Origin of the sequence: Streptomyces sp. NBC_00457 (assembly GCF_036014015.1) — a bacterium.
Classification (GTDB): domain Bacteria; phylum Actinomycetota; class Actinomycetes; order Streptomycetales; family Streptomycetaceae; genus Streptomyces.
In genome coordinates this window covers 8407583-8462990 of record NZ_CP107905.1, presented here as the reverse complement: position 1 = coordinate 8462990, position 55408 = coordinate 8407583, and the positions used below count along the sequence as shown (strand labels likewise).

General features: G+C 71.0%; 56 protein-coding genes (2 of these 56 cut by a window edge). 20 read left to right on the top strand and 36 right to left on the bottom strand.

Going from position 1 to position 55408, the window contains the following annotated elements; translation table 11 throughout:
* The 12 genes from OG828_RS38720 to OG828_RS38665 all read right to left on the bottom strand — a co-directional run.
* A protein-coding gene (locus tag OG828_RS38720) for an MFS transporter (protein ID WP_328503803.1) crosses the window boundary here: on the bottom strand, window positions 1–399 show its 5' portion. It extends 924 nt beyond the left edge of the window; only the first 399 of its 1323 coding nucleotides appear in the window; the start codon lies at window positions 397–399; its stop codon lies beyond the left edge, outside the window.
* 125 nt (window positions 400–524) lie between these two features.
* Entirely contained in the window at window positions 525–1607 is a 1083-nt protein-coding gene (locus tag OG828_RS38715) for a Zn-dependent alcohol dehydrogenase (RefSeq protein ID WP_328503802.1), read from the bottom strand.
* Window positions 1608–1618: 11 nt separating this feature from the next.
* Window positions 1619–3007, bottom strand: coding sequence for an aldehyde dehydrogenase family protein (locus OG828_RS38710; protein WP_328503801.1), 1389 nt, complete (start codon window positions 3005–3007; stop codon window positions 1619–1621).
* A gap of 92 nt (window positions 3008–3099) precedes the next feature.
* Window positions 3100–3552 (bottom strand): DUF3574 domain-containing protein, encoded by a 453-nt coding sequence (locus OG828_RS38705; protein WP_328441413.1) that lies wholly within the window; start codon window positions 3550–3552, stop codon window positions 3100–3102.
* Between the two features lie 19 nt (window positions 3553–3571).
* Entirely contained in the window at window positions 3572–4909 is a 1338-nt protein-coding gene (locus OG828_RS38700; RefSeq protein WP_328367492.1) for an ABC transporter ATP-binding protein, read from the bottom strand.
* Window positions 4910–5030: 121 nt separating this feature from the next.
* Window positions 5031–5750, bottom strand: a complete 720-nt coding sequence (locus tag OG828_RS38695; RefSeq protein ID WP_328503800.1) for a class F sortase — start codon at window positions 5748–5750, stop codon at window positions 5031–5033.
* Window positions 5737–6363 carry a hypothetical protein gene (locus OG828_RS38690; protein ID WP_328367487.1) on the bottom strand — a complete coding sequence of 209 codons (627 nt, stop codon included), beginning with the start codon at window positions 6361–6363 and terminating at the stop codon, window positions 5737–5739. The genes OG828_RS38695 and OG828_RS38690 overlap by 14 nt, the downstream gene beginning before the upstream one ends.
* A gap of 99 nt (window positions 6364–6462) precedes the next feature.
* Window positions 6463–7698: an MFS transporter gene (locus OG828_RS38685; RefSeq protein WP_328503799.1), complete on the bottom strand. Its 1236-nt coding sequence runs from the start codon at window positions 7696–7698 to the stop codon at window positions 6463–6465.
* Between the two features lie 23 nt (window positions 7699–7721).
* Window positions 7722–9125 (bottom strand): CitMHS family transporter, encoded by a 1404-nt coding sequence (locus OG828_RS38680; protein ID WP_328367481.1) that lies wholly within the window; start codon window positions 9123–9125, stop codon window positions 7722–7724.
* 133 nt (window positions 9126–9258) lie between these two features.
* Window positions 9259–11535 (bottom strand): molybdopterin oxidoreductase family protein, encoded by a 2277-nt coding sequence (locus OG828_RS38675; RefSeq protein WP_328503798.1) that lies wholly within the window; start codon window positions 11533–11535, stop codon window positions 9259–9261.
* A gap of 130 nt (window positions 11536–11665) precedes the next feature.
* A complete protein-coding gene (locus OG828_RS38670; RefSeq protein WP_328367476.1) occupies window positions 11666–12289 on the bottom strand; it encodes a TetR/AcrR family transcriptional regulator in 624 nt (207 codons plus the stop codon).
* Window positions 12290–12341: 52 nt separating this feature from the next.
* Entirely contained in the window at window positions 12342–12887 is a 546-nt protein-coding gene (locus tag OG828_RS38665) for a hypothetical protein (protein ID WP_328503797.1), read from the bottom strand.
* A gap of 155 nt (window positions 12888–13042) precedes the next feature.
* Between OG828_RS38665 and hmgA the strand changes: the two genes are divergently transcribed.
* The 3 genes from hmgA (at window position 13043) to OG828_RS38650 (ending at window position 16372) form a co-directional block, all read left to right on the top strand.
* Window positions 13043–14359 carry a homogentisate 1,2-dioxygenase gene (gene hmgA, locus OG828_RS38660; protein ID WP_328503796.1) on the top strand — a complete coding sequence of 439 codons (1317 nt, stop codon included), beginning with the start codon at window positions 13043–13045 and terminating at the stop codon, window positions 14357–14359.
* Between the two features lie 27 nt (window positions 14360–14386).
* Window positions 14387–15133: a GntR family transcriptional regulator gene (locus tag OG828_RS38655; RefSeq protein ID WP_328503795.1), complete on the top strand. Its 747-nt coding sequence runs from the start codon at window positions 14387–14389 to the stop codon at window positions 15131–15133.
* Between the two features lie 81 nt (window positions 15134–15214).
* Window positions 15215–16372, top strand: coding sequence for a type ISP restriction/modification enzyme (locus OG828_RS38650; protein ID WP_328503794.1), 1158 nt, complete (start codon window positions 15215–15217; stop codon window positions 16370–16372).
* An 85-nt stretch (window positions 16373–16457) separates the two neighbouring features.
* Here the strand turns inward: OG828_RS38650 and OG828_RS38645 are convergent, their stop codons facing one another.
* Window positions 16458–17171: a TetR/AcrR family transcriptional regulator gene (locus OG828_RS38645; RefSeq protein WP_328503793.1), complete on the bottom strand. Its 714-nt coding sequence runs from the start codon at window positions 17169–17171 to the stop codon at window positions 16458–16460.
* Between the two features lie 63 nt (window positions 17172–17234).
* On the opposite strand from OG828_RS38645, the gene OG828_RS38640 reads away from it, so the two are divergent.
* The 3 genes from OG828_RS38640 to OG828_RS38630 are packed head-to-tail and all read left to right on the top strand — an operon-like array spanning window position 17235 to window position 20204.
* Window positions 17235–18179: an ATP-binding cassette domain-containing protein gene (locus tag OG828_RS38640; RefSeq protein WP_328503792.1), complete on the top strand. Its 945-nt coding sequence runs from the start codon at window positions 17235–17237 to the stop codon at window positions 18177–18179.
* Window positions 18176–18958, top strand: a complete 783-nt coding sequence (locus OG828_RS38635) for an ABC transporter permease (RefSeq protein ID WP_328441404.1) — start codon at window positions 18176–18178, stop codon at window positions 18956–18958. Before OG828_RS38640 ends, OG828_RS38635 begins: the two co-directional genes overlap by 4 nt.
* 37 nt (window positions 18959–18995) lie before the next feature.
* A complete protein-coding gene (locus tag OG828_RS38630; RefSeq protein WP_328441403.1) occupies window positions 18996–20204 on the top strand; it encodes a CaiB/BaiF CoA transferase family protein in 1209 nt (402 codons plus the stop codon).
* Between the two features lie 41 nt (window positions 20205–20245).
* Here OG828_RS38630 and OG828_RS38625 read toward each other — a convergent pair whose 3' ends face one another.
* The 3 genes from OG828_RS38625 to OG828_RS38615 form a co-directional block, all read right to left on the bottom strand.
* The gene (locus OG828_RS38625) at window positions 20246–20515 is read right to left on the bottom strand and encodes a hypothetical protein (protein WP_328367452.1); all 270 of its coding nucleotides are present in this window, start codon (window positions 20513–20515) and stop codon (window positions 20246–20248) included.
* A 126-nt stretch (window positions 20516–20641) separates the two neighbouring features.
* On the bottom strand, window positions 20642–21466 hold the full coding sequence (locus tag OG828_RS38620) for an anti-sigma factor (protein WP_328503791.1): 825 nt from the start codon (window positions 21464–21466) through the stop codon (window positions 20642–20644).
* Window positions 21463–22005: a sigma-70 family RNA polymerase sigma factor gene (locus tag OG828_RS38615; protein WP_443060229.1), complete on the bottom strand. Its 543-nt coding sequence runs from the start codon at window positions 22003–22005 to the stop codon at window positions 21463–21465. The genes OG828_RS38620 and OG828_RS38615 overlap by 4 nt, the downstream gene beginning before the upstream one ends.
* A 205-nt stretch (window positions 22006–22210) precedes the next feature.
* On the opposite strand from OG828_RS38615, the gene OG828_RS38610 reads away from it, so the two are divergent.
* The 4 genes from OG828_RS38610 to OG828_RS38595 all read left to right on the top strand — a co-directional run bounded on the left by OG828_RS38610 (window position 22211) and on the right by OG828_RS38595 (window position 28603).
* Window positions 22211–23743, top strand: coding sequence for a DUF4331 domain-containing protein (locus tag OG828_RS38610; protein WP_328441402.1), 1533 nt, complete (start codon window positions 22211–22213; stop codon window positions 23741–23743).
* 187 nt (window positions 23744–23930) lie between these two features.
* Window positions 23931–25316 carry a tetratricopeptide repeat protein gene (locus OG828_RS38605; protein WP_328503790.1) on the top strand — a complete coding sequence of 462 codons (1386 nt, stop codon included), beginning with the start codon at window positions 23931–23933 and terminating at the stop codon, window positions 25314–25316.
* Window positions 25316–26956, top strand: coding sequence for a HoxN/HupN/NixA family nickel/cobalt transporter (locus tag OG828_RS38600; RefSeq protein WP_328503789.1), 1641 nt, complete (start codon window positions 25316–25318; stop codon window positions 26954–26956). The genes OG828_RS38605 and OG828_RS38600 overlap by 1 nt, the downstream gene beginning before the upstream one ends.
* A 54-nt stretch (window positions 26957–27010) precedes the next feature.
* A complete protein-coding gene (locus tag OG828_RS38595; protein WP_328503788.1) occupies window positions 27011–28603 on the top strand; it encodes a serine/threonine-protein kinase in 1593 nt (530 codons plus the stop codon).
* Between the two features lie 16 nt (window positions 28604–28619).
* On the opposite strand, the gene OG828_RS38590 is transcribed toward OG828_RS38595, so the two are convergent.
* The gene (locus OG828_RS38590; protein ID WP_328503787.1) at window positions 28620–29426 is read right to left on the bottom strand and encodes an SGNH/GDSL hydrolase family protein; all 807 of its coding nucleotides are present in this window, start codon (window positions 29424–29426) and stop codon (window positions 28620–28622) included.
* A 314-nt stretch (window positions 29427–29740) separates the two neighbouring features.
* Here OG828_RS38590 and OG828_RS38585 point away from each other — a divergent pair, with 314 nt between their 5' ends.
* The 3 genes from OG828_RS38585 (at window position 29741) to OG828_RS38575 (ending at window position 33005) form a co-directional block, all read left to right on the top strand.
* Entirely contained in the window at window positions 29741–30949 is a 1209-nt protein-coding gene (locus OG828_RS38585) for a S8 family peptidase (protein ID WP_328503786.1), read from the top strand.
* Between the two features lie 157 nt (window positions 30950–31106).
* Window positions 31107–32201 carry a DUF5925 domain-containing protein gene (locus tag OG828_RS38580; RefSeq protein ID WP_328367426.1) on the top strand — a complete coding sequence of 365 codons (1095 nt, stop codon included), beginning with the start codon at window positions 31107–31109 and terminating at the stop codon, window positions 32199–32201.
* Window positions 32202–32234: 33 nt separating this feature from the next.
* Window positions 32235–33005 carry a DUF72 domain-containing protein gene (locus OG828_RS38575; RefSeq protein WP_328503785.1) on the top strand — a complete coding sequence of 257 codons (771 nt, stop codon included), beginning with the start codon at window positions 32235–32237 and terminating at the stop codon, window positions 33003–33005.
* 12 nt (window positions 33006–33017) lie between these two features.
* Here OG828_RS38575 and OG828_RS38570 read toward each other — a convergent pair whose 3' ends face one another.
* Window positions 33018–33389, bottom strand: a complete 372-nt coding sequence (locus tag OG828_RS38570; protein WP_328367421.1) for a GntR family transcriptional regulator — start codon at window positions 33387–33389, stop codon at window positions 33018–33020.
* 72 nt (window positions 33390–33461) lie between these two features.
* Here OG828_RS38570 and OG828_RS38565 point away from each other — a divergent pair, with 72 nt between their 5' ends.
* Both OG828_RS38565 and OG828_RS38560 read left to right on the top strand, forming a co-directional pair.
* The gene (locus OG828_RS38565; RefSeq protein ID WP_328367418.1) at window positions 33462–34391 is read left to right on the top strand and encodes a GNAT family N-acetyltransferase; all 930 of its coding nucleotides are present in this window, start codon (window positions 33462–33464) and stop codon (window positions 34389–34391) included.
* A complete protein-coding gene (locus OG828_RS38560) occupies window positions 34372–34872 on the top strand; it encodes a DUF402 domain-containing protein (protein WP_328503784.1) in 501 nt (166 codons plus the stop codon). Before OG828_RS38565 ends, OG828_RS38560 begins: the two co-directional genes overlap by 20 nt.
* 3 nt (window positions 34873–34875) lie before the next feature.
* Here the strand turns inward: OG828_RS38560 and OG828_RS38555 are convergent, their stop codons facing one another.
* Window positions 34876–35490, bottom strand: coding sequence for a class I SAM-dependent methyltransferase (locus OG828_RS38555; RefSeq protein WP_328367412.1), 615 nt, complete (start codon window positions 35488–35490; stop codon window positions 34876–34878).
* 171 nt (window positions 35491–35661) lie between these two features.
* Between OG828_RS38555 and OG828_RS38550 the strand changes: the two genes are divergently transcribed.
* Window positions 35662–35796, top strand: coding sequence for a hypothetical protein (locus OG828_RS38550; RefSeq protein WP_282615144.1), 135 nt, complete (start codon window positions 35662–35664; stop codon window positions 35794–35796).
* A gap of 26 nt (window positions 35797–35822) precedes the next feature.
* On the opposite strand, the gene OG828_RS38545 is transcribed toward OG828_RS38550, so the two are convergent.
* Window positions 35823–36272, bottom strand: coding sequence for a GNAT family N-acetyltransferase (locus OG828_RS38545; RefSeq protein WP_328503783.1), 450 nt, complete (start codon window positions 36270–36272; stop codon window positions 35823–35825).
* Between the two features lie 172 nt (window positions 36273–36444).
* Between OG828_RS38545 and OG828_RS38540 the strand changes: the two genes are divergently transcribed.
* Complete coding sequence (locus OG828_RS38540) at window positions 36445–37443, top strand: lytic polysaccharide monooxygenase auxiliary activity family 9 protein (RefSeq protein WP_328503782.1); 999 nt, start codon at window positions 36445–36447, stop codon at window positions 37441–37443.
* Between the two features lie 58 nt (window positions 37444–37501).
* On the opposite strand, the gene OG828_RS38535 is transcribed toward OG828_RS38540, so the two are convergent.
* Both OG828_RS38535 and OG828_RS38530 read right to left on the bottom strand, forming a co-directional pair.
* A complete protein-coding gene (locus OG828_RS38535) occupies window positions 37502–38362 on the bottom strand; it encodes an esterase/lipase family protein (protein WP_328367402.1) in 861 nt (286 codons plus the stop codon).
* 174 nt (window positions 38363–38536) lie between these two features.
* Window positions 38537–38980, bottom strand: coding sequence for a MarR family winged helix-turn-helix transcriptional regulator (locus OG828_RS38530; RefSeq protein ID WP_328503781.1), 444 nt, complete (start codon window positions 38978–38980; stop codon window positions 38537–38539).
* A 95-nt stretch (window positions 38981–39075) separates the two neighbouring features.
* Here OG828_RS38530 and OG828_RS38525 point away from each other — a divergent pair, with 95 nt between their 5' ends.
* Window positions 39076–39450 (top strand): cupin domain-containing protein, encoded by a 375-nt coding sequence (locus OG828_RS38525; protein WP_328441393.1) that lies wholly within the window; start codon window positions 39076–39078, stop codon window positions 39448–39450.
* A 17-nt stretch (window positions 39451–39467) separates the two neighbouring features.
* Here OG828_RS38525 and OG828_RS38520 read toward each other — a convergent pair whose 3' ends face one another.
* From OG828_RS38520 to OG828_RS38455, 13 genes are all read right to left on the bottom strand, one after another.
* A complete protein-coding gene (locus OG828_RS38520; protein WP_328367395.1) occupies window positions 39468–40430 on the bottom strand; it encodes a DNA polymerase Y family protein in 963 nt (320 codons plus the stop codon).
* On the bottom strand, window positions 40427–43849 hold the full coding sequence (locus tag OG828_RS38515) for a DNA polymerase III subunit alpha (protein ID WP_328503780.1): 3423 nt from the start codon (window positions 43847–43849) through the stop codon (window positions 40427–40429). The genes OG828_RS38520 and OG828_RS38515 overlap by 4 nt, the downstream gene beginning before the upstream one ends.
* A 111-nt stretch (window positions 43850–43960) precedes the next feature.
* Window positions 43961–44128, bottom strand: coding sequence for a hypothetical protein (locus OG828_RS38510; RefSeq protein WP_328441390.1), 168 nt, complete (start codon window positions 44126–44128; stop codon window positions 43961–43963).
* Entirely contained in the window at window positions 44125–45264 is a 1140-nt protein-coding gene (locus OG828_RS38505; RefSeq protein WP_328441389.1) for a hypothetical protein, read from the bottom strand. The genes OG828_RS38510 and OG828_RS38505 overlap by 4 nt, the downstream gene beginning before the upstream one ends.
* The gene (locus OG828_RS38500) at window positions 45261–46265 is read right to left on the bottom strand and encodes a hypothetical protein (RefSeq protein ID WP_328503779.1); all 1005 of its coding nucleotides are present in this window, start codon (window positions 46263–46265) and stop codon (window positions 45261–45263) included. The genes OG828_RS38505 and OG828_RS38500 overlap by 4 nt, the downstream gene beginning before the upstream one ends.
* A gap of 25 nt (window positions 46266–46290) precedes the next feature.
* Window positions 46291–47376: a hypothetical protein gene (locus tag OG828_RS38495; protein WP_328503778.1), complete on the bottom strand. Its 1086-nt coding sequence runs from the start codon at window positions 47374–47376 to the stop codon at window positions 46291–46293.
* A 39-nt stretch (window positions 47377–47415) separates the two neighbouring features.
* The gene (locus tag OG828_RS38490) at window positions 47416–48273 is read right to left on the bottom strand and encodes a phage distal tail protein (RefSeq protein ID WP_328367379.1); all 858 of its coding nucleotides are present in this window, start codon (window positions 48271–48273) and stop codon (window positions 47416–47418) included.
* Entirely contained in the window at window positions 48270–49469 is a 1200-nt protein-coding gene (locus tag OG828_RS38485) for a hypothetical protein (RefSeq protein WP_328503777.1), read from the bottom strand. Before OG828_RS38485 ends, OG828_RS38490 begins: the two co-directional genes overlap by 4 nt.
* Entirely contained in the window at window positions 49466–50308 is an 843-nt protein-coding gene (locus OG828_RS38480; RefSeq protein ID WP_328503776.1) for a hypothetical protein, read from the bottom strand. The genes OG828_RS38485 and OG828_RS38480 overlap by 4 nt, the downstream gene beginning before the upstream one ends.
* 426 nt (window positions 50309–50734) lie before the next feature.
* Window positions 50735–51025, bottom strand: coding sequence for a hypothetical protein (locus OG828_RS38470; protein ID WP_210574672.1), 291 nt, complete (start codon window positions 51023–51025; stop codon window positions 50735–50737).
* 58 nt (window positions 51026–51083) lie between these two features.
* Entirely contained in the window at window positions 51084–51659 is a 576-nt protein-coding gene (locus tag OG828_RS38465; protein WP_328367370.1) for a phage tail tube protein, read from the bottom strand.
* Between the two features lie 84 nt (window positions 51660–51743).
* Window positions 51744–52151 (bottom strand): hypothetical protein, encoded by a 408-nt coding sequence (locus OG828_RS38460; RefSeq protein ID WP_328367367.1) that lies wholly within the window; start codon window positions 52149–52151, stop codon window positions 51744–51746.
* Window positions 52148–52318, bottom strand: a complete 171-nt coding sequence (locus OG828_RS38455; RefSeq protein WP_328503775.1) for a hypothetical protein — start codon at window positions 52316–52318, stop codon at window positions 52148–52150. Before OG828_RS38455 ends, OG828_RS38460 begins: the two co-directional genes overlap by 4 nt.
* 235 nt (window positions 52319–52553) lie before the next feature.
* Here OG828_RS38455 and OG828_RS38450 point away from each other — a divergent pair, with 235 nt between their 5' ends.
* Both OG828_RS38450 and OG828_RS38445 read left to right on the top strand, forming a co-directional pair.
* Window positions 52554–53567, top strand: a complete 1014-nt coding sequence (locus OG828_RS38450; RefSeq protein WP_328503774.1) for a DUF3533 domain-containing protein — start codon at window positions 52554–52556, stop codon at window positions 53565–53567.
* A gap of 40 nt (window positions 53568–53607) precedes the next feature.
* A complete protein-coding gene (locus OG828_RS38445; RefSeq protein WP_328367360.1) occupies window positions 53608–54795 on the top strand; it encodes an AAA family ATPase in 1188 nt (395 codons plus the stop codon).
* A gap of 141 nt (window positions 54796–54936) precedes the next feature.
* Here the strand turns inward: OG828_RS38445 and OG828_RS38440 are convergent, their stop codons facing one another.
* Window positions 54937–55408 carry the 3' portion of a S1 family peptidase gene (locus OG828_RS38440; RefSeq protein ID WP_328367357.1) on the bottom strand. The gene runs 611 nt beyond the window's last position, so 472 of the gene's 1083 nt are visible here — the last part of the coding sequence; its start codon lies beyond the right edge, outside the window; it ends in the stop codon at window positions 54937–54939.

Sequence of the window (55408 nt, the reverse complement as noted above, 5' to 3'; positions counted from 1 at the left end):
GACGCGGAGCAGGACCAGGAGGATCGGGGCGGCGACGCCGATCGTCTCGTACGTCGGGAGCAGGCCGATGCCGGTGGTGGCGACGCCCATCAGCGTGAGCGCGAGGACCAGCATGGGTTTGCGGCCTCGCTTGTCGCCGAGCTGGCCCGCGACGATGCCGCCGAGGGGACGGGCGAGGAAGCCGACGGCGAAGGTGGCGAAGGAGGCGAGTACTCCGGCGGTGGAGTTGCCGGCGGGGAAGTACAGGTCGCCGAGGACGAGGGCGGCGGCGATGCCGAAGACGAAGTAGTCGTACCACTCGACGGCCGAGGCGAGCGCTGCCGCGGTGGCTACGCGGCGGCGGTTGACCGTGGGGACGGTGGTCGTGGGGAGCGGGTGGGCGGAGGGGGCCATGTCCATGCGTGCACACTCCGGTGGGTGCTGGGGACGTTGGCGGCGAACGTACTGACCGGACGGTATGCCGTCAACGGTTGTGCGCGAAGGTTGCCCGGAGCACCCAGGGGGGCTCCGGGCTCACCGCTGCCTCAGAACACCACCAGCGCCCGTCCGCCCTTCCCCGCCAGCATGTTCTCGAACGCCGCCGGAATCCCGTCCAGCGCGATCCGCTCCGTCACCAGCGCCCCCAGGTCCAGGCGGCCCGCGCGGACGTGCTCGGCGAGGACCGGGAGGTCCTTCACGGGGTCCGAGTTGCCGTAGACGCAGCCCGACAGGGTGCGGCCCCAGTGGAAGATCTCCAGGGCGTTGAAGGTGACCTGCTGGTCCTTGCCGCCGATGCCCACGACCGTGGTGCGTCCGCCGCGGCGGGTGGAGTCCCAGGCCGTGCGGATGGTGGTCGCGCGGCCCACGCACTCGACGGCGACGTCGACGCCCTGCTTGCCGGTGAGGGCGCGGATCTCGCGGGCCGTGGTGTCGGAGGCGACGACGTAGTCCGTGGCACCCGCGGCCCGCGCCAACTCCTCCTTCTCCAGGGAGACATCGACCGCGACGATCTTCGAAGCGCCCGCGATACGGGCCGCCTGAAGTGCCGCGAGCCCCACTCCCCCGACGCCGTACACCGCCACCGTCTCCCCCGGCTGGACACGTGCCGAGTGGTGGACGGCACCGTAGCCGGTGAGGACCGCGCAGCCGAGGAGGGCCGCGTCGGTGAGCGGGATGCCCTCGGGGAGCGGGAGGGCGCAGGACGCGGAGACGACCGTCTCCTCGGCGAACGCGGCCACGTTCAGGCCGGGGTGGAGGTCGGTGCCGTCGGATGTGCGCCGGGCGTGGACGTCGGCGGCGCCGTTCAGCGCGTTGGCGCACAGCCAGACCTCACCGAGCGAGCAGGCGTGGCAACTTCCGCAGGACGGGGCCCAGTTGAGGACGACGTGGTCGCCGGGGGCGAGGTGGGTGACCCCCTCGCCCACGGCGACGACCGTCCCGGCGCCTTCGTGGCCGAGGACGGCCGGGACCGGTACCCGCATGGTGCCGTTGGACAGGGACAGGTCGGAGTGGCAGACGCCGGCGGCGGCCAGGCGGACGCGGATGCGGTCCGGGCCGGGGTCGGGCAGGTCGATGTCGGTGATCTCCAGCGGGGAGCCGATGGCGGGAAGGACGGCGGCGCGAACCATGTGCGGGCTCCTCAGAACTGCAGGGACTTGGTCTGGAGGTACTCGGCCAGGCCGTGCGCACCGAGTTCGCGGCCCACACCTGACTGCTTGTAACCGCCGAAGGGGGCACGGGGGTTGAAGCGTCCGCCGTTGATGTCGACCTGCCCGGTGTCCATGCGGCGCGCGAAGGCCGCCGCCTCCGACGCGTCGCCCGCCCACACGGCGCCGGCGAGCCCGTAGACCGTGCCGTTGGCGATCCGCAGCGCGTCGTCCTCGTCCTCGTACCGGATGATCGACAGGACCGGCCCGAAGATCTCCTCCTGGGCGATCGTCATGTCGGGGGTGACATCGGCGAAGACCGTGGGCGCGATGAAGTAGCCCTGCTCGTACGGGGGTTCCGCGCCGCCCGCGACGATCCGCGCGCCTTCCGCGACGCCCTTCTCGATGTAACCGCGCACCCGCGCCTGCTGCTTGGCGCTCACGACGGGGCCGATGCGCTCGCCGTACTTGGCGGCGGCGGTGGCGGCCAGCTCCACCGCCTCGTCGTACTGCTCCCGGTGCACCAGCATCCGCGTCCACGCGCTGCATGTCTGGCCGGAGTTGGACATGACGTTGGCGACGCCGACGTTGACGGCCTTGGCGAGGTCGGCGCTCGGGAGGATGACGTTGGCGGACTTGCCGCCCAGCTCCAGGGCGACCTTCTTGACGGCCGCGCCCGCGGTCGCGCCGATCTGCCGTCCGACGGCCGTGGAGCCGGTGAACGAGACCAGGTCGACGCCCGGGTGCTCGGCGAGCGCCTGGCCCGCGACCGGGCCGAGGCCGGTGACGAGGTTGAAGACGCCGGCGGGGACCCCGGCCTCGTGGACCGCCTCGGCGAAGAGCTGGGCGACGAGCGGGGTGTCCTCGGCGGGCTTCAGCACGACCGTGCAGCCCGCCGCCAGCGCCGGGGCTACCTTGGCGACGATCTGGTGGAGCGGGTAGTTCCAGGGCGTGATCGCGCCGACCACGCCGATCGGCTCATGGAAGACGGTCGAGTTGCCGACCTTCTCCTCGAAGGCGTACGTCGCCGCCAGCTCGGCGTACGAGCCCGCGACCGCGATCGGGACGGCCGCGTGGACGTTCTCGGAGAACTTCAGCGGCGAGCCGAGCTCGGCCGTGACCGTCTCGGCGATCTCGTCCTTGCGGGCCACGAGGACGTCCCGGAGGGCGGTCAGGCGTGCGGCCCGTTCGGCGGGCGGGGTCGCGGCCCAGCCCGGGAGGGCGGCGCGGGCGGCCCGTACGGCGGTGTCGACGTCCTCGGCGCCGCCGGCCGGAACCCGGCCGATGACCTCCTCGTCGGCCGGGTTCACGACCTCGATCGCGTCGTGACCGGCGGCGGGGCGCCAGGCGCCGTCGATGTACATGCCGTCGTGTGCCTTCATCGTGCTTCCTCCCGGGCGGGACCATGTGCTCCGAGCACCAAACTAGCGATGTTAGTTTTTGCTCGCCAGGGGGGCCTGAGCTTACGGACCGGTCAGAAGTCGACCTGGGCCCGGTCGTCGACCCGGCCCACCGACTCCTGGCCGAAGGCCTTCTCGTAGTCCCGGCGGATCTCCTCGATCTTCCGGTCGCTCGGGCCCGCCTCCGCCACCGGATACAGCAGGATCAGCTCGTACGACCGCTCCTTCTCGATCGCGCCGCTCATGTCCTTCCACTGCCCGCGCCCGCTCTGCACGGTCAGCCCGTTCGGGAAGCCGGGGGTGACCTCCTTGTCGATGAAGGCCATGAACTGCTTGTCGGTGACGGCCGGGCCGCCGTCCGGGCGCGCGGTGCCGAAGAAGAGCTGGGTCTCGATGTACGGCTCTCCGCGCGGCGGTGCGGCGGAGGTCCCGTCGTCGAAGGTGGCGTAGGCGGTCGGAGCGCCGACGGCGAGCAGCAGTCCGGCCACGGCGAACGCGGCCTGGGTACGGGTGAGTTGGAGATTCATGCACCCATCGTCGCGAGGCTCACTCGTCCAAGTCCGGCAAACGCGCCGGAGCCGGGCAGATCCGCTCGCCGTGCTGGTCGAAGACGAACAGGTGGGCGATGTCGACGAGGAGAGGGACCTGCATTCCGTGCCGGAGTTCGATGTCCGGGGTGGTGCGGACGATGAGGTCGCCGGGGAGCCGGCCCTCGGGCGGCGCCGGTTCGGGGGCCGCGTCCGCCGGGTGGTCCAGGACCACCACCGGTCCCGCGCGCCGCGCGCCCGCGCGCTCGCGGATGCGGTCCAGGACCGTACCGCCCTCGCGGCGCCGGCGCCGGACCGGGCGGGCCGGGCGCGGGGCCTCCAGATCGGGTACGACGGCCGGGTGGGAGCCGGTGTTGAAGTGGACGAGGACCTCGTGGCCCTGGAACTCGACATGCTCGACCAGGCCGGTGAGCACGGCCTCACCGGGCCGTGCGGACGCCGGTTTGGCGATGCGTATCGCCTCCGAGCGCAGGCCGACGATGACCTCCCGGCCCTGCTGGACACGGAGCAACTGGTGGTCCAGGGACAGGGGTTCGGGCAGCCGCAGATACTGCTTGCCGAGGCTGATGGTCATCGCGCCGTCGAGCGGGGCGCGCACCAGGCCGCGCAGCAGGTTGATGCGCGGGATGCCGATGAAGGCGGCGACGAAGACGTTGCGGGGCAGCGCGTAGACCGAGCGCGGGGTGCCGACCTGCTGGAGGCGGCCGCCGCGCAGGACGGCGACCCGGTCGCCGAGCGACATGGCCTCGGCCTGGTCGTGGGTGACGTACACCGTGGTGACGCCCAACTCGCGGGTGAGGGCGGATATTTCGGCCCGTAGGTGGTTGCGGAGCTTGGCGTCCAGGTTGGACAGCGGTTCGTCCATCAGGAACGCGGAGGGGTGCCGGGCGATGGCGCGGCCCATGGCGACGCGCTGGCGTTCGCCGCCGGAGAGCTGGCCGGGGAAGCGGTCGAGCAGGTCCTCGATGCCCAGCATGCGGGCGGTGGCGTCCACGCGCGGGCGGGGGTCCGCGCCGGGCGCCTCGATGCGCAGCGGGAAGCCGATGTTGTCGCGGCTGGTCATGCTCGGATACAGCGCGAAGTTCTGGAAGACCATCGCCATGTTCCGCCCGTACGGCAGCAGATCGTTGGCGTACTCGCCGTCGAGCAGCAACTCGCCCTCGGTGATCTCCTCCAGCCCCGCGATCATTCTGAGCACGGTGGACTTCCCGCACCCGGACGGCCCGAGCAGCACCAGGAACTCACCGGGCTCGATGTCCAGCGACAGCCGGTCCACCACACGGACACCACGGTCGTACACCTTGCTCACATCGTGCAGAGAGATGGCGCGTGTCATGACAGGTGCCCCCGAGGGCTCACTCGTGCGCTGGTTCCGCGGTCGATATGCCCCGCTCGGGTCGAACGGGGCTGTGGGTCACGGAAGTTAACGGAATGTGCGCGGTCGGGGAAGAGGTTGGTCACTTTGTGGCGGTCAGGTGGGCGAAGACCACCACGTTGCTGGTGTAGCCCGAGCGCCGGCTGAAGAGGCCACCGCAGGTGATCACGCGGAGTTCCGGGCGCTTGGCCGGGCCGTAGACCTCCTTGTCGGGGAAGTCCGCCTTGTCGAAGACCTTGACCCGGTCCACGGTGTAGACGGCGGTACGGCCGTCCGCGCGCCGCGCCTCGATCGGCTTGCCGGGCTTCACCTCGGCCAGCCCGGCGAAGACGGCGCGGCCGGTTCTGGTGTCGCGGTGGCCGACGGCGATCGCGGTGCCGGGCTCGCCGGGCGTGGGGCCGCCCTCGTACCAGCCGACGAGCTTGGGTTTGTCGATCGGGGGCGTCTCCAGTTCCCGGTCCGGGTCGAGCCCGAGGCCCATGACCGGGGCGTCGATACCGAGGGACGGGATGCGGAGGGTCGTCGGCCGGGACCGGGGCAGCGGGCGGAGTGGGGGCGCGGGTGTGGGTGTGGGTGTGGTACGGCGTTCGGCGCGGACGGGGGGAGCGGAGGGTGTGGGGCGGGACGGGGCGGGGGCCGCCACGGGGGCCGGGCCGTCGGCTCCCTCCGGCGCCACCGGCATGTCCGGCCTCTCGCACCGCACCCCCACCATGACCAGGACGGCCGCGAGCAGGGCCGTCCTGGTCAGGCGGTAGGCGCGCGTCCGGTGCCAGGGCCTGCGTCTGCGCCTACGCGGCACCATGGGGCCGGCGGCGGTTCATCCGGAAGTACATGGTGCCGCCGAGGGCGACCACGGCCGCCGCGCCGGTCACCGGCGCGAACGCGGCGGCGCTGTCGACGAGACCGCCGCCGCCCGCGTGCACACCGCCCCGCGGGCCGCGGTGGTCGCCCGGCCCCCAGGCCGCGTCGGCGCGGTGGTTGTCCTCGATGCGGTTGCGGTCGCGGCAGTTGACGCGGAAGACCTTCTCCTTGGGGGCGCCCAGCACGATCCAGGTGATCTTGTACTGCCCGTCCGCGAGCCTCAGCTGGTCGGTGTGACCGGCACCCCCGCCGAGCTGGATGGTGCCGGCGACGGTGGCGGCGGAGGGCAGCGGAGGCTGCGGCGTGATGGTGTAGGCGATGGCGGGGAGGACGTCGAAGTTGACGGCGTCGAGATAGAACCTGCAGACCACCGGCTCGTCTCTCGAGTCCCCGAAGGGCACGCCCGCGCTGTGGATCCTGATGTCGCCGTTCTCCCCTTGGGCCGACGCCGTCGGCGCCGCCACCCATGACGCGCCCGCCGCGGTGAGGGCGGTGAGGACGACAGTGGCGCCCGCGCGGCGGCGGAAGGTACGTGTGGGTGTCTGGGTGGGCATGCGCGCTCCTCCGATTCAGACGATTTTCATACAAATCGTTCTTTCGCCTGACTCTCCGTTACGCGCACCACGACGCGCCGTACCGACCCCGGCGCGTCGTCAGATATCACTCGTGCGGCGGAATCTGGAGCGCTTCGGCCGCGCCTGCGAGGCGGGGCCAGGGCCCTCGGGCCCCTTCGGCGTCCGCAGCGCGACCCCCGCCGACAGCAGCAACAGACCCCCCAGCATCACGAACGGCGCCGCCACACCCGCGACCCCCGCGACCAGACCCGCGGTCGCCGGGGCGGCGACCTGGCCGAGGCGGTTGCCGGTCAGCCGGAGTGCGAGGGCCGTGGAGCGGGCGCCGTCGGGGGCCGCCTGGACGACCGTCGTCATGGACAGCGGCTGGCCGACGCCGAGGCAGAAGCCGAGGGCGACGAGGATCAGGGCCAGCGCCCACACCGGCACCGGCAGCGCGATGCCCGCGCACAGCAGGGCCGCCAGCAGACAGGTCACGGTGAGCAGCAGCGTCCGGCCCAGCAGCCTCAGCAGCGGGGTCAGCACCAGACGGCAGGCGATCGTGGCCGCCGCGCGCAGGCTGAGCAGTACGCCGATGACCGACGGCGCGATGCCCCGGTGCTCGCCGACCACCGGCAGATAGGCGGTGAGGATGTCGGTCGCGGACAGCACGGAGAGGCTGATGAGGATGCCCGCGGGGACACCCCGGGCGCGCAGGATGCGCTGGACGGGGACGCGGTCGCCCTGCGCAGTACGGGACTTGGCGGTCGTACGGTCCTCTATGCGCCACAGCGACGTGAACGCGACCGCCGCGACCGCACCCGCGACCAGCAGCGCGAGGGCACTCGTCCCGGCCATGTCCCGGCCACCGATCAGCGCGCCCGCCGCGATCGGGCCGACCAGTTGGCCGAGCGAGGCGCCGATGGTGAAGTGGCCGAAGTTACGGTCCTGTTCGTGCGGGGCGGACTGGCGGGCGACGAGCGACTGGGCGCCGATGACGAAGGACAAGTGTCCGAGACCCATCACTCCGCTCCAGATCGCCATCGCCCAGAGGGAGTCCACGAGGCCGCTGAGCGCGCAGCCGCCGGATATCAGGACCACTCCGGCGGGCAGCAGGGGCGCACAGCGGCCGTGGTCGGTACGGCGGCCCAGCGGGACGGCGGCGAACAGCGGGAGCAGGGCGTACACACCCGCGATGACGCCGATCGCCCGCTCGTCGGCGCCCAGCGCGAGCGCCCGGTAGGAGACGGCGGGCCGGGCCATCGACACCGCCCCCTGCGCGAAGCTGAAGGCGATGACGAGGCGGAGCAGCCAGCCGCGGTTCCCACCGGGCGCCATGGTCGAGTCCTCCGTGCGGTACGTCAGATGATTCCGAAGAGGATGCCTGCCCCGAGGATGATCAGACATGTGAGGGCCGCCCACTTCACCACGAACCTCGTGTGGTCGCCGAACTCCACCTTGGCCATGCCGACCAGGACGTACACGGCCGGGACGAGCGGGCTCGACATGTGCAGCGGCTGGCCGACCAGGGAGGCGCGGGCCATCTCCAGCGGGGAGACGCCGTGCGCGGCACCGGCTTCGGCGAGGACCGGCAGGACACCGAAGTAGAAGCCGTCGTTCGACATGAAGTAGGTGAGCGGGAGGCTCAGCAGACCGGTGACCAGGGCCATGTGCGGGCCCATGCCCTCGGGGATGACGTCCACCATCCACTTGGCCATGTGGTCGACCATGCCGGTGCCCTGGAGGACGCCGGTGAAGACGGCGGCGGCGAAGACCATGCCGGAGACGTTGAGGACGTTCTCGGCGTGGGCGCCGATGCGGGCCTTCTGGTCGGGCATGTGCGGGAAGTTGACGGTCAGCGCCAGGGCGGCGCCGAGCAGGAACAGCACCGGGATCGGCAGCCACTCCATGATCATGGCGGTGAGCAGGACCACCGTGAGCAGCGCGTTGAACCAGTACAGCTTGGGGCGCAGGGTGGGCCGGGCCGGGTCGAGGACCTTGAGCATGCTGTCGTCCTCGTCGTCGGGCGCGTCGGCGTCCGTGCCGGCACCCGAGCCGCCGGTGGCCACCGGGGTCTTGCCGGAGCCTCCGGCGCCCACGAGAACGGTCTCCGTCTCCTTCTCGTCGACCAGCACCTCGTCCAGCGTCAGCGTGCCGAGCCGCTTGCGCTCGCGCATGCCGAGGACGTACGAGAGCACGAAGACGCCGAGGAGGCCGACGGCGAGGGCCGGGATCATCGGGATGAAGATCTCGCTGGCGTCCAGCTTGAGGGCGGTGGCGGCGCGGGCCGTCGGGCCGCCCCACGGCAGGGTGTTCATCACGCCGTTGGCCATCGCGGCGACACCGGTCATGACGACCAGGCTCATCTTCAGGCGCTTGTACAGCGGGTACATCGCCGAGACCGTGATCATGAAGGTGGTCGAGCCGTCGCCGTCGAGCGAGACGATGGCGGCGAGTACGGCGGTGCCGACGACGATGCGCATCGGGTCGGCCTTGCAGAACTTGAGGATCCCCCGGACGATCGGGTCGAAGAGCCCGACGTCGATCATCACTCCGAAGTAGACGATCGCGAACATGAGCATCGCCGCGGTCGGGGCAAGGCTGGTCACGCCGTCGATGACGTAGTCACCGAGCTTGGCGCCCTTCCCGACGAACACGCAGAACAGTGCCGGGATCAGCACGAGCGCCGCGATCGGCGACATCTTCTTCATCATGATCAGGACCAGGAAGGTCGCGATCATGGCGAAGCCGAGGATGGTCAGCATGAGTGGATACCTAACGTTCGCCCTTGAACTCCCACCGGAGTCGGCAGTGCGATGACGTTAGGTGCCGTCGAACGGCGTTAACAAGACGTTGACATGCGAGCAATAAGCGCAAAACTCCTGGTCACGGCTTTGCTCAGGTCAGCGGGGTGAGCTTTTCGGTCACGGCTTCGGTCACGGCTTCGGTCACAGGGGAGATTTCCACGGGAACTCCGTTGAGGACCGCGTTGCCCGACAGCGGGTCGAGCAGGCTGCCGTCGAGGAGCTGGTTGACGTTGACGCCGGGGTCGGTGGAGGCGTGGCCGAGCCGGGTGCCGGGACGGTTGTGGCCCCATCCGTGCGGCAGGCTGACCACGCCCTGCCGGACGCCGTCGGTGACCTCGGCCGGGGCCGTCACCTCTCCCCCGGCGCCCTTCAGCCGCACCGGCGCCCCGTCGCGGACGCCGAGGCGTTCGGCGTCGGCGGGGTGGATGTGCAGGGTGCAGCGGTTGGTGCCGCCGGTGAGGGCGGGCACGTTGTGCATCCAGCTGTTGTTGGAGCGCAGATGGCGGCGGCCGATCAGGACGAGTCCGTCGGGCCGCTCGTCGAGGGCGCGCGTCAGCCGGGGCAGGTCGTCGGCGATCGGCTGCGGCAGCAGCTCGATTGTGCCGCTCGTGGTCTTCAGCGGCTGCGGCAGCCGGGGGTGCAGCGGTCCGAGGTCGATGCCGTGCGGATGCGCCAGGACCTTCTCCAGGGTCAGGCCGTCCGGTCGTATGCCGAACCCGTCGCCGTAGGGGCCGAGGCGCAGCATCATGTCGAGCCGCCGCTCGGGGCCGTTCTCGCCGGTGAGCTGGTCCGCCAGTTCCTCAGGGTCCCTGCCGTGCACGGGCGAGTGCGGCTCCCTGACGGCCTTGCCCAGGGTCTGCTGTACGACCAGCGCGTCCACGGCCGCGGGGTCGGCGCCGTGCATGCCGGTCGCCGCGAGGGTCAGCCGGGCGAGGATCTCGCTCTCGGACATACGGCCGGGTTCGAGCGGGACGGCGGCGCGGGTGTAGCGGACCTGATTGCGTACGGCGAAGGTGTTGAAGGCGAAGTCGTAGTGGGCGCTCTGGGAGGGCGGGGGCGGCGGCAGGACGACGTGGGCGTGGCGGGAGGTCTCGTTGAGGTAGGGGTCGACACTGACCATGAAGTCGAGCGAGTCGAGGCCCTTGTCGAGCCGGTCGCCGTCGGGGGCGGACAGCACCGGGTTGGCGGCGATGGCGATGAGGGCCCGGATCGGCTCGCCCTCGGGTGTGGCGGTGTCGATCTCCTCGGCGAGCGCGGACAGCGGCAGCTCGCCCTTGGCCTCGGGGTGTTCGCTGACGCGGGAGTGCCAGCGGGCGAGCTGGAAGCCGCGGCCGGGTCCGGCGGGCCGGGGTGTCTTGTCGGTGGCCGACTGCGGGAAGAGCGCGCCGCCGGGGCGGTCGAGGTTGCCGGTGAGGATGTTGAGGACGTCGACGAGCCAGCTGGCCAGGGTGCCGTGCGAGACGGTGCAGCTGCCGATGCGGGCGTAGACGGCGGCGGTGGGGGCGGCGGCGAGTTCGCGGGCGAGGGCGCGGATGACGCCGGCGTCGATGTCGCAGGCGGCGGTGACGGCTTCGGGCGTGAAGTGCCGTACGGCGTCCCGGAGTTCTTCGACGCCCTGCACATGGGGCGTCAGATCGACGAGGTCGACGAGGTCCTCCTCGAAGAGGACGTACGTCATCGCCGCGAGCAGCAGGGCGTCCGTGCCGGGGCGGATGGCGAGGTGGCGGTCGGCGAGTTTGGCGGTGCGGGTGCGGCGCGGGTCGATGACGGTGAGGGTGCCGCCGCGGGCCTTGAGGGCCTTGAGCTTGCCGGGGAAGTCGGGGGCGGTGCACAGACTCCCGTTGGATTCCAGGGGGTTGGCGCCGATGAGGAGCAGGTGGTCGGTGTGGTCCAGGTCGGGTACGGGGATCGCGAGGGCGTCGCCGTAGAGGAGCCCGCTGGAGACGTGCTTGGGCATCTGGTCGACCGTGGAGGCAGTGAACAGGCTGCGGGTGCCGAGGCCGGCGAGCAGGACGGGCGGGTAGAGGGCGCCGGCCATGGTGTGGACGTTCGGGTTGCCCAGGACGACGCCGACGGAGTTGGCGCCGTAGCGCTCGACGACCGGGCGGATACCGGCGGCGACCGCGTCGAACGCCTCCTGCCAGGTGGCCTCGCGCAGCTCGCCGTCCTTGCGGACGAGGGGTGTGCGCAGCCGGTCGGGGTCGCCGTCGACGGCGCCGAAGGAGGCGCCCTTCGGGCAGATGAACCCTTCGCTGAACACATCGTCACGATCACCGCGGGCACCGGTGACACGGGTGCCCTCGATGGTGAGGGTCAGCCCGCAGGTGGCCTCACACAGGGGGCAGATTCGCAGGGCGGTGCGGGACACGGGTCCTCCCGGGGGGCGGCGGCGACGGTGACGCACGAACTGCGGTCGAGCATACCGACCGGTATGCACGAGGGGGAGGGTCTGCCGGGGGTGAGGTCGGAAACCCGCGAGGGCCGGAGGGCCGCGGAAGTCAGTCCAGGACGCGCGCCAGGTACGCCCGCAGCAGCTCCCGCGCCTCCTCGATGATCTTCTCGTCGCCCTCGGGGGCCACCCGGAAGGCCAGGTGGACGAGGGTGTCGGCGGTTTCCACGGCGATGAGGAAGGTGCGCCGCAGATCGTCGTCGGGGCTGCGGTCGAGATAGCCGGAGAGCAGGTCGGTGAGGCGGTCGGCGACGCGGTGGTTGGGCTCGGAGTGCCGGGTGCCGACCGGGATCTGGTTGCCGAAGTCGACGAGGGAGAAGCCGGGCGCGGTGCGCTTCATGGCGAGGTACTCGTCGAGGACGGCGTCCATCGCGACCCGCCAGCCTCCGTCGCCGTCGCCGGCCTCCTCGAGGCGGACGGTGACGCGCTCGGTGTAGCGCTCGAGGTTGCGCTGGGCCAGCGCGTCGGCCATCTGCCGTTTGTTGCCGAAGAAGCGGTAGACCGAGCCGATCGGGACGCCCGCGCGCTGGGCGACGGCACGGGTGCTCAGGTCGTCGTAGCCGACCTCGTCGAGGAGGTCGGCGCAGGCGTCGAGGATCCTGGTCAGCCGTTCGGCGCTGCGCCGCTGGATGGGCGCACGACGGAGCGAGGTCGCATGAGGCACGGGTTTCATGATGCCCCTCCGCCCGGGCCCGGTGAAGCTCGCCCCCTGTTGTCGGCCACATTCACCGCCCTGCGGGCGCGCTCGTGCGCGCCGTCGGTCCCGGCTGCGACGCCGTGATGTCGGCCGTGCTCTCGACGGGCTCGCCGTCCACGGCCCACACCGTGCCGTCGTCGGCGTAGAGCCGGACGGTGACGTGGTGCGTACCACGCTGGACGAGGTCGGCCGAAAGGCGGTACTCGGGGGCACGGAGCCGGGCGATGCGGCGGCCGTCGACGAAGAGGTGGGCGAGACCCCGGCCGGGCACGGCCTCGGCCTTGGTGCCGGGCGGCGAGAAGCGGAAGTTGTGGACCGTAAGGCGTACGTCCCAGCCCTCGTCGGCGTCCGGCTGCACCTCGATGCCGACTTCGGGTGCGTCCTCGTCGTCCACCTCGCGGTAGCGCCGCCCCTCGTCGTCGGTGGCGTCGAGGAGCTCGCCGACCGGTGACATCGACTCCCCGTTCTTCCGGCTCCCGCCCTCGCCCGCGTCACCGGAGCCGCAGCCCGCCGCTCCGGCGAGGAGCAGGACACAGACCGCGAGCGCCGCGAGCAGTACACGCGTCCACGACATGGCGGCGAGCCTAGAACAACGGTCCGACACCTCGAATCCCCCTGGAGTCGGGTTCTCGGCGTACAACCTGGGGAGGTCATGGGGACCCTCTTGCGCCCACGAAACCGCAATCCTACGGTGGAGCATAGGAATCAGATCGCGAGGGAGCACTGATCATGAGCGGGGACGCACGGAAGACCGCCGAGGGGCTGGCCTACCTCTCCGGTTTCGGCAATGAGCACAGCTCGGAGGCTGTCCCGGGCGCCCTGCCCGAGGGCCGCAACTCGCCCCAGCGCGCCCCGCTCGGGCTGTACGCGGAGCAGCTCAGCGGTACGGCGTTCACCGAGCCCCGCGCCCACAACCGCCGCTCCTGGCTGTACCGGATCCGCCCTTCGGCCGCGCACCCGGCGTTCACGCGCACGGAGAACGGCTCGATCCGTACGGCGCCCTTCACGGAGTCGGTGCCCGACCCGAACCGGCTGCGCTGGAACCCCCTGCCCGAGCCGCCGGCCGGCACGGACTTCCTGCGGGGCCTGTGGACCCTGGGTGGCAACGGCGACGCGACCCAGCGCACCGGTATCGCCGTGCACCTCTATCACGCCAACTCCTCCATGGACCGCGTCTTCAGCGACGCCGACGGAGAGCTGCTGATCGTGCCGGAGCACGGCGGGCTGCTGCTGCGCACGGAGTTCGGGCTGCTGCATGTAGAGCCGGGACATGTGGCGCTGGTTCCTCGTGGGGTGCGCTTCCGTGTGGAGCTGCTGGATGCTTCCGCCCGGGGTTATGTGTGCGAGAACTATGGTGCGCCGTTCCAGCTGCCCGACCTCGGCCCGATCGGCGCCAACGGACTTGCCAACGCCCGGGATTTCCGGGCGCCCGTGGCCGCGTACGAGGAGATCGAGGGTCCGGTCGAGGTGGTCAACAAGTTCTGCGGGAACCTCTGGACGGCCACCTATGACCACTCCCCGCTCGACGTGGTCGCCTGGCACGGCAACCATGTGCCGTACGCCTATGACCTGCGCCGCTTCAATGTGCTCGGCACCATCAGCTACGACCACCCGGACCCGTCGATCTTCACGGTGCTGACGTCGCCGAGCGACACCCCGGGGCTCGCCGGCGTGGACTTCGTCGTGTTCGGGCCGCGCTGGCTGGTGGGCGAGGACACGTTCCGGCCGCCGTACTTCCACCGGAACGTGATGAGCGAGTACATGGGGCTCATCGAGGGCGCGTACGACGCGAAGGCGGAGGGCTTCGTGCCGGGCGGCGGATCACTCCACAACATGATGTCGGCGCACGGCCCGGACCGGGAGACCTTCGACCGCGCGAGTACCGCCGAGCTGCGGCCGCACAAGGTCGACGACGGGCTGGCGTTCATGTTCGAGACCCGCTGGCCGGTGACGCTGACCGCGCAGGCAGCCAGGGCGGAGCATCTGCAGCGCGGGTACGACGACGTGTGGCAGGGCCTCGAACGCCACTTCCGCCCCTTGCACTGAGGATCGCCTGCCGGTACGGATGGCCCAATGACCTCCTTCGCCCCGGACTCGATCGTCCTGAACCGCAAGCTGCCGCTCTGGTATCAGGTGTCGCAGTCGCTGCGCGCCTCGATCCTCGGCCGCTCGCCCCAGGACCCGCTGCGGCTGCCGACCGAGGAGCAGCTGGCGGGGCACTACGGCGTGAGCGTGCTGACCATGCGGCAGGCGCTGAAGGAGCTGGAGGACGAGGGGCTGATCACCCGCCATCGCCGGCGCGGCACGTTCATCGAACCGGATGCCATAAGAGGCGCCCCGGTGCGGCTGCTCGGCTCCGTGGACGCGATCGTGGCCCAGCAGTCCGGCATGACGACCGAACTCCTCGACCACGGCAAGGCGCCCGCGCCGGCCGAACTCGCCGTGTACTTCCCGGAGATGGACGAGGTGGCTACGTACCACCGCCTGCGCAGCGACGAGAAGACGGGCGAGCCGACGAACCACGCCCGCAACTACGTGCGTCCCGAACTGGCCACGCGCATCGATCCCGCGGATCTGCTGCGCTGGCCGATGACCAAGGTGCTGCGGGATGTCGTCGGGGCGGACATCAGCCGCATCACGGACACGGTGGAGGCGAGGCTCGCCGATCCGGAGACGGCTCGGCTGCTCCAGGTTCCGCTGCTCAGCCCGATCCTGCATTACACGGGGGTGACGTACGACGGGGAGGGCCGGGTGCTGGACGCGGCGGTGATCCATTACCGAGGCGACCGCTTCTCTTTCACGGTGACGCTGGACGCGTAGTTCTTTGTCTGCGGGTTTGTGGGGGCTTGTCGCGCAGTTCCCCGCGCCCCTTTGGGGCGCTTGTCTTAGGCAAGTCCTACGATGCTCTGCGTGACGCACGACGACGCTCCGCTGCTGGCGGATCTCATGCCGTGGTCCGTCGCATCGCCGCGGATCGGGCGGGGGTGGCCGACGGGGCCCGATGCGGCGTCCCTGAAAGCTCGGTGGGATGCGTTGGTGAAGGCCGAGGGGCCGGATCGGGAGGCGCTGTTCGAGCCGACCAGGTCGCGGACGCTGCACTCGGCGGTCGGGCAGTTGCCGGGGCAGAGCAGCGGCACGGAGAAGCTGGCCCGGGCCGCCGGGCCGTGCCCGGAGCCCGTGCGGGTGCTGCACGCGCCCTTCGATGAGCAGTGGCTGATCCCCGATCACCGGCTGATCGACGTGGCGCGGCCGGAGTTGTGGCGGGTGGCGGACGAGCGGCAGGTGTTCGTGGCTGAGACGGCGGGCGGTGGGGCGGGGCCGGTCCTCCTGGCGACTTCGCTGCTGCCGCTGCTGCGGCCGGGCCGTGTCCGGCCGCTGTATCGCCGTCCGGGCGGAGTGGACCCGAACCTGGCGCCGGGGCTGTCGGAGTACCTGGGTGAGCGTCTGGGCGAGGTGCCGGAGCCGGTGGACGTGCTGGCCTGGATCATGGCGGCGGTCCGTGTCGACCTCGCCGTACCCCTCACCGGGGACCCCGAACTCTGGGCGCGGGGCGTGGAGTCGGGCCGTCGGGTCCTCCGGCTGATGTGCCGCGACGGCGAGCGCCCGAAGCTCCCCGGCGGTCGCCGGCCCTACGTCCGCGCCCCGCTTCCGGCCCGACCCCACACCCTCCTCTACGACCGCGAGGAGGAGGCCCTGCAGATCGACGAGGGCCGTATCTCCCCGGTACCGCCCGAGTCCTGGGACTTCGAGGTGAGCGGGGTCCGGGTGCTGGAGGCATGGTTCACGGCACGGACGGCACCCACCGAACCAACGGGCACCCTCAAATCGATCCGCCCGACCACCTGGCCCCAGACCTGGACATCGGAGCTGCTGGAGCTGATCACCGTACTGGCCCTGCTCTCCGAAGTCCCACCTCTCCCGGACCAGTTGACGTCCCCCGTCACAGCGACCGACCTGCACAGAGCGGCCGTACTCCCACCGCCGCCCCAGTCCCGCCGCCCGGCATCGGTACTGGACACACACGAAGAGGGCCCGGAGGGCCAACTAACGCTGCTGTAGCGCCCCCGAAGGGGCGCGGGACTGTGTCGATTTGCGGCTCCGCCGCGTGGGCGCGACCAGCCACAACGAACCCGCACCCGACGAACTACCGGTCCGGGTCAAAAGCATCCAGCACCCGCCCCAACGCCCGCTCAAACACCCCCTCCAGATCAATCGGCCCGCTCTGCTCCATGAACGCCGCGGCCAGTCGCGGATACGCGCCGGTGGCGACCTGGCTACCGAGGTAGGCGATACGGACCGCGTTCTCCTCCTCCGCGGACCACGGCATGGACCGGGTGCGCTCGGCGGTGGCGATCTCGTTCGCGACGTACGTCGTCACCACGGCGTTGAGCAGCGCGACCAGCTCCGTCTTGGCGCTGTACGGGAGGTCGAGCGGTTCGAGGCATTCCAGGCAGTGCTCCAGGTAGCGCAGGGAGTTGGGGCTGAAGCCGTACACGCCCGACATCAGCCGCGGCACCCAGGTGTGGCGGTGCATGATGGCGCGCGTCTCCCGGGCGTTGCGGAGCATGTCCGCGCGCCAGTCGCCCGAGGGCTCGCGGATGTCGTGCTCGGCACCGATCGCGTCGATCATCAGCTCGTACAGGTCCTCCTTGCGGGGGACGTAGTTGTAGAGCGACATCGTGCCGCAGCCCAGCTCACCGGCCACCCGCCGCATCGAGAGCGCGTCCAGCCCCTCCGCGTCGGCGACCCGCACCGCCGCCGCCGCGATGTCGGCGCGGGTGTACGCGGGTTTCGGCCCCCGGCCCGTCCGCTCGGGACGTGCCCAGATCACTTCGGGTTCGGCCGCTCGGCCCGCCATCGATCATCACCTCGGCCTCCATCCTAGTTACGTACAGCGTACGTAGTGCGCTATGGTCGACCCATGACTTCTACGTACGCTGTACTTAGTGAGGGTCTGGAGAAGCGGTTCGGAGCGGTTCACGCCCTGCGCGGACTGGACCTGGCCGTCGCGCAGGGCACGGTCTGCGGAGTCCTCGGACCCAACGGCGCGGGCAAGACCACCGCCGTCCGGCTGCTCACCACGCTGCTGCGGCCCGACGCGGGGTCGGCCCGGGTCGCGGGGCACGACCTGGTACGGGAGGCGGCGGCCGTACGCCGCCGGATAGGCGTCACCGGGCAGTACGCGTCGGTCGACGGGGACCTCACCGGGCGGCAGAACCTGCGGCTGTTCGCGCGGCTGCACCGGGTGCGGGGGCCTGCCGAGCGGGCGGGCGAGCTGCTGGACCGCTTCGGGCTGGCCGAGGCCGCCGACCGCCCGGCGTCCACCTACTCGGGCGGGATGCGGCGCCGTCTGGACCTGGCGGCGAGCCTGATCCGCCGCCCCGACGTGCTCTTCCTCGACGAGCCCACCACCGGCCTCGACCCGGCCACCCGCAATCAGATCTGGGACGCGGTCCGCGACCTCAAGGCGGACGGCACGACCGTGCTGCTCACCACGCAGTACCTGGACGAGGCCGATCAACTCGCCGACGACATCGCCCTGGTGGACCGCGGACGTGTCGCCCACACCGGCTCCCCCGCTCAACTCAAGGCGCTCATCGGCTCGTACGCCGAAGTCGTCGTCGCCCACGCCGACGCCCTGACCGAGGCCGCCGCCGTCCTGGACCGACTCACCGGCAGCGAGCCCTCGTTCGACCACGCACGCAACGCGGTCGGCGCGGTCACCGCCGACCAGACCCTCACCGTCCCCCGTCTCGTCCGCGAACTCGACGCGGCGGGCGTGCCGTTGCTCGACGCGAGCCTGCGTCCGCCCAGCCTCGACGACGTCTTCCTCCGACTGACCGCGGGAAAGGAACTGGTGGCATGAGCACCTTGGCATTCGACGGCACCGCCATGCTCGGCCGGCAACTTCGGCGGACGCGGAACAACCCGGCGCTGGTGATCCTCACCCAGACCATGCCGATCACGATGCTGCTGTTCTTCGGCTATGTCTTCGGCAGCGCGCTCGCGATGCCGGGCGCTGAGTACCGGTCCTTCCTCGTCCCGGGCCTGCTGGTGGCAACCGCGGCCAACGGGATCATGACGGGGATGTTCCAGGCGGCCGCGGACTCACACCGAGGGGTGACGGACCGGCTCCGCACCCTGCCGATGAGCCGAGGGGCCGTCCCCCTCGGTCAGGCGGTCGCCGATGTCGTCGTCACGGCTGTCGGGACAGTGCCGTATCTGCTGGTCGGGCTCGCGGTGGGCTGGCGCATCGAAGGGTCCGCGCTGGAAGCGGCCGGTGCCGTCGGGCTGTTGCTGCTGTTCCGGTTCGCCTGCACCTGGGTCGGGATCTTCCTCGGGCTGCTGTCCCGGAGCGAGGAGGCCGCCGGTCAGCTCGGCAGCGCCACCTTCATGCTGCCGCTGTTGTCCAACGCCTACATCCCCACGGACAATCTGCCGGGCTGGCTGCGCACGATCGCCGAGTGGAACCCGATCAGCGCGGTGACCACGGCCCTGCGGGACCTGTTCGGCAACGCTCCGGTGCCGGAGGGCTCCGCCTGGCCGGTGGCGCATCCCGTGGCCGGGTCGCTGGCCTGGTGCGCGGTGCTGATCGCCGTCTTCGGACCGCTCGCCGTACGACGATACGCACGCGGCGAGCGGTGAGGCGGGCCCTCCTTCCGCGGAGCGACACTCGTGGGTCATGATCCACGGCATGGATCCGCTTCCCCTGCCCCTCGAAGGCATCACCGTCGTCTCCGTCGAACAGGCCGTCGCCGCCCCCTTCGCCACCCGTCAGCTCGCCGACCTGGGCGCCCGTGTCATCAAGGTCGAGCGGATCGACGGCGGCGACTTCGCCCGCGGCTACGACACCGCCGCGCGCGGTCTCGCCTCGCACTTCGTGTGGTGCAACCGGGGCAAGGAGTCGATCGCCCTCGATCTGAAGGACCCGCGCGGGCTCGATGTCGTACGGCGGCTGGTGGCGGACGCGGATGTGTTCGTGCAGAACCTCGCCCAGGGGGCCGCCGCCCGGCTCGGGCTCGACGCGGCCACGCTGTGCGCGGCGCACCCGCGGCTGGTCGCCGTGGACATCTCCGGATACGGGGCGTCGGGGCCGTACGCGGACAAGCGGGCGTACGACATGCTCGTGCAGTGCGAGGCGGGGCTGGTGTCGGTCACCGGGACGCCGGAGCAGCCGGTGAAGGCGGGGATTCCGGCGGCCGACATCGCGGCGGCCATGTACGCCTTCTCGGGCGTCCTCGCGGCGCTCGTGCGGCGGGGGACGACGGGCCGTGGAGGGCCGGTCGAGGTGTCGATGCTGGAGGCGCTCGCGGAGTGGATGGGGCATCCGCTGCACCATGTGATGCACGACGGCACACCCCCGGCGCGCACCGGGCTCGCGCACGCCGTCATCGCGCCCTACGACGCCTATCCGACGGCGGGCGGCGGGCGGGTGCTGCTGTCGGTGCAGAACGACCGGGAGTGGCGGCGGCTGGCCGAACAGGTGCTGGAGCGGCCGGAGTTGGGGAGCGACCCGGCGTACGGGACGAACGCGGCGCGGGTGGCGAACCGGGAACGTACGGACGCGGCCGTCGCGAAGGCGCTGGCCGCGCTGGATCCTGATACGGCCGTGGCGCGGCTGGAGGCCGCGGGCATCGCGTGCGCCAGGCTCAGGGACGTACGGGAGGTCGCGGAGCATCCGCAGCTGGCGGCCAGGGGGCGGTGGCGGGAGGTGGAGTCGCCGGTGGGGCCGCTACGGGCGCTGCTGCCGCCCATCACCATGCCGGGCGGGGACGAGGCACGGATGGGGGCCGTGCCCGCGCTCGGGGAGCACACCGAAACGTTGCTGCGTGCCGTGGGGATGACGGACGAGGAGATCGCAGCGTTGCGCCGGGACGGTGTGGCGGCCTGAGCGCGGGACTCGAGGAACGGTCTCGAGAAGCGCGGTGGTGCTCAGCGGTCGCCGAACAGCGAACGGCGAAGTCGGCGAAGTGGCGCGAAGAGCGAGAGCCGGCCCACCTTCTTGCCCCTGTCGCTGCGCTGGTGCGGGGTGTCACGTGCGGTGATCTCGCGCATCAGCGAGGTCGCCTCGGCTGCCTCCGTGTGCGGCACGGCAGGACCTGCCAGTACCGAGAGATGGCGGTCGAGGCGCGAACTGGTCGCGCTGCTCCCGTACGTGATCGCAGGGACCCTCGCCCTGCTGCGCACTGTTATCTGTTCCATGTCACTCCCCACCCGTACGAGTCCACCCGGCCCGGGCAGGGTAACCCTATCGCCCTCATGGGGCACTCGTGTATCTCGGTCACAGGATTCACCTTCCCCGTAAGGGGGTTGACGACTCTTCTCCAGTTACTCTCCGAATCCAACCGATTTCAGGGCGAGTTGGACAACCGGCTGGGTGGTGGGCTGCTCCGACCCGCCGTCGGGCTCCACCGTCACAGCCAGTGATGTCGCCGACTTCTCCAGTCCGGCCGCGACCAGGGGCGTGTCGCCCTCGAAAAGCCCGAGGGAGCGCGGTTGCTCGTCGGGGCGCATGACCCAGAGCTGGTTCACACGGCCGCTCGGCAGATCGCCGTATCCGCTCAGGGTGACCACCGCGCTCCCCTCGGATGCCGAGGCGACGACTCCGATACTCCGGCCCTGCGCATCCCGTCCGGTGCTCGAGCGCGCGTCCGGCGCCGCGAGAACGTGGGCGATCTCACGCGCCTGCGCCCGCTGGGCGTCCAGCTGGTCCTGTGTCTGGTTGGCCTGCACGGCGAAGAGCGAGGCGACGACCAGGGCCGCCGCTGCCGTCGCGGTGGCGAACGGGACGAAGAGGGGGCGCCCCCTGCGCGGACGGGCACGCGCGGGCAGCGGCTCGGTGCCCCAGACGTGCGGCGGCAGCTGGGGCGTACGCGCGCGTGCCGGTTCGGGCCGTGCGGCGGGTTCCTGGGGAGTGGCGCGTACGGCGGCCAGGACCCGGTCCCGCATCGCGGCCGGCGCGGGTGCGGCCGTGGACCAGGCGAGGCGGACGGCGTCCTCGGTGAGGGCGCGTACCTCGGCGGCACACAGGGGGCAGTCGTCGAGGTGTTTCTCGAAGCGCACGCGTTCCGCCGGTTCCAGGGCATCAAGGGCATAGGGGGCGGCCAGGGAGTGCAGGTCCTCGCGGCGCAGCAGTCGGTCGAGGAAGCTCATGCGACACCTCCCAGGCAGTCGCGCAGCCGGGTCAGTCCGTCGCGCATCCGGGTCTTGACCGTACCGAGCGGCAGCGAGAGCTGCTCGGCCACTTCACGGTACGTAAGCCCGTCGTAGTAGGCGAGGGTGACGGACTGCCGCTGGAGCACGGTGAGGCTGTCCAGGCAGCGGCGCACCCACTCGCGTTCCAGTCCGGCCTCGACCTCCTCGGAGACCTGGTCGAAGGCGGGGCTGTGGGAGCGGCGTGCCTCGCGCTGCTCGCGTTCGCCGGCCGCGCGGGCGCTGCGCACCCGGTCCACGGCGCGGCGGTGGGCGAGGGTGAGGATCCAGGACAGGGCGCTGCCCCGGCCGGGGTCGAACCGCGCGGCGGACCGCCAGAGTTCGAGCAGCACCTCCTGTGACACCTCCTCCGACTGCGCCGGGTCGCGCACGACTCGTTTGACGAGTCCGTACACCGGCCCGGACACCAGTCCGTACAGCTTCTCGAAGGCGTGCTGGTCGCCCCCCGCCACCAGCACCAGAAGCTCGTCCGCCTCCACCCGGTCCCCCTCTCTTCGGCCGCACGGGGCCGATCCCGTCCCACGAGGCATTCGCAACGAACCCACCTCCGGATGGGGTTACGGATCAGCGTGCCCGAAACGCCAGTCCAGCAACGGGAAATTTTGTTTTGAAGTTCGACCAATCCGCCCCGCCACCGGCGCCGAATCCTGGTGCGTCAGGCAAGTTGGACTGAGGACGGACGGCATGACACCTATCTCCAGGAGCAGCGTGGGCGCGCGGAGCGTCGCGACCCTCGTATGTGGTGCGCTGGCCGCCGGGGCGCTCGCAGCCGCCGGCGTGGCCACGCTGGAACCGGGGGCGGCCTCCGCCTCCAGCCACCGGGAGGCCCCGCTGATCTCGGGGACCCCGCAGTACGACAACACGGACGTGTACGCGTTCGTCAGCCCGGACAAGCCGGACACGACGACGATCGTCGCGAACTGGATCCCGTTCGAGGAGCCGGCCGGCGGACCGAACTTCTTCACGTTCGCCGAGGACGCCCAGTACGACGTCCACATCGACAACAACGGCGACGCCCAGGGCGAACTCCTGTTCCGCTACACCTTCAAGACGCACACCAAGAACGACAAGACGTTCCTGTACAACACCGGTCCGGTGGAGAGCCTGGACGACCCCGACCTGAACATCACGCAGACGTACGACATCGATCTGCTGCGGCTGAAGAACCAGAAGCTGGTGTCGAAGACGAAGGTCGCGGACGACGTTCCGGTGGCCCCGTCCAACGTCGGCAAGGCGTCGATGCCGGACTACGCCAAGCTGCGCTCCCAGGCCGTGCACGAACTGACCAGCGGCGCCACGACGTTCGCCGGTCAGGCGGACGACCCGTTCTTCCTGGACCTGCGCGTCTTCGACCTGCTGTACGGCGGGAACCTCTCCGAGGTCGGCAACGACACGCTCAAGGGCTACAACGTCAACTCCATCGCCCTGCAGGTCCCGACGGACATGATCACCGAGTCGGCGGAGCAGCCGATCGTCGGTATCTGGTCGACGACCCAGCGCAAGAACGCGCAGGGGCACTTCAGGCAGGTCTCGCGGCTCGGCATGCCGCTGGTGAACGAGGTCGTCAACCCGCTCAAGGACAAGGACACGTTCAACGCGTCCGCGCCGTGGGACGACGCGCAGTTCCTGAAGAACGTGACCAACCCCGAGCTGCCGAAGCTCATCGAGGCGATCTACAAGATCGACGCTCCGGACGAGCCGCGCAACGATCTCGTGGACGTCTTCCTCAAGGGCGTCGAGGGCCTCAACCAGCCGCCGCACGTACGGGCGTCGGAGCAGCTGCGGCTCAACACGTCGATCAAGCCGGCCGCCGAACCGAAGCGGCTCGGCGTCCTGGACGGCGACAACGCGGGCTTCCCGAACGGGCGTCGGCTGACCGACGACGTGCTCGACGCCTCGTTGCAGGTCGTCGAGGGTGAACTGGTCGGTGCCAAGAACGACTTGGGCGACGCGGTCGACAAGAACGACAAGGACTTCGAGAAGGCGTTCCCGTACGTCGCGCTGCCGACCGAGGGGTCGCGCGGTCCGCTCGCCAAGGGCACGACCGGGGACAACGACGTGCGGAACCAGCTGGGCGACGCGTTGCAGCCGGCCGGCTCCGGCGGTTCGGAGGACACCACGCTGATCGCAGCCTCGGCCGGTGCCGGTGCGGTGGGCATCCTGCTGATCGGCGGGGGGCTCATGTGGTGGCGGCGTATGCGGGGTCGGGCGTACTAGGCGCTCCGCCGGTCGTGGGGAAACTGCGGGTCCGTTGTGGCTGGTCGCGCAGCTCCCCGCGCCCCTTACGGGGCGCTGTTCTCGCCCCATGTCCCGAAAACTGGCGCGGCCCGCTCGTATCCATCCCCCACGGCGCGGGCCGCGTCGCTTGATCTCATCACTTCCTTCAGGCGACCGAGGAGAGGGCATGTCCCCGGGTACGGAAAACAGCGAGGCTGCTGAGCGGCCGGAGGCCGGGCGGCGTTGGCGGGTGGTGCAACTCGCCGGGTGTGCGGCCATGTTGGCGGTCGCCATGACCGCCGGGGCCATCGCGTTCGGGGCCATGCGGGACGAGGGGGGCCAGGCCGTCGCCTCGGCGCCCGCCGCCATGTCACCGGCGCTGCTGGCCGGCGGCGATCTCGACGCGGGCATCACCTCGCTGCAGGCCCATCTCCGCGCCCAGCCGAAGGACTTCGGCGGCTGGGCCACCCTCGGGCTCGCCTACGTCGAGCAGGCGCGGACGAAGGGGGACCCCTCGCGCTATCCGCAGGCCGAGCGGGCGTTGAAGCGGTCCCTGGAGCTCGATGCCGACAACGACCAGGCTCTCGCGGGGCGTGCCGCGCTCGCCGCCGCCCGGCATGACTTCGAGGACGCGCTGAACTACGCCGGCCAGGCGCTGAAGCAGAACCCCTACAACGAACGCGCGCTGTCCTCCCGTATCGACGCCCTCGTCGAACTCGGCCGGTACGCCGACGCGTCGAAGGCCGCCGACGCCGCCGACTCCCGGCGTCCGGGAGTCCCCGTCTTCAGCCGGTACGCGTATGTGCGCGAACTGCGCGGCGACGTGCGGACGGCGCAGCGGGTGCTGGAGCAGGCCCTCACGTCCGCCACGGCGCCTGGAGACGTGGCGTACGTGGCGACGCAGCTCGGTCAACTCGCCTGGAACCAGGGCGACTACGAGACGGCGCTGGAGCACTTCGCCCGCGCGCTCGCCGCCGACGAGAACTACCTTCCCGCGCTGGAGGGCCGCGCCCGTGCGCAGGCCGCCAGCGGTGACAGGGCCGGCGCGATCAAGGGGATGGAGCAGGTCGTGGCGCGGTATCCGCTGCCGGGACCGCTCGTCGTCCTGGGCGAGCTGTACGAGGCCCGGGGCGCCGACGGGGACCGGGCGAAGGCGAACGACCAGTACGCCCTCGTCGATGCCTGGACCGCGCTCGCCCGTGCCAACGGCGTCAACGCCGACCTCGACACCGCGCTCGCCGCAGCCGACCACGGCGACGCCGAGTCGGCGCTGCGCGCGGCCCGCGCCGAGTGGGACCGCCGGCACACCGTGCACACCGCGGACGCCGTCGCCTGGGCGCTGCACAAGAACGGTCGTGACGAGGAAGCCCTCCCGTACGCGCTCCGCGCCACCGCGACCGGCTACCGCAACGCCGCGTTCCTCTACCACCGCGGCATGATCGAGCAGGCCACCGGCAACGCCAAGGAGGCCCGCGCCTCGCTCACGTCGGCACTGAAGCTGAACCCCGGCTTCTCGCCGCTGGGCGCGCGGGAGGCCCGTACGACGCTCAAGGACCTGGAGGCGGCCCGGTGATGAGCCCCCGTCGTCTGTTCGCCTCCGGCGCGGCCGTCCTCACGGCCGTCTGCGGGCTCGTGCTCGTCCCCACCACGAGCGCGAGCGCACATCCCCTCGGCAACTTCACCGTCAACCGCTACGACGGCCTCGTCGCCGCCCCCGGCGAACTCCGGGTCCGGCACGTCGAGGACCTGGCGGAGATCCCGGCGACCCAGGCCAAGCCCGACATCAAGAAGGCGGGCATGGCCGACTGGGCCCGGCAGCGGTGCGCCTCGGCCGCGCGGGACAGCGAGGTCACCGTGGAGGGGCGCGCTGTCGGCCTCACGGTCGCGGAGAGCCGCGCGCGCGTGCGGCCCGGACAGGCGGGACTCGACACGCTCCGGGTGGAGTGCCGGCTGACCGCGACCCTCCCCGACCAGGAGTCCCTGTCTCTCGACTTCCGCGGCGCGGGCGCCGAGTCCGGCCCCGGCTGGCGTGAGATCACCGCACGCGGCGACCGTATGACGCTCTCCGCGTCGGACGTCCCGGAGAAGTCGATCTCGCGTGAACTGGCCGAGTACCCCGAGGAGTTGCTCTCCTCCCCCGCCGACACCGCGACCGCGTCCCTGGCCATACGCTCCGGCGGCCCCGCCCTCGCCGACGACCGGCAGGACGCCCCGGCCGCCTCCGTGCTGCCGCGCGGCGCCGACCGCTGGACCCGCGCCCTGGACTCCCTCGTCGCCCGCCACGACCTCACCCTCGGCTTCGCCGCGCTGGCCCTGGTCATCGCGGTCGGCCTCGGCGCGATGCACGCCCTCGCCCCGGGCCACGGCAAGACCCTCATGGCCGCGACAGCGGCGGCCCACGGCGGCCGGGCCCGCCTCAGGAACGTCCTCCCCCTCGCCGCCTCCGTCACGGTCACCCACACCCTCGGCGTGGTCGCCCTCGGCCTCCTGGTGACGGCCGGCTCGGCGGCGACGCCCTCGGTGATCGCCTGGCTGGGCATCGCGAGCGGCGCCCTGGTGATCGCGGCAGGCGCGAATCTCGTACGACGGGCCTGGCGCAACCGGCGCCACACGCATGGCCCCGGGCACACGCACGACCACACGCACGGGCACCCCCATGACCACCCGCACCCGCACGACCACAACCACGAGCCCGACAAGCCCCCCGCCCGTCAACTCGCCCTGGCCGGCGCCGTATCCGCATCCGCATCCCCCTCAACGAACGCTCACGCTCACCCCCACGACCACCACGACCACGACCACCCCCACAGCCACTCCCACACCGTCGAGCACTCACACGGCGGCTTCACCCACACCCACTCCACCGCCCCCACCCTCCGCGGCACGATCCTCCTCGGCTTCGCCGGTGGACTCGTGCCCAGCCCGTCGGCCGTCGTCGTGCTCGTCGGTGCCGCCGCTCTCGGCAAGGCCTGGTTCGGGCTGCTGCTCGTCGTCGCGTACGGCGCGGGGCTCGCGCTGACCCTCACCGCGGCCGGGTTCGCGGTCGTCAGGCTGGGCGGCGGAATGACCCGGATGCTGGACAGGCGCCCCCGCTGGACCGCGAGCCCGACGGTGACCCTGCTGCGCAGGACCGCACCGCTGATATCCGCGTTCGTCGTCGTCGCGCTCGGCATCGGATTGCTCCTCAAGGGGGCCGCATCCGCACTTGGCTGAGTTACGTTCGGGAAGGATTGAGGAGAATCGGCCCGGATGCGAATGGGGGAGCCCGTGTCCGAAGAACCGGGCAGTGAGCGTGTGATCGCGGACCGCTACCGTCTGCTGTCCCCGCTCGGCGAGGGCGGCATGGGGACGGTGTGGCGGGCCCGTGACGAGCTGCTGCACCGCGAGGTCGCCGTCAAGGAGGTACGCGCGCCCGCGGGGCTGCCGGCGTCCGAGGTCGAGCGGATGTACGCCCGGCTGGAGCGCGAGGCGTGGGCGGCGGCGCGGGTCGCGAACCGCAATGTGGTGACGGTGTACGACGTGGCCTCGGAGGGCGGCCGACCGTGGATCGTGATGGAGCTGGTCCGCGGGGTGTCGCTGGCGGACCAGCTGGAGGCCGAGGGCACGTTGTCGCCGCAGCGCGCCGCGCACATCGGCGCGGAGGTGCTGGCCGCGCTGCGGGCCGCGCACTCCGCCGGGGTGCTGCACCGGGACGTGAAGCCGGGCAACGTGCTGATGTCGAACGACGGCCGGGTCGTGCTGACCGACTTCGGTATCGCCATGGTCGAGGGCAGCTCGGCGCTGACCATGACCGGGGAGGTCATCGGCTCGCCCGAGTTCCTGGCGCCGGAGCGGGCGCTGGGCCGCACGCCGGGTCCGGAGTCGGACCTGTGGTCGCTGGGCGTGCTGCTGTACGCGGCGGTGGAGGGCAGCTCCCCGTTCCGCCAGAACACCCCGCTCAGCACCCTGCGCGCGATCGTCGACGAGGAGCTGCCGCCGCCGCACCGGGCCGGTCCGCTCGCCGGGGTCATCGAGGGGCTGCTGCGCAAGGACCCGGCCGAGCGGCTGTCGGCGGACCGGGCGGAGCAGGATCTGCGGCTGATCGGAGCGGGAGGCACCCCGCGCGCGGACACGCCCCCCACGGTCCCCTACACACCGACGCTCGCGGCCCAGCCGCAGCAGGCGCCCACCCCGCCGTTCCCCTCCACCCAGCCCGTCCCCACCCCGGCGACCACCACCACGACCCGGGAACCCGACCGCAACCGCCGTGCCGCCATCGCCATCGTCGCGGGCCTCGCCGCCCTCGCACTGGCCCTGGCCGGACTGACGTACGCCCTGCTGAACAGGGAGGACAACGGCGACAACCAGGGGGGCGGTACCACCACCAGCCAGACGAGCGAGGGCGGTTCGCCGTCCGAGGACGACGAGGGGGCCGGTGGGGCGACCGGGGCCACGGAGAGTCAGAGCGAGGAGGAGACGACCTCGGCCCCGCCGGAGCAGTCCGTGCAGGTCTCGTTGGCGGGCGCGAACACGGAGTACTCCGGGGCATGCCCGCCGCCGGAGGGCGAGGCGCCCGCGTTCACGGCGACGATCTCGGTCGGGCAGCTTCCGGCCGAGGTGAGTTACCGGTGGGTGTCCCAGGACGGCAAGGTGATGGACCAGGGCTGGAAGACACTGTCGTTCCCCGAAGGCGGCTCACGCACCAAGCAGGACCGGGCGTTCGTGACGACGTACGACGAAAGCGGCACCTTCGAGAACGAGATCAGTGTCGAGGTGCGCGACCCGGTGGAGACCAAGTCCAACTCGGTTCCGTTCTCGGTGACGTGCGAGTCGGAGACCCCGACGGGCGGGGTCTCCCCATCACCTACTGCTTCCTACTAGTCGTTCGCGTCGACCATCAGTCGTTCGCGTTCAGCACCGGCAGGTACCCACCGGACTGACCGCCCGCGTTCGGGTGGTACGACTCGCTGATGTTGGCCAGGTTCACGCTGTGCAGCCAGGCGCTGCCGGAGCAGATCTCATGGCCGGTGAAGGTGGGACGGACGTCGCCGAAGGCGAAGCCGTGGTCGGCGGCGCGCTTGGCGACGGCGGTGTCGAGGTGGTCGGCGGCGTCGTTGATCGCCTTCCGCTTGGTCTCGGAGAGCCCGAGGCAGAGGGCGCCGAGCCGGTACAGGCGGGGGTAGCCGAGCACGACGACGCGGGCGGACGGAGCCTTGGCGCGGATCGCCGAGTAGACGTTGTCGAGCTTGCCGGGCAGCGTGGAGTCGACGTACGCCCGGGCGGTGTTGACGCGGGAGACACAGGCGCTGTCGGACTGCAGCACACAGGTGACCATCACGTTCATGAAGCCGGCGTCGTTGCCGCCGATGGTGATGGAGACGAGGGACGTGGCGGCGCTGAGCGGGCCGAGCTGACTCGCCAGAACATCATCCGTTCGGGCGCCCGCGCAGGCGGTGAAGTCGAACGTCGAGGGTGAGTTGGCGGCGGCCCAGAGGTAGGCGTACGACCTCGTGCTGCGCTTGCACTCACCGCTGGGGGCCAGGTAGCTCCCCGCGCCGAGTCCGGAGGAATAGGAGTCGCCGAGGGCCACATAGCCGCCTTCTGCGGCGGGTTGGGCGGCCTGCGCGGCGGGCGATCCGGTGAGGGTGACACCGACGGCCAGGAGGAGTGAACTGACGTATACGGCAATTCGGGAACGTCTCATGGAACCTCCCTATAGCAGGATCTCTGCCACAACCGTCGTAGCAACTACGCGTGTTGAACGGAAGTGTCCATGCCAAGACTTTCCGGGGCTTTGCGGGATCTGCGCCGGAGGTTCACCCGGCCGCTCATTTCGTGCTCATGACAGATTTGTTGACAGACGCTCAACTCCCTTTCGCTACGCCCGTATACGGCTGATCCTTTACTTCAGCCCGGGACGGAACGCGACGCTCCGGGTCGTGTGCGCGATGACGCGCGCACCCCCCACAGACGCGCGCCCCACCCAGGCGCGCGCCGCCAAGAGGAGGACTCCCTCGTATGGCACAGCTGCGTAGCAAGAGATTCCGGTTCGCCGCGATAACCAGCCTGGCGACCGCCGCCCTCGTGGGCGGGCTCACCGCACTTCCCGCCGAGGCCGCACCGGCCGAGGGGAAGGTGCTCGCGGCCGACTCCCCCACCGCCATCAAGGACAGCTACATCGTCACGCTCAAGAAGAGCGCCGGTCTCAAGGCTGCGTCGAGCGCGGGCAAGAGCCTGGTCAAGGAGTACGGCGGCACGGTGAAGAAGACGTTCGGCACGGTGCTGAACGGCTACACGGCCACGCTCTCCGCGACCGAGGCCAAGCAACTCGCCGCCGACCCGGCGGTGGCCTCCGTCGAGCAGAACCAGCGCGTGCACCTGACCGACACCACGCAGACCAACGCTCCTTGGGGCCTGGACCGCTCGGACCAGACCTCGCTCCCGCTGTCCGGCACCTACACATACCCGGACAGCGCGGGCAGCGGTGTGACCGTATACGTCATCGACACCGGCGTCCGGATCACCCACTCGCAGATCAGCGGCCGTGCCACCTACGGCTATGACGCGGTCGACGGCGACACCACCGCCTCCGACGGCAACGGCCACGGCACCCATGTGGCCACCACGATCGCGGGCTCCACCTACGGCATCGCCAAGAAGGCGAACATCGTGGGCGTGCGGGTGCTCAACAACGCGGGCTCCGGCACCACGGCGGGCGTGGTCGCGGGCATCGACTGGGTGACGGCCAACCACTCCGGTCCCTCGGTCGCCAACATGTCGCTGGGCGGCGGCGCCTCCACCGCGCTGGACACCGCGGTCGCGAACTCCATCGCCAGCGGTGTGACCTACGCGGTCGCGGCCGGCAACAGCAGCGCCAACGCCTCCTCGTACTCCCCGGCCCGCGTCGCCTCGGCGATCACGGTGGGCGCCACCACCAACACGGACGCGAAGGCGAGCTACTCCAACTACGGCTCGATTCTGGACATCTTCGCGCCGGGCTCCTCGATCACGGCGGGCTGGTACACCAGCGACACCGCGACCAACACCATCTCCGGTACGTCGATGGCGACGCCGCACGTCGCGGGCGCGGCCGCCGTCTATCTGGCGAACCACACCTCGTCCACCCCGGCGCAGGTCGCCTCGGCGCTGACCGGCGGCGCGACCACCGGTGTGGTCACCAGCCCGGGCACCGGCTCCCCGAACCGGCTGCTGAAGATCGTTCCGTGACGGCAACCGGCCTGAAGTGACAGGCAGTTCCCCGGAGACGTCCGTCGCCTCCGGGGAACACTTGTGCAAAGAGCGTTACGAGCGGAACACACCCGACACTCCGGACCCACTGCGGAAACCGGGTGCACTCGGCGCCCGCGTGCCGGATCATGGGCCCATGTCTGTGAACCCTCACGAAGCTCTGCCGATCCGGCTCAACGTCGACGACAGCGACTCGCCGTCCGACGTCGTCGACGCGCTGTTCCTCGGCCGCTTCGCGACGGGCGAGCAGCCGCACTCGCACGCGGCGAACATCGAGCGCGTACGGACCGGGGCGACCCTTCTGCCGCCGGGCGCCCGCGTGCTGCGCTCCGCCCGCGACGACGACCGCAGCGCGACGCTGGCGGAGGGCGACGGCTGGACGATGCTGATCTCCCGCTGGAACCGGGGCGCCGACGTCACGGTGACGGCGACCAGCGCCGAGCTTGCGGAGAAGGTCCTCGACCAGGCGACGGACGGCGCCGCGGATGAACCCGAGCCGCAGCCGGAGAACGTGACGATGGGCTTCTGGTACGTCTCCCCCAGGCGCGGCCCGCACCGCACGACACGGCAGATCTCCGCGGGTACGTGGGACGAGGTGCGGCCCAACTACACCGCGCCGGTCGCGGACGCGATGGACCGCCTGATGAAGACGACCCCGGAGGACATCGCGGGCCGTCTCCTCCTGCTGCACGGCCCGCCCGGCACCGGCAAGACGTCGGCGCTGCGCACGCTGGCGCGGTCCTGGCGGGACTGGTGCCAGGTGGACTGCGTACTGGACCCCGAGCGGCTCTTCAGTGACGTCGGCTATCTGATGGACATCGCGATCGGCGAGGAGGACTCGACGGGCAAGGGCCGCTGGCGGCTGCTGCTCCTCGAGGACTGCGACGAACTGATCCGCGGCGAGGCGAAGCACACCGCGGGCCAGGCGCTGTCGCGGCTGCTGAACCTGACGGACGGCCTCCTCGGCCAGGGTCGCAACGTCCTGGTCGGCGTCACCACCAACGAGGATCTGGAACGCCTCCACCCGGCCGTCGTCCGCCCCGGCCGCTGTCTCGCCCGCATCGAGGTCGGTCCGCTGACCCACGCGGAGTCGGTGAGCTGGCTCGGCACGGACGAGGGCATCGACCGCGAGGGCGCGACCCTGGCCGAGCTGTACGCACTGCGCCGGGGCACGTCACCGACGTCGCTGCCGGAGCCGCGGGGGCGGGCGGACGCGGGACTGTATCTGTAGGTCGCGCTGCCGGGGCGGTGCTTTGATGGACGTATGACCCTGTTCGTCGGCACGTCGGGCTGGCAGTACAAGGACTGGCGGGGCGTTCTCTACCCGGCGGACCGCCCCACGCGGCTCTGGCTGGAGGAGTACGCGAAGCGGTTCGCGACGGTCGAGATCAACAACGCCTTCTACCGGCTGCCGGCGCGGGAGACCTTCGAGACCTGGCGGGAGCGCGTCCCGCCGGACTTCGTGGTCGGGGTCAAGGCGAGCCGCTTCCTCACCCACATCAAGCGGCTGCGGGAGCCCGAGGAACCGGTGCACCGCCTGATGACCCACGCGGCCGGCCTCGGCGACCGCCTGGGCCCGGTCCTCCTCCAGCTGCCGCCCACCCTCCGCGCCGACCCCGGTCTCCTGGACGCCTGCCTCGCCTGCTTCCCGCGCGGCACCCGCGTCGCCGTCGAACCGCGCCACGAGTCCTGGTGGACCGAGTCGATCCGCCAGGTCCTCGAATCCCGGGGCGCGGCCCTGTGCTGGGCGGACATCCAGGCCCGCCCCATGACCCCGCTGTGGCGGACCACCGACTGGGGCTACGTCCGCTTCCACCAAGGCCGCGCCCAGCCCTGGCCTCGCTACGGCCGGCAGTCCCTGACCACCTGGGTCCACCGCATCACGGACACCTGGACCGACGACCACGACGTCCACGCCTACTTCAACAACGACCCGGGCGGCGCGGCGGTGGAGGACGCGGTGGTGTTCGCGGGGGTGGCGAGGAAGGCGGGGCTGAGGGTGACGCGGGTGCCGGAGCGGGTGCCTACGACGTGACCGTCTGTCCCCTCAGCCCTTGCTGTATGCCGCCCGCACCGCGTCCCGGACAGCGGCAAGTGCTTCCTCTTCGCCGAGCCCCAGCCGCCGCACACGCTCCACGTACGCCTGAGCGGCCGACGCGGCCTCCCGTTCGGCGGCCGAGCCCGCCGCCGCCACGAACGTTCCGTTCCGCCCCCGCGTCTCGATCACCCCGTCCGCCTCCAGGGTCCGATACGCCTTGGCGACCGTGTTCGCCGCCAGCCCGAGCGACTCGGCGAGCCCGCGCACCGTCGGCAGCCGGTACCCCACGGGCAGCACCCCCGCCCGCGCCTGCTCGGAAATCTGCGCACGCACCTGCTCGTACGGCGGGGCACTGTCATCGATGTGGATCTTCAAGGTCACGGGCCGATTGTCCCGCACCGCAGGAAAAAATGAGGAGCATCCCGGCGCACGGTCCACGTAGCCTGCGGCCACATGACCATCATCGTGCGCGAGCTGCGCCCCGAAGTCCGGGCCGACGTCGAGGGCTTCGCCCACGTCCGCCACCTGGCACTCCCCTTTTATCTCGTCACCCCGGACTCCATCACCTACGACGTCACTCACGCCCACCCCGACGCGCACTACAGCCCGCTGGTCGCGGTGGAGGACGACGAGGTCATCGGGACGGCGCAGGTCGGCATGGTCCACGACAGCCCGGACCCGGGCCAGGGCTACGTCAATGTGTACGTGCGCCCGGACCGGACCCGTCGCGGCGCCGGTGCTCTGCTGGTCCGTGCCGCCGAGGAACACCTGGCCGCGCAGGGCGCCACGGCCCTCTTCGCGTGGGTCCTCGACGAGCCCGGCAACCGCGTCTTCGCCGAGCGGCACGGCTATCGGGCGAGCCGTTCCGCCCACTTCCTCCGCCTGGACCTGGTGAACGGCTCCCTGCCCCCGCTCCAGGACGCCGCGCCGGGCGTCGAACTGCGGTCGGCCGCCGACTTCGCGGACGACCCACGACCGCTGTTCACGCTGGACGCGGAGACGACGTCGGACGAACCGAGCGACGTCGACTACGAGTTCACGGATTACGAGGCTTGGCTGGAGAGCACCTGGCGGCACCCCCTGTTCAGCCCCGAACTGACCTCCGTGGCACTCGTCGACGGCCGCCCCGCCGCCTTCAGCGCGGCCCGCACCGACGGCGGCACCCGCTACGCCACCGTGATGACCGGCACGGCCCGCGACTTCCGCGGCCGGGGCCTCGCCAAGCTCGCCAAGAACGACTCCCTGCACCGCGCCCGCGCCGCCGGATTGACGGAGGCGTTCACGGGCAACGACACCGGGAACGACCCGATGCTCGCGATCAACAAGTGGTTCGGATACGAGATCTGCGCGACGGAGGTGCGCTATGTCCGCGAACTCGGCTGACTCGAAGACCCCTGTAGAGGTCGTCCTGGTCAAGGCGGGCCGCACGAAGATCCGTTACCCGGCGCAGCTGCTCGGCGACGACGGCACCAGGATCGCGGTGCGCGCCCCCTGGGCAGGCGACACCACCCGCGACTTCGGCTTCGTACGCTTCGAGTCCGGTGACGTCTTCACCGAGTACTACTGGCGCGACCGCTGGTACTCGGTGAAGGAGGTCCGCGACGCCCGAGGCGCGCTGAAGGGCTGGTACTGCGACATCACGCGCCCGGCCGTGCTCTCCGGCGCCGAGCTGGTCGTGGAGGATCTGGACCTCGACCTCTGGCGCTCCGCCGACGGGACGGACGTACGACGTCTGGACGAGGACGAGTTCGCCGAGAGCGGGCTGGCGCGGCGGGACCCCGAGGCCGCGGCCTCGGCGCTGGCCGCCCTGGACGAGCTGGAGGCCCTGGCGCTCAAGGGCGACTTCGAAGCGCTGCTGGCCTGAGGATCACAGCTGGACCACCACCGCATACCGGTCGTCCTCCACCGCCCTCCCCCACAGCCGGGGCTCGTCCGACAGCCGTTCCACGCGCGCCTGTCCGGCGAGCGGCGCGAGCAGTGCGGTGAGCCGGTCGGCGGGTAGGCCGACCGGGCTGACCGTGCCCCAGACCCCCTCGACCAGCACGAGCCGGCCTCCTGGGCGCAGCAGCTCCCGCCAGTGCCGCAGGGCGCGACCGGGGTCGGGCAGGGCCCACAGGACATGGCGTACGAGCACGGTGTCGAACCGGTCCTCGCCCACCGGTGGCGCCGCCGCGTCACCGACGAGGAACACGGCGTCACGTCCGGCGAGCTTCGCTCTCGCCAGCGCGACCATGGCCGGGGACAGATCGACGCCGGTGACGCGGTGCCCCTGTTCGGCCGCGAGGAGCGACAGGCTGCCGGTGCCGCAGCCGAGGTCGAGGACGTCGCACGGCCGCGGGGGCAGCCAGGCGCGCAGCCGGTCGGCCCAGGCCAGGCGCACGTCGGGGTCGCGCAGGCCGTGGTCGGGCTCGTCGTCGAAGGCGGGCGCCGCCGCGTCCCAGTCCGCGACCGCTCCGGCGTGCGTGTTCTCGTCATCACTCATGCTCACAGCGTGACAGCCACCACTGACACTCGAGCGCTGGTCGAGGCCCGGTCGAATGAAGGTCGAAATCGTGATGACCGCCACTGACAGCGGGGCGCCGATGAGGAACCCTCGCCGAAAGGGTCTACCTCCGTGACAACGCGGAACCCGGTAGCCCTGAAGGAGGCAGCCATGCGCCGAGTCACCGTGCAGAAGCCCCTGAAAAAGACGGACGTCCGCCGGCTCCGTGAGCGGGCCGACGAGCGCCCCGCCGAGCGTTCCGAGGTCCGAAAGGACATCGCGCGCACCTGGTGGCCGGACGGCTGACCGGGCGGGCGAGGTCATGAGACGCGTCAGCTGAGCCGCTTGCGGTAGTGGATGCGGTCGTACGGCCCGTCCGCGCGCTGCTCGATGACCTCGTAGCCGTACTTCGGGTAGATCTTCTGGTTCTCCCACATCATCACGTTCGTATAGAGCCTGACCTCGGGCAGGCCGAGCGCACGCGCGCGTGCGTCCACGAACTCCAGCAGCCGTCGCCCCACGCCCTGGCCATGGGCGTCGGGGTGGACGGCGATGCTGTCGAGGAACAGATGGTCCTCGTGCGTCTCGATCACGACCAGGCCGATCACCGGATCGCCCGTGACGAACACCTTCCCCGCGGCCACGTTCGCCGTGTGGTCCGCCTCCATGGGCACCGGCACCACCCCGATGCGCTCGATATAGGGACGGTACGCGGCGTCGGTGACGCTCTTCACGGCCGGTACGTCGGCGGCCACGGCAGGCCGGATCTCGTCGTCTGTCATGTCTTGAACCGTAGCTACCTGATCCCAGGCTGAGCACTCCCTTAAAGCGACCATAAGGATCTCCCTCCCCCGCCTCCAGCAGGCGATTTCACGGTCATCCGGGGCTAGCTTGCTGATCGCCCCCCACGGGTTCCGGCCCATTGATCCAGTGACCGTTCCGAGGAGTTCCGTCATGCCCGCACGCCGCAAGGTCGCCACCGTCGCAGCCGTCGGCATCGCCCCGCTCGCCCTGACCGCGCTGGCCGCCGTGCCCGCGTCCGCGCACGGCTCGATGGGCGACCCGGTCAGCCGGGTCTCGCAGTGTTACGCGGAGGGGCCCGAGAGCCCGAAGTCCGAGGCGTGCAAGGCGGCGGTCGCGGCCGGCGGCACGCAGGCGCTGTACGACTGGAACGGCATACGCATCGGTGACGCGGGCGGGCGGCACCAGGCGCTGATTCCGGACGGCAAGCTGTGCAGCGCGAACAACGAGGCGTTCAAGGGGCTCGACCTGGCCCGCGCCGACTGGCCCGCGACCAGCGTGAGCAGTGGGTCGTACACCTTCAAGTACCGTGTGACGGCCCCGCACAAGGGCACCTTCAAGGTGTACATCACCAAGCCCGGCTACGACCCGGCGCAGCCGCCGGCCTGGGACGACCTCGATCTCGACAACCCGGTCGCGACGGTCACCGACCCGGCCGCCTCGGGCGGCTACTACACCTTCTCCGGCAGCCTGCCCGAACGCTCCGGCAAGCAGCTGCTGTACGCGGTCTGGCAGCGTTCGGACAGCCCGGAGGCGTTCTACTCCTGCTCGGACGTCACCTTCGGCGGCGGAGACGCCCCGGCCGCCGACGATTCCTCCGCGGCTCCTGCCCCGTCCGCGTCCGCCCCGTCCGAGGAGCAGATCGAGGACGGTGCCGACAAGTCGACCGTCGAGCACCACGGTCACGGCGACGACGACGCGAGTACGTCGGCGGAGCCGGCCACTGAGCCGTCCACGGAGGCGGTCGCCGATTCTTTCGCCGCCAACGAGCCGAAGGCGGCCGGCGCTTCGGAGAACCTGGCCGAGACGGGCGGCGACAGCAGCACTCCCTACATCGCGGTGGGCGGCGCGGCGGCCCTCGCGCTGGGCGCCGCGGCCCTGTTCGCGTCGGTGCGGCGGCGTGCGGTGAGCGGTGGCCGGCACGGCCGCTGACATCCCTGGGACTCCGGGGCCTGACCGGCGGCTCAGGCCGGTCAGGCCCCGGCGCGGTTCAGCTGACCGCCGATGCGCAGGTGGTCGGGGTGGCGCGGGCCGGGTCGAGGGCGTTCGCCACCTCGTGGAAGGCGATCCGGCTGAACAGCCCGATGGACACGTGCTCGGAGAGGTCGAGCGGGCACAGGTCCTGGAGCAGGACGTTGCGCACGCCGGATCCGCTCAGGAACTGGCTCCGGTACGGCGTGACGACCTCGTCGTACTTGGTGGCGAGGACGGTGTAACTGACACCGGGGACGGTGTCGCCGCCCGCGTTGAGCTTGGCGAGGAAGGCGGAGCCGGCGATCTGGTCGGCGAGCGCCGGGGTGGCGGTGGTGAGCAGGTCCCCGGCGCCCGGGAAGTAGGGCAGGAGGTGGGTCAGGCCGCCCAGGTCGGTGCCGTGGTTGCTGGGCGCGATGCCGACGAGGGCCTTCACCTTGGCGGCGCCGCCGAGGAACTTGACGTAGTAGCGGGGCATCATGCCGCCCTGCGAGTGGCCGACGAGGTCGGTCTCGGTGGCGCCGGTCGCGGTGAGCACCTTGTCGACGAAGGTCTTCAGCTGCTCGGCCGACTTGTCGACGGGTCCCAGGCCGTGGAAGAAGGGGACGCCCGGCAGTTGCCCGTAGTCGAGGGAGAAGACGCAGTATCCGCGATTCTTCAGATACGGCGCGAGGCCCAGCCAGTTGTCGACGGAGTTCCCGAGGGTGCCGTGCACCAGGACGACGGGGCGGGGGTGGGCGGTGGACGGTTTGCAGGAGTAGTTGTTCCAACCGCTGTCGGGGGACTCGGCGGCCTGAACTGCGGCGGCGGGCACCAGGGCGACCGTGGCGGTCAGCAGCAGCGCGGTCAGGGGTCTGAGCACTCGTTTCCAGGGCAGCATCGGGTGATCTCCTTGCGGCTCAAGGGAGTTGAGGCGGCTCTACGCCCTGTGATCCGGATCACGAGGATGCTGTTCACTTGTCAAGTTACGAGTGAGTAGTTCACTTGTGAAGTTACGTGCCAGTAAAAACTTCCAGTGCTAGCCAGTGACTGTGGTAGTGACGCTGACGAACCGTCACCAGATGGGCCTGAGAGGGCCATAGGGTGCGACGCGCCCCAATCGGTCGCTCAACGCCCGCACTTCACTCTCGCCGAGCACGTCGACCCACTCGCGCACCACTTCCGCGGCCGCCTCCTCCGCGGCCCGCGTACAGGCCCACCCCCGCTCGGTCAGCACGACCAGCCGGGCACGCGCATCATCGGGATGCGGCCGTCGCTCGACATACCCCTTGCGCACCAGCTCCTCGACGAGCTGGCTCGCCGCCTGCTTGGTGACCCCGAGATGGACAGCGAGGTCGGTGACCGTCGCCCCGTCGGGGGCGAGCCGCGTGAACGCGAAGCCGTGCGCGGGCCGCACCTCGAACCCGCGCGCCACGACACGGTCGTTGATGCGCCGCGTCAGGTCGGCGGCTGCGGAGAGCAGGGCGGCAGTCAGGGCGAGGGCTTCGGAGTTCTGCACGCAGGCATTGAAACACCCTTGACGAATTGGTCAAGCTGCTTGACCATGTTCCATATAGTCAAGCAGCTTGACCATTACGGCCGGGAGGTCCACCCATGCCCGTCATCCGCCAGTCCGACGCCGTCACCCACGAGATCCACGGCGCCCGCTTCGTCTCGTACGCCACTCCGCGCACCGGCAGCAAAGAACTCTGCGCCTGGCGCGGTGAGATCCCGCCCGGGACCAAGGCGCCCGCGCACACCGTCAACCGGGAGGAGATCCTGCACCTGCTCGACGGCGAGCTGCTGGTCACGCTCGACGGCCGTACCGACCGCGTCAGTGCGGGCGACACCCTGATCATCAACCCCGGCGCGACCCTCACCGTCGAGAACCCGACCGACCGGACCGCGCTCACCTGGGTCACCACCTCCATCGGCCTGGAGGCGGAGCTGGCCGACGGCACACGCATCGTGCCGCCGTGGGCCAACTGATCCCTGTTCAAAGAGAGTTACGCCGCCAGCGTCCCCGGCATCACCGCGTGCGGGCCGAATTTCGCTCGCGCGCGGTCCGCCACCTCCTCGATGCGGCGGGCCTTCTCGTCCACCGGGTCGAAGGTGAGCTGGTAGGAGGCCTGTTCGGCGGGGCCGAGGGCCTCGGCGCGCAGGGTGACCGACCGTACCCGGGCGCGCTGGAGGCCGAGGGCCTCGTACATGTCGTACGCGGTCCGGGTGAGGGCGGCCGAGTGGGCGGTGGGCTCCTTGAGGGTGCGGGTGCGGGTGGTCGCGGTGCGGTCGGCGTAGCGCACGGTGAGGGTCAGGGTGCCGCAGACCTTCTCCAGGGCGCGCAGCCGGGCGCCCAGCTCCTCGGCGGCGGAGAGCAGGGCGCGGCGGTGCCGGTCGGGGTCCAACTCGTCGCGGCGGAAGGGGCGTTCGGCGGCGAGGGAGCGGGAGACGGCGTTCGGTACGACCCGGCCGCGGTCGAAGCCGTTCGCCTTCTCGCGCAGCTCGCGGCCGGTCTTCGCGCCGACCAGCCGCTGAAGCGTGGACAGGGGGGCGGCGGCGACCAGGCCGAGGGTGTCGAGCCCGTACTCGCACAGGGTGCGGGCGGTCGCGGTGCCGACGCCGGGGAGCGCGGTGACGGGCAGCTCGGCGATGCCGTCCGGCCCTTCGGGCAGCTCATGGGTCACCCCGGGCCGGGCGTCGTGCAGCGCCATGCGCGCCAGCATCGGGCCGGGCCCGGCGCCGATCGCACAGTCGACCCCGTGCAGGGCCAGGGAACGGACGCGGATCACCGCCGCCAGTTCGACGGCGCTGCGCCCGAAGTACCGCTCGGCGCCCCGCAGATCGGCCAGCGCGCCGTCCGGCGGCAGCGCCTCGACGACCGGCGTGAACTCCTCGAGCAACCCGATCAGCTCCGGCAGGGCCGCCTCCCGCACCGGCGGCAGCTGGAAACGTACGCAGAGGATGGTCATCCCGCACTCCCCGGACTCTGGTGCCACAACTTCCGTACTTGTGAAGGCTCTTGACCCGCCGGACGCAGATCGGCCCACGGGTGCATTTCGTATCCGGTGGGCATCTGGATTCGCCGTCCGCCCGTCGAATCCCCGCTTCCTTCCGGCACCGGCTCCGCGAGCCGGGCCGCCACCACGTCGAGGCCGCCCTCGGCGCGCAGTTCGACCAGCTCGGCGAGGTTCCAGGCGGCGGACCCCACCACGCTGAGGCTGCGCGGGCCGCGCCGCTGCACCGCTCCGCGCACCAGCAGCAGCCAGGAGTGGAAGACGGTGTGGGCGCAGGCGTCGTGGGAGTCGTCGAAGAAGGCGAGGTCGACCAGGCCGGTGCCGTCGTCCAGGGTGGAGAAGATGACCCTCTTGCCGGACCGGATCGGCGGGGTCTGGGTCGCCGCCTTGGCGCCCGCGACCAGCACCGTCTCCCCGTGTCTGGCATCCCGCAGCCGCCGTGCGGACACCACCCCCAGTTCGTCGAGGAACGCCCGGTGGTCGTCCATCAGATGGCGTGAGGTGTCCATGGACAGCACTCCCAGTTCGGCGCTGAGCCGTTCCGCCGAGGAGAGGTCGGGCAGTCCGGCCGGCGCGGTCTTCCGCCCGCCGGACAGCGGGAGTTGGCCGCCGCCCGCGCCCCGGGCGCCTCGGTGCAGCTCGGTCAAGTGCAGTTGCAGATCACGGCGGTTGGCCCCGAAGGAGTCCAACGCGCCGACTTGGGCCAGCCTTTGGGCGAGCGGACGGCTGGGCCGCGCCCGCTCCCAGAAGTCCAGCAGCGAGGCGTACGGCTGCCCGTCGGCGATCCGCGCCGCCTCGGCCTCGCTGATGCCGTGCACGTCGGAGAGGGCCAACCGCAGCCCCCACACCCCGGATTCAGACACCAGTTCGATACGGTGTGCGACCCCCGACACATTCACATCCAACGGCAGGATCGGCACCCCACGCCGCCGCGCGTCCGCCAGCAGCAGCCGCTTCGGATACATCCCGGGATCGTGCGTGAGCAGCCCGGCGTAGAAGGCCGCCGGGTGGTGCGCCTTCAGCCACGCCGACTGGTAGGTCGGTACGGCGAAGGCGACGGCGTGCGCCTTGCAGAAGCCGTACGAGCCGAAGGCCTCGACGATCTCCCAGGTCCGCTGAATCGTTTCCGCGTCGTAGCCCTTCGCCGCCGCGCGCTGGGCGAACCACACCTTGATCCGCCCCTGCGACTCCGGGTCGGACAGCCCGCGCCGCACCCGGTCCGCCTCGGCCCGTCCGCAGCCGGTCATGATGTCGACGATGTGGATGATCTGCTCATGGAAGACGACGACTCCGTACGTCTCCCGCAGCGGCCCTTCCAGATCCCGGTGCGGATAGCGGATCGGCGCCCGCCCGTGCCGCGCCTCGATGAACGGCCGCACCATGTCGGCGGCGACCGGCCCAGGCCGGAACAGGGAGATGTCGACCACGAGATCGTGGAAGGTGGCCGGCTGAAGCCGCCCGACCAGGTCCCGCTGCCCCGGCGACTCGATCTGGAAGCAGCCCAACGTCTCGGTGGAGCGGATGAGTTCGTACGTCGCCGGGTCGCCGTCCCCTCGTTCGAAATCGAGCGCGTCCAGGTCGACCCGCTCCCCCGTCGTCCGCTCCACCTCCGCGACCGCGTGCGCCATCGCCGACTGCATCCGCACCCCGAGCACATCGAGCTTGAGCAGCCCGAGGTCCTCGACGTCGTCCTTGTCGAACTGCGACATGGGGAAGCCCTCGCCGCTGGTGGGCATGACCGGCGTACGACTGAGCAGGGACGCGTCGGACAGGAGCACTCCGCAGGGGTGCATGGCGATCCCGCGCGGGAGGGCGTCCAGGGCCTCGGTCAGCTCCCAGAGCCTGCCGTACTTCTCCTTCTCACCGGCCAGTTGGCGCAGTTCCGGCAACTCCTCCAGGGCCGCGCGGGCGTCCCGGGCGCGGATGTGCGGGAAGGACTTGGCGATGCGGTCGATGTCGGCCGGGTCCATGGAGAGGGCGGCGCCGACGTCCCGGATCGCGTGCCGGACGCGGTAGGTCTCCGGCATCGAGACGGTCGCGACCCGTTCGGTGCCGAACCGGCCGATGATCTCGCGGTAGACCTCCAGCCGGCGCGCGGACTCCACGTCGATGTCGATGTCGGGCAGCACCAGCCGGCGTTTGGACAGGAAGCGCTCCATCAGCAGCCCGTGCTCGACGGGGTCGGCGTGGGCGATGCCGAGGAGGTGGTTGACGAGGGAGCCGGCGCCGGAGCCGCGCGCGGCGACCCGGATGCCCATCTTCTTCACGTCGTCCACGACTTGAGCGACCGTCAGGAAGTAGGAGGCGAAGCCGTGGTGGGCGATGATGTCCAGTTCCTCGTGCATCCGCTCCCAGTAGGCACGCCGGTGGTCGTAGCCGTGCAGCACCATGCCCGCCGCCGCCCGGGAGGCCAGCGCGCGCTGTGCGGTGCGGCGGCCGGCACCGACGAGATGCGGTTCGGGGAAGTGGACGGTGCCGATGCCGAGGTCGTCCTCGGGATCGACCAGGCACTCGGCGGCGGTGGCCTGCGTCTGCTCCAGCAGGCGGAGCGCGGTGTGGCGCCGGAACCCCGCGGCCTCGACGATCCGCTCGGCCGCCTCGCGCATGGCGCCCGCGTCCTTGAGCCAGGCCTCCCCCGAGTCCAGCCCCTTGGCGGGGTCGACGGGGACGAGACGGCGGGCGGCGTCCAGGACGTCGGCGACCGGGCCGAGGCCGGGGTCGGCATAGCGGACGGCATTGCTGAGCACGGGCCGGATCCGCTGCTCGGCGGCGAAGCCGATGGTGCGGGCGGCCAGCCGCAGGGAGCCGGGGCCGGTGCCCGTGCGGTCGTGCCAGACGGCTTCGAGACGCAGGGCATCGCCGTAGGCCTCCCGCCAGGGGGCGAGGAGCCTCGCCGCCCGGTCGGGGCGTCCCGCGGCGAGCGCGCGGCCGACGTCGGAGTCGGGGCCGAGCAGGACGGTCAGACCCTCGGCGGGGACGGCGGTCCAGGACAGCAGGGGGGTGTCCTCGGCGGTGTGGGCGGCGGTGACGAGACGGCACAGGCCGGCCCAGCCACGAACGCCGTCCCGGGCGAGGAAGGTCACCCGCGGTGTCGACTCGTCGATGAAGGCACCGCCGCGGACCGGGGTACGGCGCTTTTGTCGACGTACGGACTCCTGCTCCTCCACCGCCAGGTTCACGCCGAACAGCGGACGGACACCCGCCTTGGCGCAGGCCTTGGCGAAGCGGACCGTGCCGCCGAGGGTGTCGCGGTCGGTGAGGGCGAGGGCGTCCATGTGCCGTTCGGAGGCGCGCTCGGCCAGCCGCTCCGGATGGGAAGCGCCGTAGCGCAGGGAGAACCCGGAGACGGTGTGCAGATGGGTGAAGCCAGGCATCCGCACCTCCCGCTATCGAACATCAGTTCCCGACTGCCTCACCCCCACCATAGACCAAAACCCGAACGTCTGTGCGATTACCCTTGGAGCGTCCCTCACCTGCGGAAACGGCTACTCGGAGTCGGAAGCGTCCGTCTCGGCGGGTTCCTCGGCGTCCCCGGCGGTCGCCTGGGCGGTGGTGCCGGGCGTCGTGCGCTGCGCGGTCTCCAGGGCGTGCAGCCGGCGCTTGATGTCGCGGAGCTCGGTCAGGAGGGTGTCGGGGCGGTTGATCCTGGTCACGGGATGCTCCTGTTCGTGGTGGGTGTCACGGTCAGCTGGACCTGTTCCTCGCCCGCGTCGTTGCCCGGGGTGACCTCGATCCCGGTGATCCGTACGTCGAACTGGGTGCCCTCGGGGAAGAAGACGTCCTTGATGACGACGGTGGCGTCGTCGCCCACCTGGTAGGAGCCGAGCACCGGGTCCAGGTCGGCCCGCACGGTCAGCTCGGGCAGGACCACGGGGGCCGAGACGGCGGCGAGGGCCGAGCGGGCCTGGGAGGCCAGGAGCGCCGCGTCGGTGAGATGGACGTAGGAGACCTCGGTCTCGGTGAGCGGGCGTCCGGTGGCGCGGTCCTCGGCGACGGCGACGAGCTGGCTGTTCTCCCCCTCGCCCTGCTCGCCGAGGGCGAAGACCCGGCTCGCGGTGGAGGCGCCGTCGACCGGCCAGGTGTAGCCGGTCAGGTTGGCCCCGTACTCCCACACGTGCGGGGTGCCCTGCTGGCCGAGGTGCGGGGTGCCGACGCGCAGCCGGTGGACAGGGCGGCCGTCGGTGCCGTACGCCATGTCGAAGACGAAGTCGGGGCCGTCCTCCAGGCTCGCCAGCTCGCGCAGGGCCTCGCCGGTGCTCTTGAGGTCGCTGCCGCGGTAGACGAGCGTGCGGATGATGCCGGAGCCGGCCGTGGACTCGGGGCGCACCCGGATGTCGCCGCCGGGGTGCGCCTGGGCGGTGGCGACGAGGGCGCGGGCGATGTCGGACTGGTCGCGGTCGATGAAGGGCACGTCGGCCGCGGACAGATCGGTGGCGTCCGGGTCGAAGTCGGCGGGCAGGACCCGGCGGTGGTCGAAGTAGGAGAGGAAGCCGGCCGCCCCGATCTCCAGGTGCTGGTCGGCGGAGGTGTACTTGACGGTCCAGATCACCCCGCCCCATACGAGCACTCCGTCCCGCTCGACGTAGAGGGCGGTGCGTCCGGGCTCGGTGAGTTCCCGGGGGCGGTGCACGGTGACGCGCGGGTCGCCCAGGGGCAACCGGGCGCGGAACTCACCGGCTTCGTTGAGTTCGCTGCTGAACGTGACGTCGTACAGCGGGAGTTCGTCGGTGACGGCGCCGGTGGTGAGGTCGGCGGTGTAGTAGGTGTAGCGGGTCGGGGTGCGGGTCACTGGTCCACCAGCCAGGTGGTGTTGAGGTAGATCAACTGGGTGGCCGGCAACTGGACGCCCTGAGCGAACAGCACCACGGCACCGTCGGTGCGGAGCATGAGTTCGAGCCCTCGTGTCACACCGCCCAGCGCGGTGTACCAGTGGTGCCCCACCGCCGGGCGGAAACCGGCCGGGACGGCGGTCATGGAGATGGCGTTGGCCGAGAGGGCGACGGCGGTCTGCAGGGCGCCGCGCATGTGGACGGTGGCGCCGACCCGGCGTACGGCCGGTGTCTCGTTGTTGTACACGTTCCAGTTGGGAAGCAGGGGGAGGGTGACCCAGCCGGTGTCGTCGTTGACCGCCCGCCAGCCCGCCGAACTGTCGTACCACTCCAGATGGTTGGAGTCCCAGCGGTGGATGTACATGCCGGTGTAGGGGTGCGTGGGCCGGTTGGCCGCGCCCCAGACCCGCAGGATGCCGCCGGCGGCCGTGGTCCAAGGGCGCAGGTCCTCGATGCCGGCGTTGGCGACGGACGTGGCGTTCCTCGGAATCCTGATCCGGGCGAGCGGGATGTGGTCGCCTGTCACCACGGGGTCGGTGGGGGTGGCGGCGGCCGTTCCCTTGACGAGTTCGACGGTCATGGCGGTGGTGGCGTCGCCGTACTGTTCGTCCCGCTGCCGGGCGATGACCAGGTCGTTGCGCGGGTTGGCCGAGTCGGCGGGGTGCGTGCCGAGTACGTCGAGGGTCTTCTCCTGGCCGAGCGTGACGAGGTAGGCGCCGGCCGCGGTGGCCCTCGTCCCCTGGATCACACCCTGGAAGGGGGCCACGGTGACCTTGCCGGACACCGTGGTGGTGGCCTGGACCCGGCCGGGGTCGCCGGTGGCCGCGCGGATGCCGCTGCGGGCCTGGACCGGTCCGGCCCCGGGTGCGGCGAGCACGCCGGTCGCGAGCCGGGCGTCCTCGGCGTCGATGACACCGCCGGCTACCCAGGCGGAGTCGCGTTCTGGAGGGGGCGTACTCATGCGGGTGCCTCTTCTGCTCGCGGAGTCAGGGGACGGGGAACGCCATCACGCGCAGACCGGTGAAGACCGCGGAGCCCGTCGGCACGGCCGCGGTACCGGTCGTGATGCCGCCGCCCCGGTCGAGGGTCTGCTGCAGCACCCAGGGCCCCGTCGTCGCGGGGATCAGCTGGTGGCCGGTCGTGACCGTGGTGGTGAGCCTCGTGGGTCCGCCGTGAAAAGTGGCGCAGGTGAGGCCCCCTCCGTCCGGCCCGCGCACCACGTGGTCCCATCGCTCGTCGCCCGAGGTGGACACCATCACCTGCCCCGAGAAGGAGAGCAGCCGAGGGTAGGGCGCCGCAGGAATGGTCACCTGGTTGAAGACGAAGGAGTCGGCGCCCGCCGAGCCGGTCCGCGGCCAGCCCGCGTCGGCCGGGCCGAAGAACTGCACCGAGCCCGTGACCGCGGGGCGCCAGGCGCTGCCGACGCGTACGAGGTCGAGGCCGGTCTCCAGGTCGTACACGCGTTGGCCTGTGTAGCCGTCGGCCGGGAGGTTCTCGTGGGTCTGCAGCGGCAGCACTCCGCCCGCGGCGACGGTGAACACGCGCAGGTCCTTGATGTCGCCTCGGGCGATCGATCCCGCGTTCGCCCGGACGGTGATCGCGGCGAGCGGGATGCAGTCGTCGCGCACCGTGGGCGCGACCGGCGTCACCGCGGGGGCCCCGGCCACCACGTGGACGAGCATGCCGTCGCTCGCGTCGCCGTACTGCCGGTCGGTCTGCTGGGCCACGACGAGGGCGATGCGGGGGTTGGACGAGTGGGCGGGGGCCGCGGTCAGCACGTCGAGTTTCTTCTGCTGGGCGAGCGTGATCAGATACGCGCCCGCCGCGGTGCTCCGGGTGCCCTGCACGACGCCTTGGAACGGGCGCACGGTCACTTCGCGGGACGGCGTGGCGATCGCCTCGACAGCGCCCGGGTTGCCGGGGCCCGGCTTGATTCCCGTACGGGCGGCGATCGGGTTGCCGGGGTCGGCGGACGCCGCGGCGAGCACACCGGTGGCGAGCCGGGCGTCCTCGGCGTCGACGACACTACCCGAGAGCCATCCGGAGTGACGTTCGAATTCAGCTTCAGCCATGCGGGTGCGTTCCTTCTGTTGCTCTTTCGGTGGGCGGGGTCAGAGCCAGGCGTCGCGCCATTCGGCGGTCAGCCGGGCGGCCGGGGCGTCGTCGGGGGCGCGGAAGAGCACAGGCGTCGAGCCCGGCCGGAGCGGGAACCAGTCCGAGCCGGGCCGCAGCGCGGAGCGGCGGGAGGCGGTGCCCTGGAGGAGGACCGAGCGCGCGTCGGTGTCGATGACCAGGAACTCGCCTTCCTGGAGGGTGAGTTCGAAGGCGAGTTCCTCGCCGGTCGCGGTGTTGGTGATCACCGGCTGGACGCAGGGCCCGCCGATCCGCCACACGGGCCAGGTGGGGGCGGTGCCCTGATTCTCCAGCAGCAGCCGGCCGCCGGAGGAGCCCGATCCGAAGTCCAGGGGGAAGGTGAGCGGAAAGACGACGCCACCGCTGGAGGAAGGCAGCGGGCAGGTACTGGTGTTGAGCCCGTACGAGTACCGCAGCGGATCCGGCGCGGTCATGGTCAGGGAGAACTCGAAGCCGGACTTGCGGTCGACGATCTTCGTCTCGGCGGTGAGCCTGACCAACGCCCGCCGGGTGCGGTGCGGTTCGGTGACGACGAGCGGCGTGAGCGTACTGCCGTCGGCGAGTACGGCCGCCAGCCGGTCCTTGGCCGCTTCGCGGGCCGCCCGGTCGGGGACCACGGCGGTGCCCTCCAGGGTGATCACGCGGGGTCCGCGGTAGGAGGGGGCGTCGAACGCGCCGTGCCGCTCGGGCCGGTCGGTCAGGGTGAGCCGCAAGGGCGGGGTGCCGGCCCAGCCCTGCTCGCTGGTAACCCACCATTCGACGCCGGAGTCGTCGACGGTGTTCCCCGCCCAGCCGTCCACCTCGAACACCGGCTGCTGGAGCTGCCGCCCGCTCATCGCTTGGCCGCCCAGGCGAGTTCACGGGCGGTGATACGGCCGATCTCGTACTCGGACTGTCCGGGGCGGGGATGGACATTGACGGTGACCGGGGAGGCCGCGGTGGCGCCACCGGGACGGGCCCCCGAGCGGGCGGCGACTCCGGCGAGGCTGTAACCGGGTCCGATCGCACTCCGCGCGGTGGCGGTGGCGAGCCGCCCGGCGGCCCCCGCCACTCGGTTCCCGGCGCCCTCCATGCCCAGCGCGAGACCTTCGCCGACGTCACCGCCGAAGCCCATCATCACCTTGGACGGCGACGAGATGCCGAGGATGCTGCGGATGGGCCCGGGAATGGTGTTGATGATGAAGTTCTTCACGGTGTTGAGAAGGGCAGAGGCCGAGTTCTTGATGCCGTTGATGAGCCCCATGACGAGGTCGCCGCCCAGACCCATCAGCCGGTCGGGCAGTTCGGCGAAGAAGCCCCAGATCTTCCCGGGAACCCCCCGCAGAAAATCAACTACGGCGTTCCACTTGTCGACGATCCAGTCGCGCACCGTCCCGACCGCCTCTTTGATCCGGTCCCAGTGCTTCACTATCGCCAGCACGGCGATCCCCACCGGACCGGTCAGAATCGCCACGAGCAACGGCCAGTTGGCCTTCAGCCAATTGACCACGCTCTTCCCGGCATCGATCAGCCAGTTGATGGCGACCGACGCCCCCTTCATGACCGTCCCCACCACCTGCCCGATAATCTTGAACGCCGCCTGCACCACGGCCTGCACAGTCTTCGACTGCATCGCCATCTCGACGAGCTTGGTGATGAGCGGCAGGATGAGCGCGAGGACGGCACCGAGGATGTTGGCCTTCATCGCTGTGTTGAGCCCCCGCTGAGCGGTGGTGGCGGTCCGCAGCCCCTGGCTGAACCGGGAGAACAGCCCACCGCCCGACGCCGCGCTCCGCCCCGCCCGCTGGACATCGGCAGAGGCCCGGGTGGCGGCCGTCCGCATCTGATTGAGCCCACCGCTCGCCTGGGTGGCGGCGGTCCGCAGCCGCCCGGTGGCGGTGCTCGCCTGCGTCGCGGCACTCCTGAGCCGGTCGACCGAACCGGTGGTGCCGGTCGCTGCGGTCCGCAGCCGGTTTCCGGCCGTACTCGTCTGGGTCAGGGCGGTCCGGAAGCGAGTGAGCGCGCCGGTGGCCTGGACCAGTGCGGTTCTCATCTCTGCAACTCCCGCTCGATCGCGCTTATCTGACTGGAAAACGACTTCATCTCGGGGGCGGCCAACTCCACCAGGCGGACGAACCTCACGATGGTCGCCCTGAGTTGCTTCTCCTGGCGCTCCAACTGGTGGACGTTCGGTATGTCCTTACCGCCCTGCCGCTTCTTGGTCTGGTCCGTCGCCGAATCTTTCGAACCTGTCAGCTTCTCTATCCGGTTCTTCGCCCAAGCCGCGCTCTTCTCGAGTTTGACGAGGTCTTTTCGCATGCGGGGCAGATCCGGTTCCCGATTGAGCAGTTCACGAATCTTGTTCGCTTTGACGTGGGCGCCGTCCACCTGCTGCTGCATGGCGCCGACGCTCTTCTTCGTCGCCTTTTCCTCTTCGAGGTCCCTGATCCGCTTGAGCATGTTCACCGGGTCGACCATGTCCATGATGGCCTTTTTGGTGTCCGCCGGGCCGGCCAGGTTCAGCGCCTTCAACTGGTCGACCGTGCGCTTGGTCTCCATCCTGTTGAGCACAAAGTCCTTCAGGACCGCGTCCACCCTGATCACGTCAGCCTGGACGGCCAGGAAGTTCCCTTCGACCTTGGCGAAGTTCCCGGCCAGGTTCAGCCCGGTGGACTCGGCCTTCATGGCCACATTGGCGGAACTCACATGCTCGGCGTCCTCCTGCGCCTTCAGGGCGGCGATCTCGCCTCGAACCGCCTCCTTGAACTCCGTCGGAACACGCGAGGCGTCCGCGAACTGTGCCTTGAAGCGCGCGGCGAAATTCTCCGTGCCCTCCAGGGTCGAGACCCGAGCGGTCAGCCTCTCGACCAGGACCTTGATGTCCTCAGCCACGCACTGGCTCCTCTCAACTCGGTGAACTCAGGAAGGCCACGATCTGCGCTGCCGACGCCCCTTGCTCCGCAGTCGGCCGAGGTTCCTGCTCAGGGTCCTCGGAACTGCCGTCCCCCGGCCGCGGCACCGGCTCCGGATAAGGCGCCGGCTCCGTGTCCTCGTCCCGGTTGACTGTCGCGAACATCCAGTTGGCGACCGCGAGTTGGTCGACGACCGCCGCCAGCAGATGATCCGTGACCGTCCAGTCCGCCTGTTCGCCATGGACCGCCCGGGCGAAGGACGAGTCGGCGGGCAGGTGTTCCGTCAGGACGCGCAGGCGGCGGGAGGAGAGGCGGCCCCGGTGCCAGTCGAGGAGGTCGACACCGTAGTGGCGGAGCAGGTCCGCCTCCAGGGCCTCGGCGTGCTCGTCGACCAGCGCGCCGAGGCTCAGCCTTCCCCCAGCGTCATGCCCGTCTCGCTGCCGTACGCCTCCAGGATCGCGGAGACGTCCTGGACGCTGATGTCGTACTTGCCCAGCCGCTCGAACTGCTCGGGCCCGAGCAGCAGCGCCAGCAGGCCGTCGATGTCGTTGTCGTCCAGCGCCGCGATCTGCTTGGCGATGCTGCGCGGGAACTCGGTCGGCAGGTGGAACACATCGCTGTCCACCTCGAACTCCCAGTCCTTCCCGAGGGTTTCGAGACGCTGGGCACGGGCGGCGTTGACGTTGAAACGGGCCATGGCGCGTAGGGCTCCTAGCTGGAAAGAACTGGAAAGTACTAGAAAGAAGGGGAATCGGTCAGGCCGCGCTGAAGCTCGGGTCCTTCATCAGGAACGTCGCCAGCGGCGCGTCGTCCACCGTCGCCAGCGCCGTGAAGGTGACGCCCAGCTTCACGGGGGCGGTGCGGACGAGGGCGATCTCCTCCGTCTCGGTCACCTGGCCACGGGCGACGATCATGCGATACGTCACCTCGTCCCCGTCGGTGAACTCCAGCCCCAGCATCCGCTCGTCGAACTTCGGCTCGGCCGCCATCTCGTACTTGTAGAGGCCGGACCCGGTCGCCGTCTCCGTCACCTTCCCGCCGCCGAAGAAGAAGGGGAGGGTGTCCTCGTTCAGCTGGAGCAGCTGAAACTTGAAGCTGAGGTCGCGGTCGGAGTAGACGAACCTCGCCGAGCTGACGCTCTGCCAGGTGTCCACGGGGTCCAGCTTGTCCTTCTTGGAGATCTTGACCCCGTCGGTGGTGGTGTAGCCGAGGTCCTTCCACCCGGCACCCCACGCCGCACCGGTGTCGGCGGGCGGTTCGGTGGCGAGCGGGGCGATGAGGACCCGGCCGCTGCCCGCGACCCGGATCTCCTTGGCGTTCGTTCCGGCCATCACTGCTCCTTGGTGGGAGATGGACATGACGTGCTACGGATGTGGTGCGCACCAGGCGCTGAGGGGACGTACGAGGGAACCGGCTCAGGCCGGGCGGACCACCAGCCGGGTGGTCGAGACATAGCGGTTGGCGGTGGCGTGCCGGTAGTCGGGCAGCCAGCGCGGCCCGTCCTCCTCGACGACGTCCACGACGGTCGCCGCGCCGTGCACCGCTCCCCTGAGCTGGAGCATCAGAGCGCGGGCGACGAGGGAGACGGTATGGGCCGCGGCCTTGGACGGCCCGTACACCTCGAGATCGACCAGTGGATTGTCGAGCCGGGGATCCTCCGCCCACGCCCCGCCGACCCGGGAGACCAGCACGGCACGCTGCGAACCGTCGAACCCGGAGGGCGGCTGGACGTCCACCAGGACACCGGCCAGCTCACTACGGTCCTTCAGGAGATCGACGACCAGCTGCTCCACGTCAGGAAAGGTGATGTACGGCTCGCTCATCCCCGGAGCTCCGGCTCGCTGTCCCGCTCGGCCTCGGCTTCCGCCTCAGTCTCCGGCACGGGCCGCGCGATCACACCGAGCACTCCGCGCGCGGTCGGGTCGTCGACCTCGACGACATCCCCCGGCTCGTGCCCGTTCCACCAGTAGGTCAGCTGGATTTTCTGCACAGCGCTTTCCCCCGAGCGTTCAGCTGTACGGCTGTGAAGGAACTGACGGAGGATCAACTTCCGCTGTGGTCAACAACGTTGAGGTCCCCCGGAGCCCCAAATGTAACGGGCACCCCAAGCACAGCGTGAGCCACAGAAGATCTCGAACAGGTAACGATGATGAAGAACATGTGTACGGCACCCATTCGGCCGCACCCCACCTGCGGAAACGCCCACCCCCTCGGACCGTGGGGGCATGACACGGAACAGCTTCCTCTCCGAGGTGAAGGACGCCGTCACCCCAAGAGCCACCCTGCTGGTCATCGGAGTGATCGCCCTCCAACTGCTGTTCATCGCCTCCTACGTAGGCGCACTGCACGACCCGAAGCCCAAGGACGTGCCCTTCGGGGTGGTCGCACCCCAGGTCGCGGCCGAGCAGGCGGTGACCCGGCTGGAGCGGCTGCCCGGCTCTCCCCTGGACCCGCGCGCGGTGGCCGACGCGGCGACGGCGCGCGAGCAGATCCTGAACCGGGACATCGACGGTGCGCTGATCATCGACCCGGCGGGGACGACGGACACGCTCCTGGTCGCGACCGGCGGTGGCACTGTCCTCGCCACCGCCCTGGAGACGATCACCACCACCCTGGAGAAGGCCGAGCAGCGCACGGTCAGGGTCGTCGACGTGGCCCCCGCCTCGCTCCAGGACTTCGACGGGCTGTCGTCCTTCTACCTCGTCGTCGGCTGGTGCGTCGGCGGCTATCTGTGCGCCTCGATCCTGGCGATCAGCTCCGGCGCCCGGCCCGCCGACCCGCGCCGCGCGGCGATCCGGCTGGCCGTCATGGCGCTGGTGTCGATCGTCGGAGGGCTCGGCGGAGCGGTCATCGTCGGGCCGATCCTGGGTGCCCTGCCCGGGAGCGTGGCGGCCCTCTGGGGGCTCGGCGCGCTGATCACGTTCGCCGTAGGGGCGGCCACGCTCGCGCTCCAGGGCGTCTTCGGGATCGTCGGCGTCGGCCTCGCGATCCTCATCGTGGTGATCGCGGGCAACCCGAGCGCGGGCGGCGCCTTCCCGCTGCCGATGCTGCCGCCCTTCTGGCAGGCGATCGGCCCCGCGCTGCCGCCGGGCGCGGGGACGTGGGCGGCGCGCTCCATCGCGTACTTCAAGGGCAACGACACGACGGCATCGCTGCTGGTGCTGTCGGCGTGGGCGGCGGCCGGGATCGCGATCACGATGGCCGCGGCGACGTTCCGACGGCGGCGGGCGGCAGGCTGACGCAGGGGCCATTGTCAGTCCCGTCTGCAAGCCTGGACACATGCTTCGCACACTCGCCGTCGAGAACTACCGGTCCCTGCGTCGCCTGATCGTGCCCCTGGACAGACTGAACGTGATCACGGGTGCGAACGGCACGGGCAAGTCCAGCCTGTACCGCTCCCTGCGGCTGCTGGCCGAGGCCGCGCGCGGCGGCGCCGTCGCGGCTCTCGCGCGCGAGGGCGGGCTGCCGTCGGTGCTGTGGGCGGGACCCGAGAAGACCAGCCGCGCGATGCGCGAGGGCCGCCATCCGGTACAGGGCACCGTCCGCTCGGGGCCGGTCAGCCTGCAACTTGGCTTCTCGGGAGACGAGTTCGGGTATGCGATGGACTTCGGGTATCCGGTCCCGGCAGGCCCGCCGTCCATGTTCGACGTCGACCCGGAGATCAAGCGCGAGTGCATCTGGAGCGGGCCGGTGCTGCGCCCCGCCGCCGTCCTCTCGGACCGCGCGGGGGCGGCCGTGAAGGTGCGCGGCGCGGGCGGCGGCTGGTCCCGGGTGCACGGGACGCTACGGCCGTACGACAGCATGCTCGGCGAAATGGCCGACCCCCAGCACGCGCCTGACGTGCTGGCGGTGCGCGAACTCATCAGATCCTGGCGGTTCTACGACCATGTCCGCACCGACGCCCACGCCCCGGCCCGCGCCGCCGTGATCGGCACCCGCACGCCGGTGCTCAGCGGCGACGGCTCCGACCTTGCGGCTGCGCTCCAGACGATCCGCGAGGTCGGTCACCGCGAGGCGCTGGACGAGGCGGTCGACGCGGCCTTCCCCGGCAGCCGCGTCGAGGTCATGAACCACGGCGGCCGCTTCGAACTCGCCCTGCGCCAACACGGACTGCTGCGCCCGCTCACCGCGGCCGAACTGTCCGACGGCACCCTGCGCTACCTGCTCTGGGCTGCCGCGTTGCTCACCCCCCGGCCGCCGTCCCTCCTGGTCCTCAACGAGCCCGAGACCAGCCTCCACCCCGACCTGATCCCCCCACTCGCCGATCTGATCCTCACCGCGACGAAGGACATCCAGATCATCGTCGTCACCCACGCAAGACCACTGGCCGACGCCTTGACCAAGGGCGCGATACGCCATCGCCTGGACGTCAACTCCATAGAGCTGATCAAGGAGTTCGGACAAACGGAGGTGGCAGGCCGAGAGGGCCCACTGGACGAACCGCTGTGGTACTGGCCCAAGCGGTGACGCTCCGCTGGATGTGCCGCGATCTGTCGTCGGTTGTCTGCGGCACCATCGTGGCTGGTCGCGCAGTTCCCCGCGCCCCTTAGGGCGCGAAAGTCCCGCCCCTCAGACGAGGGGCGGGACTTCACGGCACTACAAAACGCGTCAGCCGATCTCCGTGCCCGTGGCAGACAGCGCCTCGGTCACCGGCTGGAAGAACGTCTCCCCGCCGGACGTGCAGTCACCGCTGCCGCCGGACGTGAGGCCGATCGCCTGATCGCCGGAGAACAGCGAGCCGCCGCTGTCACCGGGCTCCGCGCAGACGTCGGTCTGGATCAGGCCGTTGACGATGTCGCCGCTGCCGTAGTTCACGGTGGCGTCCAGGCCGGTGACCGTGCCCTCGTGCACCTGCGTGGTCGAGCCGCTGCGGGTGACCTCCATGCCGACGGTGGCCTCGGACGCGCCCGCGATGGCCTGCGTGGAGCCGTTGTAGAGGTTGACCTCGCTCGGGTGCTCGACGTCGGCCGTGTACTTGACCAGGCCGTAGTCGTCGTCCGGGAAGCTGGAGACCTCGTTGGTGCCCAGCTCGTTGCCGTCCGAGTCCTGCCAGTTCGTGATGCCCTCGGTGCAGTGACCG

Bases quoted from the DNA above. Each gene is read 5' to 3' on its own strand.
- OG828_RS38715 (WP_328503802.1), bottom strand. From the start codon at position 1,607: ATGGTTCGCGCCGCCGTCCTTCCCGCCATCGGCTCCCCGCTGGAGATC.
- OG828_RS38710 (WP_328503801.1), bottom strand. From the start codon at position 3,007: ATGAAGGCACACGACGGCATGTACATCGACGGCGCCTGGCGCCCCGCC.
- OG828_RS38705 (WP_328441413.1), bottom strand. From the start codon at position 3,552: ATGAATCTCCAACTCACCCGTACCCAGGCCGCGTTCGCCGTGGCCGGA.
- OG828_RS38700 (WP_328367492.1), bottom strand. From the start codon at position 4,909: ATGACACGCGCCATCTCTCTGCACGATGTGAGCAAGGTGTACGACCGT.
- OG828_RS38695 (WP_328503800.1), bottom strand. From the start codon at position 5,750: ATGGTGCCGCGTAGGCGCAGACGCAGGCCCTGGCACCGGACGCGCGCC.
- OG828_RS38690 (WP_328367487.1), bottom strand. From the start codon at position 6,363: ATGCCCACCCAGACACCCACACGTACCTTCCGCCGCCGCGCGGGCGCC.
- OG828_RS38685 (WP_328503799.1), bottom strand. From the start codon at position 7,698: ATGGCGCCCGGTGGGAACCGCGGCTGGCTGCTCCGCCTCGTCATCGCC.
- OG828_RS38680 (WP_328367481.1), bottom strand. From the start codon at position 9,125: ATGCTGACCATCCTCGGCTTCGCCATGATCGCGACCTTCCTGGTCCTG.
- OG828_RS38670 (WP_328367476.1), bottom strand. From the start codon at position 12,289: ATGAAACCCGTGCCTCATGCGACCTCGCTCCGTCGTGCGCCCATCCAG.
- OG828_RS38665 (WP_328503797.1), bottom strand. From the start codon at position 12,887: ATGTCGTGGACGCGTGTACTGCTCGCGGCGCTCGCGGTCTGTGTCCTG.
- hmgA (WP_328503796.1), top strand. From the start codon at position 13,043: ATGAGCGGGGACGCACGGAAGACCGCCGAGGGGCTGGCCTACCTCTCC.
- OG828_RS38655 (WP_328503795.1), top strand. From the start codon at position 14,387: ATGACCTCCTTCGCCCCGGACTCGATCGTCCTGAACCGCAAGCTGCCG.
- OG828_RS38650 (WP_328503794.1), top strand. From the start codon at position 15,215: ATGCTCTGCGTGACGCACGACGACGCTCCGCTGCTGGCGGATCTCATG.
- OG828_RS38645 (WP_328503793.1), bottom strand. From the start codon at position 17,171: ATGGCGGGCCGAGCGGCCGAACCCGAAGTGATCTGGGCACGTCCCGAG.
- OG828_RS38640 (WP_328503792.1), top strand. From the start codon at position 17,235: ATGACTTCTACGTACGCTGTACTTAGTGAGGGTCTGGAGAAGCGGTTC.
- OG828_RS38635 (WP_328441404.1), top strand. From the start codon at position 18,176: ATGAGCACCTTGGCATTCGACGGCACCGCCATGCTCGGCCGGCAACTT.
- OG828_RS38630 (WP_328441403.1), top strand. From the start codon at position 18,996: ATGATCCACGGCATGGATCCGCTTCCCCTGCCCCTCGAAGGCATCACC.
- OG828_RS38625 (WP_328367452.1), bottom strand. From the start codon at position 20,515: ATGGAACAGATAACAGTGCGCAGCAGGGCGAGGGTCCCTGCGATCACG.
- OG828_RS38620 (WP_328503791.1), bottom strand. From the start codon at position 21,466: ATGAGCTTCCTCGACCGACTGCTGCGCCGCGAGGACCTGCACTCCCTG.
- OG828_RS38610 (WP_328441402.1), top strand. From the start codon at position 22,211: ATGACACCTATCTCCAGGAGCAGCGTGGGCGCGCGGAGCGTCGCGACC.
- OG828_RS38605 (WP_328503790.1), top strand. From the start codon at position 23,931: ATGTCCCCGGGTACGGAAAACAGCGAGGCTGCTGAGCGGCCGGAGGCC.
- OG828_RS38600 (WP_328503789.1), top strand. From the start codon at position 25,316: ATGAGCCCCCGTCGTCTGTTCGCCTCCGGCGCGGCCGTCCTCACGGCC.
- OG828_RS38590 (WP_328503787.1), bottom strand. From the start codon at position 29,426: ATGAGACGTTCCCGAATTGCCGTATACGTCAGTTCACTCCTCCTGGCC.
- OG828_RS38585 (WP_328503786.1), top strand. From the start codon at position 29,741: ATGGCACAGCTGCGTAGCAAGAGATTCCGGTTCGCCGCGATAACCAGC.
- OG828_RS38580 (WP_328367426.1), top strand. From the start codon at position 31,107: ATGTCTGTGAACCCTCACGAAGCTCTGCCGATCCGGCTCAACGTCGAC.
- OG828_RS38575 (WP_328503785.1), top strand. From the start codon at position 32,235: ATGACCCTGTTCGTCGGCACGTCGGGCTGGCAGTACAAGGACTGGCGG.
- OG828_RS38565 (WP_328367418.1), top strand. From the start codon at position 33,462: ATGACCATCATCGTGCGCGAGCTGCGCCCCGAAGTCCGGGCCGACGTC.
- OG828_RS38560 (WP_328503784.1), top strand. From the start codon at position 34,372: ATGTCCGCGAACTCGGCTGACTCGAAGACCCCTGTAGAGGTCGTCCTG.
- OG828_RS38555 (WP_328367412.1), bottom strand. From the start codon at position 35,490: ATGAGTGATGACGAGAACACGCACGCCGGAGCGGTCGCGGACTGGGAC.
- OG828_RS38550 (WP_282615144.1), top strand. From the start codon at position 35,662: ATGCGCCGAGTCACCGTGCAGAAGCCCCTGAAAAAGACGGACGTCCGC.
- OG828_RS38545 (WP_328503783.1), bottom strand. From the start codon at position 36,272: ATGACAGACGACGAGATCCGGCCTGCCGTGGCCGCCGACGTACCGGCC.
- OG828_RS38540 (WP_328503782.1), top strand. From the start codon at position 36,445: ATGCCCGCACGCCGCAAGGTCGCCACCGTCGCAGCCGTCGGCATCGCC.
- OG828_RS38535 (WP_328367402.1), bottom strand. From the start codon at position 38,362: ATGCTGCCCTGGAAACGAGTGCTCAGACCCCTGACCGCGCTGCTGCTG.
- OG828_RS38525 (WP_328441393.1), top strand. From the start codon at position 39,076: ATGCCCGTCATCCGCCAGTCCGACGCCGTCACCCACGAGATCCACGGC.
- OG828_RS38520 (WP_328367395.1), bottom strand. From the start codon at position 40,430: ATGACCATCCTCTGCGTACGTTTCCAGCTGCCGCCGGTGCGGGAGGCG.
- OG828_RS38515 (WP_328503780.1), bottom strand. From the start codon at position 43,849: ATGCCTGGCTTCACCCATCTGCACACCGTCTCCGGGTTCTCCCTGCGC.
- OG828_RS38500 (WP_328503779.1), bottom strand. From the start codon at position 46,265: ATGAGTACGCCCCCTCCAGAACGCGACTCCGCCTGGGTAGCCGGCGGT.
- OG828_RS38495 (WP_328503778.1), bottom strand. From the start codon at position 47,376: ATGGCTGAAGCTGAATTCGAACGTCACTCCGGATGGCTCTCGGGTAGT.
- OG828_RS38490 (WP_328367379.1), bottom strand. From the start codon at position 48,273: ATGAGCGGGCGGCAGCTCCAGCAGCCGGTGTTCGAGGTGGACGGCTGG.
- OG828_RS38485 (WP_328503777.1), bottom strand. From the start codon at position 49,469: ATGAGAACCGCACTGGTCCAGGCCACCGGCGCGCTCACTCGCTTCCGG.
- OG828_RS38470 (WP_210574672.1), bottom strand. From the start codon at position 51,025: ATGGCCCGTTTCAACGTCAACGCCGCCCGTGCCCAGCGTCTCGAAACC.
- OG828_RS38465 (WP_328367370.1), bottom strand. From the start codon at position 51,659: ATGGCCGGAACGAACGCCAAGGAGATCCGGGTCGCGGGCAGCGGCCGG.
- OG828_RS38460 (WP_328367367.1), bottom strand. From the start codon at position 52,151: ATGAGCGAGCCGTACATCACCTTTCCTGACGTGGAGCAGCTGGTCGTC.
- OG828_RS38450 (WP_328503774.1), top strand. From the start codon at position 52,554: ATGACACGGAACAGCTTCCTCTCCGAGGTGAAGGACGCCGTCACCCCA.
- OG828_RS38445 (WP_328367360.1), top strand. From the start codon at position 53,608: ATGCTTCGCACACTCGCCGTCGAGAACTACCGGTCCCTGCGTCGCCTG.